Origin of the sequence: Pseudarthrobacter cremeus, assembly GCF_051857465.1 — a bacterium.
In the GTDB taxonomy this organism is placed as follows: domain Bacteria; phylum Actinomycetota; class Actinomycetes; order Actinomycetales; family Micrococcaceae; genus Arthrobacter.
Window position 1 is genome coordinate 1 of sequence record NZ_JBPZHC010000016.1, and the last position, 57,671, is coordinate 57,671.

General features: G+C 62.7%; 43 protein-coding genes and 6 pseudogenes. 32 read left to right on the forward strand and 17 right to left on the reverse strand.

The genetic code is table 11. The features are described from left to right. Positions 1-838: 838 nt before the first annotated feature. Both ACS5PJ_RS20545 and ACS5PJ_RS20550 read right to left on the reverse strand, forming a co-directional pair. Positions 839-2,061 (reverse strand): annotated as a pseudogene (locus ACS5PJ_RS20545) (IS701 family transposase). An 884-nt stretch (positions 2,062-2,945) separates the two neighbouring features. Next, the gene (locus ACS5PJ_RS20550; RefSeq protein WP_439436713.1) at positions 2,946-3,941 is read right to left on the reverse strand and encodes an MDR family oxidoreductase; all 996 of its coding nucleotides are present in this window, start codon (positions 3,939-3,941) and stop codon (positions 2,946-2,948) included. 764 nt (positions 3,942-4,705) lie between these two features. Here ACS5PJ_RS20550 and ACS5PJ_RS20555 point away from each other — a divergent pair. From ACS5PJ_RS20555 to ACS5PJ_RS20580, 6 genes are all read left to right on the forward strand, one after another. Next, entirely contained in the window at positions 4,706-6,106 is a 1,401-nt protein-coding gene (locus tag ACS5PJ_RS20555) for an MFS transporter (protein ID WP_439436714.1), read from the forward strand. A gap of 52 nt (positions 6,107-6,158) precedes the next feature. Next, a complete protein-coding gene (locus tag ACS5PJ_RS20560; RefSeq protein ID WP_439436715.1) occupies positions 6,159-6,941 on the forward strand; it encodes an SDR family NAD(P)-dependent oxidoreductase in 783 nt (260 codons plus the stop codon). Beyond that, the gene (locus tag ACS5PJ_RS20565; RefSeq protein WP_439436716.1) at positions 6,941-8,323 is read left to right on the forward strand and encodes an aldehyde dehydrogenase family protein; all 1,383 of its coding nucleotides are present in this window, start codon (positions 6,941-6,943) and stop codon (positions 8,321-8,323) included. The genes ACS5PJ_RS20560 and ACS5PJ_RS20565 overlap by 1 nt, the downstream gene beginning before the upstream one ends. A 73-nt stretch (positions 8,324-8,396) precedes the next feature. Continuing rightward, positions 8,397-9,491, forward strand: a complete 1,095-nt coding sequence (locus ACS5PJ_RS20570; RefSeq protein WP_439436717.1) for an aromatic ring-hydroxylating oxygenase subunit alpha — start codon at positions 8,397-8,399, stop codon at positions 9,489-9,491. Positions 9,492-9,538: 47 nt separating this feature from the next. Then, complete coding sequence (locus ACS5PJ_RS20575) at positions 9,539-10,543, forward strand: PDR/VanB family oxidoreductase (protein WP_439436718.1); 1,005 nt, start codon at positions 9,539-9,541, stop codon at positions 10,541-10,543. A 101-nt stretch (positions 10,544-10,644) separates the two neighbouring features. Continuing rightward, a complete protein-coding gene (locus tag ACS5PJ_RS20580) occupies positions 10,645-10,785 on the forward strand; it encodes a hypothetical protein (RefSeq protein WP_439436719.1) in 141 nt (46 codons plus the stop codon). Here ACS5PJ_RS20580 and ACS5PJ_RS20585 read toward each other — a convergent pair. Together ACS5PJ_RS20585 and ACS5PJ_RS20590 are read right to left on the reverse strand one after the other, a co-directional pair. Beyond that, entirely contained in the window at positions 10,782-11,090 is a 309-nt protein-coding gene (locus ACS5PJ_RS20585; protein ID WP_439436720.1) for an antibiotic biosynthesis monooxygenase family protein, read from the reverse strand. The genes ACS5PJ_RS20580 and ACS5PJ_RS20585 overlap by 4 nt on opposite strands. Positions 11,091-11,794: 704 nt before the next feature. Next, positions 11,795-11,952: pseudogene (locus ACS5PJ_RS20590) on the reverse strand (integrase core domain-containing protein); the annotation flags it as partial. A gap of 474 nt (positions 11,953-12,426) precedes the next feature. On the opposite strand from ACS5PJ_RS20590, the gene nboR reads away from it, so the two are divergent. The 4 genes and pseudogenes from nboR to ACS5PJ_RS20610 form a co-directional block, all read left to right on the forward strand. Continuing rightward, entirely contained in the window at positions 12,427-13,125 is a 699-nt protein-coding gene (gene nboR / locus ACS5PJ_RS20595) for a nicotine blue oxidoreductase (RefSeq protein ID WP_439436721.1), read from the forward strand. A 307-nt stretch (positions 13,126-13,432) separates the two neighbouring features. Continuing rightward, positions 13,433-13,681 (forward strand): hypothetical protein, encoded by a 249-nt coding sequence (locus ACS5PJ_RS20600; RefSeq protein WP_439436722.1) that lies wholly within the window; start codon positions 13,433-13,435, stop codon positions 13,679-13,681. Beyond that, positions 13,681-13,803: pseudogene (locus tag ACS5PJ_RS20605) on the forward strand (IS110 family transposase); the annotation flags it as partial. The gene ACS5PJ_RS20600 and the pseudogene ACS5PJ_RS20605, both read left to right, overlap by 1 nt. A gap of 364 nt (positions 13,804-14,167) precedes the next feature. Continuing rightward, positions 14,168-14,437: pseudogene (locus ACS5PJ_RS20610) on the forward strand (IS110 family transposase); the annotation flags it as partial. Positions 14,438-14,547: 110 nt separating this feature from the next. Here the strand turns inward: ACS5PJ_RS20610 and ACS5PJ_RS20615 are convergent. The 3 genes from ACS5PJ_RS20615 to ACS5PJ_RS20625 all read right to left on the reverse strand — a co-directional run bounded on the left by ACS5PJ_RS20615 (position 14,548) and on the right by ACS5PJ_RS20625 (position 16,966). Further along, a complete protein-coding gene (locus tag ACS5PJ_RS20615) occupies positions 14,548-14,649 on the reverse strand; it encodes a hypothetical protein (protein WP_350224076.1) in 102 nt (33 codons plus the stop codon). 477 nt (positions 14,650-15,126) lie between these two features. Then, positions 15,127-16,275: an XdhC family protein gene (locus ACS5PJ_RS20620; protein WP_439436723.1), complete on the reverse strand. Its 1,149-nt coding sequence runs from the start codon at positions 16,273-16,275 to the stop codon at positions 15,127-15,129. A gap of 154 nt (positions 16,276-16,429) precedes the next feature. Beyond that, on the reverse strand, positions 16,430-16,966 hold the full coding sequence (locus ACS5PJ_RS20625; protein WP_439436724.1) for a PadR family transcriptional regulator: 537 nt from the start codon (positions 16,964-16,966) through the stop codon (positions 16,430-16,432). A gap of 93 nt (positions 16,967-17,059) precedes the next feature. Here ACS5PJ_RS20625 and ACS5PJ_RS20630 point away from each other — a divergent pair, with 93 nt between their 5' ends. The 7 genes from ACS5PJ_RS20630 (at position 17,060) to ACS5PJ_RS20660 (ending at position 26,646) form a co-directional block, all read left to right on the forward strand. Further along, positions 17,060-18,616 carry a class I adenylate-forming enzyme family protein gene (locus ACS5PJ_RS20630; RefSeq protein WP_439436725.1) on the forward strand — a complete coding sequence of 519 codons (1,557 nt, stop codon included), beginning with the start codon at positions 17,060-17,062 and terminating at the stop codon, positions 18,614-18,616. Continuing rightward, on the forward strand, positions 18,613-21,021 hold the full coding sequence (locus ACS5PJ_RS20635) for a xanthine dehydrogenase family protein molybdopterin-binding subunit (protein ID WP_439436726.1): 2,409 nt from the start codon (positions 18,613-18,615) through the stop codon (positions 21,019-21,021). The genes ACS5PJ_RS20630 and ACS5PJ_RS20635 overlap by 4 nt, the downstream gene beginning before the upstream one ends. Before the next feature lie 2 nt (positions 21,022-21,023). Continuing rightward, positions 21,024-21,803 (forward strand): enoyl-CoA hydratase/isomerase family protein, encoded by a 780-nt coding sequence (locus tag ACS5PJ_RS20640; RefSeq protein ID WP_439436727.1) that lies wholly within the window; start codon positions 21,024-21,026, stop codon positions 21,801-21,803. Positions 21,804-21,814: 11 nt separating this feature from the next. Next, positions 21,815-22,732 (forward strand): FAD binding domain-containing protein, encoded by a 918-nt coding sequence (locus ACS5PJ_RS20645; protein ID WP_439436728.1) that lies wholly within the window; start codon positions 21,815-21,817, stop codon positions 22,730-22,732. Beyond that, a complete protein-coding gene (locus ACS5PJ_RS20650) occupies positions 22,729-23,964 on the forward strand; it encodes a 2Fe-2S iron-sulfur cluster-binding protein (protein WP_439436729.1) in 1,236 nt (411 codons plus the stop codon). Before ACS5PJ_RS20645 ends, ACS5PJ_RS20650 begins: the two co-directional genes overlap by 4 nt. A 4-nt stretch (positions 23,965-23,968) precedes the next feature. Then, positions 23,969-25,366, forward strand: coding sequence for an MFS transporter (locus tag ACS5PJ_RS20655; protein ID WP_439436730.1), 1,398 nt, complete (start codon positions 23,969-23,971; stop codon positions 25,364-25,366). Positions 25,367-25,755: 389 nt separating this feature from the next. Further along, complete coding sequence (locus ACS5PJ_RS20660; protein WP_439436731.1) at positions 25,756-26,646, forward strand: alpha/beta hydrolase family protein; 891 nt, start codon at positions 25,756-25,758, stop codon at positions 26,644-26,646. A gap of 195 nt (positions 26,647-26,841) precedes the next feature. Here the strand turns inward: ACS5PJ_RS20660 and ACS5PJ_RS20665 are convergent, their stop codons facing one another. Beyond that, a complete protein-coding gene (locus ACS5PJ_RS20665; RefSeq protein ID WP_439436732.1) occupies positions 26,842-27,135 on the reverse strand; it encodes a MoaD/ThiS family protein in 294 nt (97 codons plus the stop codon). Then, positions 27,136-28,206, reverse strand: coding sequence for a GTP 3',8-cyclase MoaA (gene moaA / locus ACS5PJ_RS20670; RefSeq protein ID WP_439436733.1), 1,071 nt, complete (start codon positions 28,204-28,206; stop codon positions 27,136-27,138). A 283-nt stretch (positions 28,207-28,489) separates the two neighbouring features. On the opposite strand from moaA, the gene ACS5PJ_RS20675 reads away from it, so the two are divergent. From ACS5PJ_RS20675 to ACS5PJ_RS20700, 6 genes are all read left to right on the forward strand, one after another. Next, positions 28,490-28,963, forward strand: a complete 474-nt coding sequence (locus ACS5PJ_RS20675; protein WP_439436734.1) for a molybdenum cofactor biosynthesis protein MoaE — start codon at positions 28,490-28,492, stop codon at positions 28,961-28,963. 343 nt (positions 28,964-29,306) lie between these two features. Then, positions 29,307-30,770, forward strand: a complete 1,464-nt coding sequence (locus tag ACS5PJ_RS20680) for a sodium:solute symporter family protein (protein ID WP_439436735.1) — start codon at positions 29,307-29,309, stop codon at positions 30,768-30,770. A 160-nt stretch (positions 30,771-30,930) separates the two neighbouring features. Further along, on the forward strand, positions 30,931-32,379 hold the full coding sequence (locus tag ACS5PJ_RS20685; protein WP_439436736.1) for a UbiD family decarboxylase: 1,449 nt from the start codon (positions 30,931-30,933) through the stop codon (positions 32,377-32,379). A 9-nt stretch (positions 32,380-32,388) separates the two neighbouring features. Next, complete coding sequence (locus ACS5PJ_RS20690) at positions 32,389-33,348, forward strand: LysR family transcriptional regulator (RefSeq protein WP_439436737.1); 960 nt, start codon at positions 32,389-32,391, stop codon at positions 33,346-33,348. Beyond that, positions 33,341-33,967 (forward strand): UbiX family flavin prenyltransferase, encoded by a 627-nt coding sequence (locus tag ACS5PJ_RS20695; RefSeq protein WP_439436738.1) that lies wholly within the window; start codon positions 33,341-33,343, stop codon positions 33,965-33,967. Before ACS5PJ_RS20690 ends, ACS5PJ_RS20695 begins: the two co-directional genes overlap by 8 nt. A gap of 439 nt (positions 33,968-34,406) precedes the next feature. Continuing rightward, complete coding sequence (locus ACS5PJ_RS20700) at positions 34,407-34,985, forward strand: adenylate kinase (RefSeq protein WP_439436752.1); 579 nt, start codon at positions 34,407-34,409, stop codon at positions 34,983-34,985. A gap of 249 nt (positions 34,986-35,234) precedes the next feature. Here the strand turns inward: ACS5PJ_RS20700 and ACS5PJ_RS20705 are convergent. The 5 genes and pseudogenes from ACS5PJ_RS20705 to ACS5PJ_RS20725 form a co-directional block, all read right to left on the reverse strand. Beyond that, positions 35,235-37,322, reverse strand: a pseudogene (locus ACS5PJ_RS20705) (ATP-dependent Clp protease ATP-binding subunit); the annotation flags it as partial. A 608-nt stretch (positions 37,323-37,930) separates the two neighbouring features. After that, positions 37,931-39,094 carry a low temperature requirement protein A gene (locus ACS5PJ_RS20710; protein WP_439436739.1) on the reverse strand — a complete coding sequence of 388 codons (1,164 nt, stop codon included), beginning with the start codon at positions 39,092-39,094 and terminating at the stop codon, positions 37,931-37,933. Positions 39,095-39,312: 218 nt separating this feature from the next. Further along, positions 39,313-40,422, reverse strand: coding sequence for a hypothetical protein (locus ACS5PJ_RS20715; protein ID WP_439436740.1), 1,110 nt, complete (start codon positions 40,420-40,422; stop codon positions 39,313-39,315). A 349-nt stretch (positions 40,423-40,771) separates the two neighbouring features. Continuing rightward, positions 40,772-42,514 carry an FAD-dependent oxidoreductase gene (locus ACS5PJ_RS20720; protein ID WP_439436741.1) on the reverse strand — a complete coding sequence of 581 codons (1,743 nt, stop codon included), beginning with the start codon at positions 42,512-42,514 and terminating at the stop codon, positions 40,772-40,774. Between the two features lie 24 nt (positions 42,515-42,538). Beyond that, positions 42,539-42,802, reverse strand: coding sequence for a UBP-type zinc finger domain-containing protein (locus ACS5PJ_RS20725; protein ID WP_439436742.1), 264 nt, complete (start codon positions 42,800-42,802; stop codon positions 42,539-42,541). Positions 42,803-43,106: 304 nt separating this feature from the next. On the opposite strand from ACS5PJ_RS20725, the pseudogene clpB reads away from it, so the two are divergent. Together clpB and trxA are read left to right on the forward strand one after the other, a co-directional pair. Beyond that, a pseudogene (clpB, locus tag ACS5PJ_RS20730) lies at positions 43,107-45,645 on the forward strand (ATP-dependent chaperone ClpB). Continuing rightward, positions 45,642-46,070, forward strand: a complete 429-nt coding sequence (gene trxA, locus ACS5PJ_RS20735) for a thioredoxin (RefSeq protein WP_439436743.1) — start codon at positions 45,642-45,644, stop codon at positions 46,068-46,070. Before clpB ends, trxA begins: the two are co-directional and overlap by 4 nt. 50 nt (positions 46,071-46,120) lie before the next feature. Here the strand turns inward: trxA and ACS5PJ_RS20740 are convergent, their stop codons facing one another. Then, positions 46,121-47,083 (reverse strand): LysR family transcriptional regulator, encoded by a 963-nt coding sequence (locus ACS5PJ_RS20740; protein ID WP_439436744.1) that lies wholly within the window; start codon positions 47,081-47,083, stop codon positions 46,121-46,123. Between the two features lie 216 nt (positions 47,084-47,299). On the opposite strand from ACS5PJ_RS20740, the gene ACS5PJ_RS20745 reads away from it, so the two are divergent. The 4 genes from ACS5PJ_RS20745 to ACS5PJ_RS20760 all read left to right on the forward strand — a co-directional run bounded on the left by ACS5PJ_RS20745 (position 47,300) and on the right by ACS5PJ_RS20760 (position 51,520). Next, the gene (locus tag ACS5PJ_RS20745; protein WP_439436745.1) at positions 47,300-47,707 is read left to right on the forward strand and encodes a hypothetical protein; all 408 of its coding nucleotides are present in this window, start codon (positions 47,300-47,302) and stop codon (positions 47,705-47,707) included. 18 nt (positions 47,708-47,725) lie between these two features. Then, positions 47,726-48,586 (forward strand): alpha/beta fold hydrolase, encoded by an 861-nt coding sequence (locus ACS5PJ_RS20750; RefSeq protein WP_439436746.1) that lies wholly within the window; start codon positions 47,726-47,728, stop codon positions 48,584-48,586. A 188-nt stretch (positions 48,587-48,774) separates the two neighbouring features. Then, entirely contained in the window at positions 48,775-50,256 is a 1,482-nt protein-coding gene (locus tag ACS5PJ_RS20755) for an NAD-dependent succinate-semialdehyde dehydrogenase (protein ID WP_439436747.1), read from the forward strand. Between the two features lie 829 nt (positions 50,257-51,085). Continuing rightward, entirely contained in the window at positions 51,086-51,520 is a 435-nt protein-coding gene (locus ACS5PJ_RS20760) for a hypothetical protein (protein WP_439436748.1), read from the forward strand. An 882-nt stretch (positions 51,521-52,402) separates the two neighbouring features. Here the strand turns inward: ACS5PJ_RS20760 and ACS5PJ_RS20765 are convergent. Beyond that, positions 52,403-53,410 (reverse strand): DUF4192 domain-containing protein, encoded by a 1,008-nt coding sequence (locus ACS5PJ_RS20765; protein ID WP_439436749.1) that lies wholly within the window; start codon positions 53,408-53,410, stop codon positions 52,403-52,405. A gap of 679 nt (positions 53,411-54,089) precedes the next feature. Between ACS5PJ_RS20765 and ACS5PJ_RS20770 the strand changes: the two genes are divergently transcribed. The 3 genes from ACS5PJ_RS20770 (at position 54,090) to istB (ending at position 57,184) form a co-directional block, all read left to right on the forward strand. Beyond that, positions 54,090-54,743 carry a GntR family transcriptional regulator gene (locus ACS5PJ_RS20770; RefSeq protein WP_439436753.1) on the forward strand — a complete coding sequence of 218 codons (654 nt, stop codon included), beginning with the start codon at positions 54,090-54,092 and terminating at the stop codon, positions 54,741-54,743. A gap of 543 nt (positions 54,744-55,286) precedes the next feature. Continuing rightward, on the forward strand, positions 55,287-56,429 hold the full coding sequence (locus ACS5PJ_RS20775; RefSeq protein WP_439436754.1) for a Mu transposase domain-containing protein: 1,143 nt from the start codon (positions 55,287-55,289) through the stop codon (positions 56,427-56,429). Beyond that, the gene (istB, locus tag ACS5PJ_RS20780) at positions 56,426-57,184 is read left to right on the forward strand and encodes an IS21-like element helper ATPase IstB (RefSeq protein WP_439436750.1); all 759 of its coding nucleotides are present in this window, start codon (positions 56,426-56,428) and stop codon (positions 57,182-57,184) included. The genes ACS5PJ_RS20775 and istB overlap by 4 nt, the downstream gene beginning before the upstream one ends. A 24-nt stretch (positions 57,185-57,208) precedes the next feature. Here istB and ACS5PJ_RS20785 read toward each other — a convergent pair whose 3' ends face one another. Then, positions 57,209-57,556, reverse strand: coding sequence for a transposase (locus tag ACS5PJ_RS20785; protein ID WP_439436755.1), 348 nt, complete (start codon positions 57,554-57,556; stop codon positions 57,209-57,211). Positions 57,557-57,671 lie beyond the last annotated feature (115 nt).

Genomic DNA, 57,671 nt, shown 5'->3' on the forward strand with positions numbered 1-57,671 from the left:
ACGCACTTATAGCGGAACTTGAACCGGCGGACAGATCACAGGGAAGACAGCACCCGCAGGCACGTCAGTTTGCAAGTGGGTCACACCGGTTCAAGACCAGTTCCAGTATTACCGTTTGCAAGGGCTGGAGTCCGGTTCGAGTCCCACCTCGGGCACGACGTTTTCCCTCGTCAGAGGCGATTTTGCTTTGACGTGTGTACAAAGCTTGTGGTTGCGTCGCTCTGACGGCTGGTTCGCGGGCTTTGGCCTGGCCGCCGCGGTGGCCTGTTCAGGTGTGTCGGGTGGCGGGTTCAAGGCCCTGGCTGGTGGGCCTTCCGCCTGCTGTGGGCTGGATTAATGCGGTTCCTCGTTTTGGTTCTGTCGGGTTGGCCGGGGATGGCCAACACCTGTTCATGGACCGGAGGGGCGGGCACAACATGACTTCGCCGACTGCGGTGCGAAACTTCCTTGGACGGCCCCGCTTTTCGGGCACGGGAACTGGGGAACCGCTGCTTGTCCTGCCAAAGGAGGTGTGGACAGTGTCAACACTTACTTCTGCTTTAAGGGCCGCTGGGGCCGACTAGTAAGCGTTGTAGCAGATTCCGGATTGCCGGCCGAGCATACCGCCTCGATTCCGCACGGGAGTGGCCCCATCTAGGTGCTGGAAATGACAGACAGCGACGCTGGATCTGGTTGTACAAAAAGGGCAGGGAGGGGCCTGGCCGCTCTGAGTTCTTGGGCGCTGTACTAGTACTACAGTCGCGTTTATGTCAGCTGCTGTCTTGTTTTGTAGTGGTGCCGGCGGGCGTTGTGTTGGTGTTTTCGGCGCCAGTCTGAGCGGTCGAGGACGTGTGCCGACTCAGGGACGATGGACCAGGCGAGGCGGGTGATGAGGTGCCGGATCTCGGGCAGGGAGAGCTCTAAAAGGCCTTCCGGCTCGGTTCCGGCGCCCTTTTTTGGCCTTGACGGCGGTCAGGAAGCGTGGGCGATCATGGACAGGGTGACATGCCGGTGCCAGCCGGTGTACTGGCGGACCTGGTAATGGTCGAGCCCGGCCTCGCCTTTGGCGGTCTGGAACGTCTCCTCGATCGACCAGCGCACCCCGGCGATACGGGCCATCTCGGGCAGGGAAACGCGCTTCGGGGTATAGCAGATGAAGTACGCGATCTCCTCCGGCTTGGCCAGGCTGCGGCGGGCCAGCAACCAATGCACTGCCCTTCCGTCTTCTGCCCCGTTAATGCGCACCCTCGCCCATGCGTAGTCGCGGACTCCCTTGGCCCCATCGCCGGCCGAGCGGGTCCGCCATGCGGTCTTGACCAAGTCCGGGACCGCCGCGTCGGCGCGCTTCTCGACGCCCAGGAACGAACCGTCTTTGACCACGACCCGCTGGGAAACTGGGACCGCGAGGACGTAATAGATTCCTCGCTCTTCCAAGGTGCGGCGCAACCGGTGGTACTGCCCGTAGACCGCGTCACCGGCCGCCCATTTCGCCGGAACCCCGGCATCCAGGGCGCGCTCGATCATGTCAATGGCCAGCGCTGGCTTGGTCTTGAACCCACGATCCACCGGGATGCCGGCTCCCGCGCACCGGTCCGGATCGTCCGTCCATTCCTTGGGCAGTTAGAGTTCCCGGTCCAGGAACGTTCTGCCGTGCTTTGTGGCATAGGTGAGGAACACGCCGATCTGGCAGTTCTCCACCCGTCCCGCGGTCCCCGAATACTGGCGGGCGACGCCGGCCGACCGCCGGCCCTTCTTCAGAAAACCGGTCTCGTCCACGACCAGCACCCCGTCCGGGTCCCCGATCTTCTCCACGACTTAAGAGCGCAGGTCATCCCGCAGCCCGTCCGGGTCCCAATCCGTGGTGGAGAGCAGTCGCTGCATCCGGTCAGGGACCTTGTGCTCAGCCCGCTCAAAGAGCGTCCAGGAGTTTTTCCGCTCCTCTTCCGAGAGCAGCCCCCTGACATACTCCACCGCGTTCGCCCGCGGCTCGGACCGGGCAAACCTGGCCCCGATCAGCTCCCCGACCTCGACCAAGCCATCGGCCCATTCCCGCACATCCGCCACGCAAATATCATCGCTCACCGCAAAGGATTAACACGCCTGCAAAGGAGAACGCGGTAAACGCCGATAACCAATGAAATAAACGCGACTGTAGTACTAGGAGGAAACTCAGGGGGCCGGGCTGGTGAACTTCGACATGGTCGTCACCGTCACCGTCACCGTCACCGTCACCGACGCGGACCGGCCCCCCCGACGCGGCTGCCGCGGTCGAACAGACGTCGGGCACCGCGGGTCCTGCTACGCCGCGCCTACGGCGCCCAGACACCGCCTTCGCGGCCTCGCTGCCGCTCGGTCTGGTGCTGCCCAGGCACATCCTGTTGCCCAGCGAAATCAGGGAGGCACTGCAAATGGCACGCATAAAGTTCCTGCCGATGAAGAAGAGCACGCACACCGCCGAAGCTCCGGCCAAGGACCGGAAGGCCAAAGCCCGTGAGCGGGTTCCCGGCTCACGTGGCTGGCACGGCCGGCGGGGGAGGGTCCGCGTCCCTGTTGCCTGCCGTGCGCGAATACCGGCGCGACGGTGCAGGTCTGCGGCCTGTGGCCGATCAGCTCCGGCACGTCCTCGCCCATAATCGGCGTGCCGCTGGGCCGGCATGAGGAAACGCAGGCAGATATCATTTGCACGAATGGGCAGGAATGAGGCCCCCTCTACCGTTTGGGGACCCGATGAAACGACCGCGGAGAGTGTCTTGCATCCTTGTCTCCCAGTGGACGTAAAGGTTAGAGGTAATCAACAGCGTTGCGAGACAGGTCGCCGATAAACACACGAACAAGCGCATTGGAGAGGGTCGTTGCCGCCTGCTCAGCTGAGTCGCGACACCGGGGCACCAAATCTCGCTGGGATACCGCGCCGGCGGCGGTCCTCCGCGGCCCTGGGAATCTGAACTGAGGTAGTCACGACCCGCTCAGTTCGCCATGCCCGTGATGTCCACAACCACGCGACCGCGGATGGCTCCGGTGAGGATCTTATGGCTCAGCTCGGGGAGCTGCTCCCAGCCTGCATCCACCGCAACCCCACGCAGGTCGTCGGCGGCAAAGAGGTGGTCCAGCTCGCCCCAAGCCTCGCGGCGCAACTCCGGGGAAGCATTAACCGAGTCGACGCCGAGGAGTGAGACGTTGCGCAGGATGAACGGCATCACCGTCGCCGGCAGCCCCAATCCACCAGCGAGCCCGCACGCCGCGACGGCACCCGAGTACTTGACCTGGCTCAGCACATTGGCGAGGGTCGCGCCGCCCACGCTGTCGATGCATCCGATCCAGCGCTGCTTGCCGAGCGCCGAGGTCTCGGCAGAGAGGCTGTCGCGCGGTATGACCTCGGTTGCTCCCAGGTCCTTGAGGTAAGGCTCCTCTGCTTCCTTGCCCGTGGATGCGTGGACCTCGTATCCGAGACGGGACAGGGCGCCGACAGCGAAGCTACCCACACCGCCGGTCGCGCCGGTGACCAGCACGGGGCCCGATCCGGGCTCGATGCCGGCGGCGCGCAGGCGCATGATGCAGAGCATGGCCGTCAGGCCGGCTGTGCCGACGGCCATCGCACCCCACGTGCCGAGTCGCACGGGGGCCTTGACGACGGATCCGGCCTCGATCCGCTGGTAGCCGGAGAATCCGCCCGGCCGGGTCTCGGAGAGGTTCGCCCCGGTGAGCACGACCTCGTCGCCGCCGGCGAAGCCGCCGCCCGCCTCGACGACCGTACCGGCCAGGTCGATGCCGCACGTCAAGGGGAAGGTCCGGACGACGCCGCGTTTGCCGGTCATGGCGAGTCCGTCCTTGTAGTTGAGCGACGAGTGCGTCACGCGCACCGTGAGGTCACCTTCGGGCAGATCTGCCTCAGTCAGGGTGACTAACTCCGCCGCCTGTTTCGGTGCAGCCACCTGGTAGGCGTGGTAGGTCAGGTTGGTCATTATTCTCCTCGGGAGTTGACAGGGGCGTCGTTGTGGCACTCTTCGTACCGGTGTCTGTGGGGCTATGGCAGCAGAAGGAGTCGCCGGCATGCTGGAAGCCGACCGCCCCAGACGGTCGGGGTGGTGATGACAAGCGCGTCAACCTCCTGGAGGGAATCGAGCGCCTGGTCGAAGCCGAGGTGGCTGGTCCCCGCCCACTCTCCTGTTGGCACCGACCCAAATCAGCCGCTCCTCGCGCCAGCAGGTCGAAACTGTCTTCCAGCAGTTCCAAGGGGACCCAGCGCCGACTGTGATTTCCCAACCACATGGAATTGGCCGTTGACGTGATCCAAGTCATATCGTATGCTCGGTAGCATCCGAATCAGACCATACTACAAGGACTGTCTAGAAGGGTCCAATGGCGGATCAGTCAGGAGAAGTCCGCGGGCGTTCTCATCTTCGTGCAGTGGTCGGCAGATGATATTCGGCCCCGGCTCGGCTCGGCGTGCAGAATTCCCTGACCGGCTCGCCGGGTGCCAGAGCTGGGAGGACGAGTGCCCCGCGACTGGGTTGGGGCCTCCAACAGGCGAGCCGTGAGGCGCAGTGCCTTCGAATCGCTACAACTCGCCGCGCAGAGGGAGACCCCTAAACCCAGTGCTGTTGGCGCCCGCTGACCAGGAGGTTTGAAGCCCCTGATCAGGACGCTGCTCTACCGTGTCCGGGCATTAGCCGGAACTCCGTCCCGGGAACTGCCCGGACACCGAACCGAGAGAAAGGGTAATCACATGCCCCACGTTGCCACTAGCCCGAAGGCCCATTCGCCGTTGCCCGCTGCGTTCGCGTCGGTGATGGGCTGGTCTTTTGACCTGTTTGACCTGTTTTTGTTGCTGTATGTCGCAGGGCCGGTTGGCCGGCAGATTTTTCCGGCTCAAAGCGAGACGTTCAGTCTCGCCCTGGTTTTCGCTTCGTTTGCGGTCAGCATCATTATGCGTCCGGGCGGGGCGGCGGTCTTCGGTGAGCTGGCTGACCGTATTGGCCGGAAGAAGATCATGGTGACCGTACTCGCCGGTGTGGGCCTTTCGACTGCCGCGATGGGTCTGGTCCCGACGTACGCGGCGATCGGGGCCGCGGCACCCATCATCTTCCTGATCCTGAGAGTCATCCAGGGACTTTTTGTCGGCGGCGTGACCGCCACGACACACACGCTGGGCACAGAGAGCGTCCCGGAGCGCTGGCGGGGCCTGATGAGCGGGCTCATCGGTGGTGGCGGGGCCGGGATCGGTGCGGCCATGGCCAGTGTCACGTTCATTGTGGTCGGACAGTTCTATCCGGGGGCCGCCTTTGATGAGTGGGGCTGGCGCGTCATGTTCTTCACCGGACTGCTGGGGGCGCTGCTCAGCCTGTTTGTGCTCACCAAGGTCGAGGAGTCCCCGATGTGGCTGGAGGCGCAGGAAGCGGCCAAGGCAGCCAGGGCCTCAGGAGCGGCAGCGCCTGTGCAGAAGATGCGGATCAAGGATCTGCTGACGGGCAAGTACCGCACCATCACCCTTCTCAACATCGCCCTCGCGGCCGGTGCCGGGGCCCAGTACTACCTGACGTCTGGCTTCCTTCCGACCCTGCTCGGACCCGTCGTGGCCGTGCCGACAGTCGAACGCGGCTGGATTCTGCTTGTCGCAAGCCTTGTTGTGGTTATTTCGGCTACAGCCACTGGTGAGCTGAGCCAACGGTTCGGCCGGCGCAAGACCATGCTCATCATCGGGGGCATCAATGTCGTCGCACTGCCGCTGTTCACCCTGGCCATAGCCGGTACGAAGCCCTCTGAGACCGGAACGATCCTGATGCTGAGCTGTTTGCTGGCGTTCTTCGCCAACGCTGCGTACGCGCCCTTGATGGTCTTCCTGAACGAACGCTACCCGACCGCCATCAGGTCACGGGGCACGGCCATCACCTGGAACACCGGCTTCATGCTCGGCGGGCTCCTGCCGACCTTCGTCAATCTGCTCAGCCCGACCGTCGGTGACGTCCCGGGCAAACTGGCAATCTTCCTCGTTGCCTCAACGGCCGTCTTCATCGGTGTGGTCCTGATCAGCCCCGAAACCCGCGGTGCCCTGGCGGAGTCGGAGCCGGCTGACAGCCCCGCCGTCGTTCACGACGAAGCTTCTCAGAATATGCCCCCGCGCTCCTAGCTCACAGAAACTCCTTGCTCACAAAAACTCGTAGCTCACAGAAGGAATTCACATGACTCAGTACGCATCCCCGTACACCGACCGTACCGTTCTTCTCACCGGCGTCTGCGGGGACATCGGTGCCACATATTTGTCGGCCTTCGTCGCTGCCGGAGCCAACGTGGTGGCCACCGACCTGCCCGCCCTTAGTGAAGCCGGAAAAGAGCTGGCTATCAACGCCACCCGGAACGGTCCCGGCCGTGCGGTCTTTGCCGACTGTGACATCACCGATGAGACCGGGGTCCAGCATGCGGTCGATACCGCGATCAAAGAATTCGGCCAGTTGGACAGCATCGTGAACAACGCCGCCATCTACCGGACCTTGGGTGGCAAACGACCCCTCGTTGAGCTGACTCAGGCCGATTGGGATCTGGTTCTACGGGTTAATGTCATCGGCTCGTGGCAGGTGATCAAGGCCGCTGCCCCCTATCTGGCCGTCAGCGGTCAGGGGCGCATCGTCAACATTGCTTCGGTGGTTTCTCGCACCGGCGCGCCCGGGTTCGCCCACTATGTAGCGTCGAAAGCCGCGGTTGAAGGACTCACCCGCTCGGCGGCCAGGGAGCTGGGCGTCGATGGAATCACCGTCAACTCCGTCTCTCCCGGACTGGTCGATGACGCTGCGACACGGGAACTGAACACCGATGCATACCTCAAAACTGCCGCTGCCTCCCGGGCCATCCCCCGCGCAATGGTGCCAGAAGACCTGGTTGGCGCGGTGATGTGGCTGGCCGGGCCGCAATCCGGGTTTGTCACAGGTCAGAACCTTGTAGTCGACGGCGGAGGGGTTTTTGTCTGATGATGGCCACGGAGTTCCAGCCAATCAATCCGACCACGCTTGCCCCACTGCCCGTCCTCCGCTCTGCGGACCTGGCCGACGTCGACGAAGCCGTTGCGGCAGTCACACAGGGCATGACTGGGACCTGGCCCCGGGACAACAAATTGCGGGCGGCCGTAATGCAGCGTTGGGCGGACCTGCTGGAGCGCGAGTCCGATGAGCTGTGTGCGGACCTGGTTAACGAGACCGGCAAGACCGTCGCTGAGGCGAGGATCGAGATCGCCGGTGCGGCCGACTCGCTCCGGTTCAACGCCGGACTCGCCCGGCTGCCGCTTGGTCGGGCGGGAAGCCTCTCTGATGGCTCGGAGGCGCATCTGGTTCGAGAGCCCGTAGGTCCCACAGTCTTCATCACTCCCTGGAACTGGCCTGTCCTGCTGCTCCTGCGCGACCTTGCACCAGCGTTTGCAGCCGGGGTCACCGCGATCGTCAAGCCGTCCTCACAAACGGCACATGTGACGTCCCGGGTGCTTGAACTCGGCCATCGGGCCGGTGTTCCGCGCGATGTCCTCGTCCTCGTCATCGGCGAAGCCGATGTCGGTTCTGCGCTCGTACGTCACCCGGGCACACGGGCGGTCGCGATAACCGGGTCAACGGCCGCTGGCCAGGCAGTTATGCGCGACGCCGCCGAGACCATGACCCGGCCGCTGCTCGAGCTCGGCGGCAAGGCCACCATGGTGATCCTTCCCGACGCCGATTTAACGACCGCGCTGGAACGGGCGGCACGAGCGTCCATTACTACGAGCGGCCAGATGTGCATGGCCTGTACGCGGGTTCTGGTCCACCAGGACCAGACTTCACAGGCCGAGGAGATTCTGCGGAGCATCCTCGGCACGCTTCGTCCTGGAGACCCGCGGAAAGCGGGAGCCCATCTCGGTCCGCTCATATCTGCCGCTGCCGTCGAAAAGGTGTCCAGGTTCGTGGACCTTGCGCGCGGGGCCGGACGCGTGGTGGTGGGCGGCGACATCGTGCATCCTGAAGGACTTGACGGCCACTTCCTCTCGCCGGCGCTCGTGACTGATCTTGAGTTGGCCTCGCCGGTCATTCAGGAAGACATCTTCGGCCCGGTCCTGTCCCTGGAGACCTTTGCCGATGAATCCGACGCGGTGGCGCTTGCCAACGGCACGCCCTTCGGCCTCGCAGCCGCGGTCTGGACCTCAGACCTTTCCCGAGGCCTCAGCCTGGCTCGCGGGATCAAGGCTGGCACCGTGTGGGTGAATGGCTACAACCATTCGTACGCGGAAATGCCCTCAGGGGGAGTTCGCATGTCGGGACTTGGGCGAACCCGCGGCGTCGAAGGCATTGAGCAGTTCACCGAGCTTAAGCACATTCATTTCTCACTGTGAGCCGACAATTTTGGAGGCGTTCGCAAGCCGGTATTAGCCGGCGAGGGAAAGCCAACAATCAGAAGGAAAGACGATGACTGCTACCGGATCAAAGGCTTCAACAACGAATAAGACGCTGGGCCACCCTCTGAATGCCTGGTACGTCGCGGCCTGGGACCATGAGGTGACCCGCCAGCCGTTGTCGCGCAAGATCGCCAACCGTCCGCTGGCGCTGTACCGCACGGAAGACGGCAGGGCAGTCGCTCTTGCCGACGCCTGCTGGCACCGGTTGGCACCGCTGTCCATGGGGAAGCTGGTTGGCAGGGAAGGGATTCAGTGTCCCTATCACGGCATCGTCTACAATTCTGCGGGACGCTGCGTATCCATGCCGGCCCAAGAAACCATCAATCCCAGCGCCACGGTGCCGTCGTTTCCGGTCGTGGAGCGTCACCGGTATGTGTGGGTTTGGCTTGGCGATCCGGCACTGGCCGACCCGGACCAGGTGCCGGACATGCACCAGATGGATCATCCGGACTGGGCCGGCGATGGCCTGACAATTTCGCTGAACTGCAACTACCAGCTGGTCCTGGATAACCTGATGGACCTCACACATGAGGAGTTCATCCACACGTCCAGCATCGGCATGGACAACATGAGCGCTGTGGGCTTCGATGTATCCCACGAGGAGAATACGGTCACACTGAGCCGCTGGATGCGGAACATCGATCCCCCGCCCTTCTATCTGAAGAACATGCGGGACAAGTTTCCAGGGTTTGAGGGCAAGGTCGATCGCTGGCAGATCATCCGATTCGAATCACCTTCGACGCTGTGCATCGACGTCGGAGTAGCCAAAGCCGGCACCGGAGCGCCGGAGGGAGACCGCAGCCAGGGCGTAAACCTCTACGTCATGAATACCATCTCCCCGGAGACGGACCGGACGTGCCACTACTTCTGGGGATTCATGCGCAACTACCGTCTTGAAAGCCAGTTGATCACCACCCAGATTCGCCAGAGCATCGACCATGTCTTCGGTGAGGATCAGGTTGTTTTGGAGGCCCAGCAGGTCGCGATCGACGCCAATCCGGACTATGAGTTCTACAACCTCAACATTGATGCCGGCGGCATGTGGGTCCGGCGACTGATCGAACGCCAGTTGGAGGCAGAAGGACGCCTCGTGGCGACCGTCTAGCACGGCGTGCATCTGTCATTACAGGAAGCTCAGGCAGGTAAGAAAACATGGCATCAACGAACAATGAGGTGTGGCAGGTGGGGACCGTCGTAGAGACCCAGCGTATCGCCACCGATATTCAACGGATCGTACTAGAGCCGTCCCGGCCAAAGAAGGCCGATCCTGGTTCGCATTTAGACGTGATGGTCACCATCGGCGGGGAAGAGCGCAAGCGGTCCTATTCAGTCGTGGAATCCGAGCCGAACGGCCAACGATTAGCTATTAGCGTCCTCATGGCTCCGCAGTCGCGCGGTGGCTCCGTCTTTATGCACGATCTGGAAGTTGGTGACTCCCTCGAGATCACACAGCCGCTGCAGAACTTCCCGCTGCGGGTCGGTGCCAGGCACTACTTGTTACTTGCAGGCGGCATCGGAGTCACGGCCATCGTGAACATGGCGCGGGTGCTGAAAAACCTGAAAGCGAATTACACGTTCGTATATGCCGGCCGCAACCGCAAGGCTATGGCGTATCTATCAGAGCTGCAGGATTTTCATGGTGAGAACCTGGTGGTCCATGTGGACGACGAGGGGACATCGCTCAGCGTCGAGGAGCTGGTCGACACCGCGCACACGGATACGGAACTGTATATGTGCGGGCCGATCCGGCTGATGGACGTCGTCCAGCGAGCGTGGATCGCGCGCGAGCTGAACTTTACGAACCTGCGCTACGAAACTTTCGGCAACAGCGGCTGGTATGACCCGGAGGAGTTCATCGTCCGGATCCCCAGGCTGGGTGTCGAGACCAAGGTCGGCAAGAACCAGTCAATGCTAGAAGCCTTGGAAGAGGCGGGCGTTGAAATGATGTCCGACTGCCGCAAGGGGGAGTGCGGGCTCTGCGAGGTCAAAATAATTGAGCTCGATGGAGCCATTGACCACCGCGATGTCTTTTACAGTGAACGCCAGCAGCAGGCCACGAAGAAAATATGCTGTTGCGTTTCCCGCGCGATTCCTCCGAAATCAGGTGCGAGCGCTTCAATTGACGGCCTGGCAGTCGTTACCATCAGCGTGTCCTAGGACCGGTATCAACAAATCGGGCCGGGCAGTCAGGCCGGGCATCGCCTGTATATAGCGACTGATGATGGCGGATCCAGTGAGAGCTGTAGTTGATTACACAGATGACAGAGCTCTGGAGCGCAGTCGCGCTGTTCGGCACGGCGGATAAGCCGGCGCTGCTGGCGGGCATGGCACTGGTGAACACAGCGTTGGTGGCTCTCGCGGGCGTGCTGGAACTTTGGAGGCGCCGGGCCGTTTGTTAGTGGGTGTTGGTCTGCGCGTCCTCGATGACGTCATACAAGGCAGTCCGGTGGTCTACCTTCTGCAGCTCGTCGAGCCTTGCGCGCGTGGAGAGAAAGGCGGGATCCCCATGCCAAGCCGCCCAGTCCCGCTGGCTTCTCCAGGTCCCGATGATGACCCGAGTGTCGCGTGCGTCAGCAGGGGAGAGTAACTGACCGGAGATCCACCCCTCCTTGTCGTGGGCTGATCTGAAGCGTTCTCGGATCAGTTGGTCCCACTCTTCCGCTGAGTCCGAATGGAGCTGCATGGTGCTGACGACGGTAATCATGGAACCTCCTCGAAGGATCGGCTATCCGAGTGCAGTGTGGACAGGTTCTCAGGTTAGATGCTGGCCGTCAACGGGATGGTGCTGCTGCCCCCCCAGGTCGGATGGCACGGCCATCACAAAAGCCGCCCAGCGCAGCGCGATAAACTCGGCCGCGGAGCTGAGCGGTCTCCTCGTGGTCCCGGAGTTGGTCGAGTCGATCGGGCTGGAGAGCCCAGGCTCAGCTCGCCGAGAACCCCGAGTCCGTAGAGGCTGACACCCAGCGTCTGCAGTGGAAAGCCAGGAATGGCTACCGGGCAGGGTTGGGTTACGTGCTCAGCAGGCCCTCCGTGCATCCTTTGGGCTGGCCCGCGTGGATCATAGAGGCGGCAACAGCAGATACCCCTGCGGATGAAAGTAACCACCCTAGTTCCCACGACTTGACCAGAACCCGTTGAGGGCGCAGGACAAACCAAGGCTGTTTGCGACAGGAAGACTCCAAGGAGTTCGTGCACCCTTCGTGGCCTCACTCCACTGAGGCATTTCAGTACTCCATCCGGCTTGAAGACCCCTCGATTGACCGTTTTGACCGCTACCTTGACGTAATCCGCTGTCGGGGCTGGAACTTATGAGCTAGACACGTTTTGGGGTTGCCTGAAAATCGTGGACAGTTGATCAGGCGGCGTGTGCCAACTGAGATTTATTTGTGGTGAGGAATCGTTCATGTTCACGGGGGTGGTGTAGCCCAGGGCTGAGTGCAGCCGGGCACGGTTATAGAACTCCTCGATCCAGCGCCTGTTGCCTGGATCGCTGCCTGCCTGGTTGCCCGGCGGCGCCGGTCATAGAACTCGGTCTTCAGGGTGGATCAGAACGATTCCTGCATCGCCTTGATGGGGTCGCGCTAAATGGCTTAGGAGGACGTTCCCACGTCGGTTCTGCCTCGGCCTCTTAGCCGCTAGTCCTGACATTTGAAGACCCTCTTCCGGTGGAACAGGGCCGTCCCTGCTGGCTCGTTTCGAATTACATTTCGCCAGGGCTGGGCCGCTATTAGGGCGTTCCCCAGGTAACGGCCCCGCCAAGGCAGGTACGCTTTAGGCAGCGTCCTCAGCCAACACTTCGTCTCGCAGCGGAGGCCTGCACGACAGGCCTTGAGGGGGAGCCCGGTTGATGGGTAAAAATGGAGGAAGACAGCACCCGTGATCATGCTCTTACAGCCGCGGTTCGATGCCTGCGTCGCTGCAGGAGGTTTTGGACTGACGGCACGACATTTACGAGGTTAGCGACCACTAACTGGAGTATCCACCTCTACCAGCCAGCGGTCTTTGCTATCGAAACGGAAGGCGGTTCTAAGGTGGAGCATATGGCACCCCTTCCAGCTCCGGGCGGCATTAAGGGCGACGCACCTGCCGATACCACCGCTGTCCTTCTCGCCGCGGGTGCCGGCACGAGGCTGGGGCGCGGCCCGAAGGCGTTGCTGCCGTTCCGGGGCCGCACCCTCGTTGAAGTACTGGCAGACGTCCTGCTCGACGGCGGCTGCCGCGAAGTCGTGGTAATACTCGGGGCCGGGGCGGAGTGGGTACGGAAAGTCCCTGGACTGCAGCCGCACAGTTTGGTGGAGAACCCCGACTGGCAGACCGGCATGGGCAGCTCGTTCAAATTGGGACTTACCACCGCGCGGCCTCAGGACCATGTGCTCGTGGCACTTGTGGACCAGCCGGGGCTCACACCGGAAACCGTGGGCTTGCTGCTGAAGGCACACACGCCCGGCCGCGTCACGGCCGCCGCGTACCGGAACGACTCCTATTCTGAAGGCTTGGGTTCTGGAGGCACGGGTGCTGAGGGTGGCCCAGGGAACGTGCGGCGCGGTCATCCCCTGCTGCTGGATGCAACGCTGCGTGCCAAAGCCGCGGCGTCCGCAACAGGCGACGCCGGTGCCCGGTTTTTCCTGCAGGCGCACCCGGAGCTGATCGACCTGGTGGATTGCACCCCGGCTTCGGGTTCAGGCCAGTCCGGCGGGGAAGACCTCGACACCCCGGACCAGCTGCACCTGCTTGGCTAGTACACCTGCTTGACTAGCGGTCCAGCGCCGCTGTCGCGCCGTGGTGGGAGAAGCTTGTGTGTGCCTCGCGGTTTTGTCTGTGGCGGTGGGCGCATGCCGGGGCAGATCATGGAGGTGTCTGTCACGGTTGACGCCGGTTCTTCCTTGGTGCTGTGTTTGAGCCTGCTGACTAGCGTGGCGCGGAGGGCTTCCACGGGAACCGTGGATTGTTGCCTTGGTGCACGAGTGTTAGATTCCTGAATTTTTCCCTGTCCTCCCCGCGGCAGACGCCCAGATTATTGGTTCAGGGTGGTCAGGAGGAGCAGTCATGGATATCGTGCACGAGCGGGCGGCTGGTTTGGATATTTCCAAACGCGACGCGAAGCTCTGTCTGAGGGTTCCCGGGCTCCGGGCCGGCACCTATAGCTCCACGGTGACGACCTGGGGTGCCACTACCGGGCAGATCCTCGAGTTGCGGGAATTTCTGGAACGCGAGCACGTCACCACGGTGGTAATGGAAGCGACCAGTGATTACTGGAAGCCCTTCTTCTATCTCCTGGAAGAGCGCTGCCGGTGATGCTGGTCAACGCCAAGTCAGCGCGCAACATCCCGGGCCGAAACACCGATGTATCCGACGCGGCCTGGCTCGCCCAGCTCGGCGCTCACGGCCTGCTCCGGGCATCGTTTGTCCCGCCGGAACCGATCCGGGAACTGCGGGACCTGACCCGGGCCCGGGCCATTGCCACCCGTGACCGGACCCCGCGAAATCCAGAGCCTGGAGAAGTTCCTCGAGAGCTCGGGGATCAAACTCTCCTCCGTGGTCTCAAACCTGCTCGGTGTCTCCTCCCGGGCGATGCTCGAAGCCCTCATCAACGGCGAACGCAACCCGGAAGTCCTCGCCGGCCTCGCCAAAGGCACCCTGCGCTCCAAAATCCCGGAACTCATCGACGCGCTGACCGGCCGGTTCAAAGAACACCACGCATTCATGGCCCGCCTGCACCTGGACCAGATAGATGCCCAAACCCGCATCATCGACGCGCTCACCGGGCGGATGGAAGAGGCGATGACACCCTTTCGTGCCGCCAGGAAATTCCTGGCCACCATCCCCGGAGTCTCACTCAAAGTCGCCGATGTGATCCTCGCCGAAACCGGGGCGGACATGTCCCGCTTCGAAACCCCCGGCCGGCTCGCGTCCTGGACCGGTGTCTGTCCCGGATCCAACGAATCCGCCGGCCGGATCAAATCCGCGCACATCATGCCCGGCACCAAATACCTCAAGGCCGCCCTCGGCACCGCAGCCCTGGCCGCTTCCCGAAGCAAGGACACCTACCTGGCCGCCAAATACCGGCGCATTGCCGCCCGCCGCGGACCGATGAAAGCCATCGTCGCCCTCGAACATTCCATCCTCAACGCAGCATGGCACCTGCTCGCCGACGGCGAATGCTACGCCGACCCCGGCGCCGACCACTTCACCCGTCTGGACCCGATCAAAGCCAAAAACAACGCCATCAAAAAGCTCAACAACCTCGGCTTCAACGTCACCATCACCCCCGCTACCGCAGCCTGACAGCCATCACCTTCGTATTAGAGCAGCTGCTTTGCCGAGCTCCGAGGTCTCGGAAGACAGGCTGTCGCTCGGGATGACCTCGGTCGCTCCCAGGTTACTTCCTTGCCCGTGGATGGGCGATCCGGATCCGACCCGGCGATAATGGCCTTCGGAGGGACCGGGCGCCCCTTCGAACGCCAGCCTCCTCCTGCCTCATATCGCCTAGTCCAGCACCACCAGGCTTTACAGGCCGAGGAGTTTCTGCGGAGCACCGTTGGCACGCTTCATCGTGAAGACCCGCGGACAGCGGGAGCCCATCTCGATCCGCTTATATCTGCCGCTGCTGTCGAAAAGGTGCCCGGGTCTGTGGACCTTGCTACAGGGCCGGACACTGGTGGTTGGCGGCGATAACAGCGGTTCATCCGCCGGCGCCTCCAGCAAGGGCGGTGCTGCCGGCAACCAGTTTCGCGGCTTCCCTAAAAAGGAACCTTCTCGGAGCGCTCCTGGGCGTTTGGCTGATACCGGCTCTGCCGACCATGGATCGGCGTGGACATAGAGGTGAGTCGGCGGCCGCTGCCTCCCCAGGCAGACGCAACAATTTCAGCGGCGATGGACACCGCTGTTTCTTCCGGGGTTCGGGCACCCAGATCCAGTCCAATGGGTGAGGAAAGCCTTGCCAGGGCGTGCTCTTCGACACCGGCCTCCCGCAAACGGACCATGCGGTCCTCGTGCGTCCGCCGGCTACCCATGGCTCCAATGTAGGCGGCCTCGGTCTGCAATGCGGCCTCTAGCAACGGAACGTCGAATTTCGGGTCGTGGGTCAGAACGCAGATGACGGTCCGGGCGTCAACGACGGCGTTTGCCAGGAATTTGTGCGGCCACTGCACAACAACCTCATCAGCTTCCGGGAAGCGCCGCGGTGTCGCGAACACCGGGCGCGCGTCACACAAGGTGACTCGGTAACCGAGGAACTTGCCCATGCGTACTACCGCTGCTGCGAAATCTATGGCACCAAACACAAACATCCGGGGCGGAGGTGTGAAGGAGGCAACGAACACGGCCACGTCGTCAACTCTCTGTTCGCCGTCTTGTCCGAGGTGTAGGGTCCCCGTCCGGCCAGCTTCCAAAAAACCACGCGCTTGGATAGAGACGCCCAGATCCAGGCCTGTCGATCCAAGGGACCCTGAAACGAAATCACTTCCGATCAGCAGATGGCGGCCGATGTTTGAGCTGCCTCCGGTGACTGTGGCCACGCTGAGAGCCTTACAATCCTCAACTGCCTGGGCTACGCGAAGAAATTCAGGAAAAGTCCCCCTGGTGACCGGCTCGATAAAGACTTCTATGGTTCCGCCGCACGTAAGCCCTGCAGCAAAAGCGTCACCGTCTGCGACGCCGTAAACCACCGAAACCGGCTCGCCCGTCGCCAGGACCTGCTTCCCAAGTTCGTATACAGCACCTTCTACGCACCCGCCGGAAATGCTTCCGACGGCTTCCCCCGACGTTGACACTGCCATGGCAGCGCCAGGTGGCCGCGGTGAGGACTCCCAGGTCCGGATCACCGTCGCCAGGGCGAAAGCAGTTCCATCCTCGAACCAGGACTGCAGCTGGCCAACAATGTCCCTCATGAGCAGTGAATTCCAGGATCATGTCTGTTTTCCATCTTCAAACCGCCTATCGGTATTGGTAATTCAAGCTCATGGATGCGGGCGTTCGGCGCTCAATAGTCCGAGCCGCGCTTGGGCCGTCCTTTTCCCATCACTGTTCCAAACCCCGGCGATGCTAACTTTCGTGCTCACGTTCGAACTCTTCCCAGAACTTCAGCGCTGCGTGCTCGAGCGCGAGCCCAAGGCGCAACGGGACCATCCGGTGTGCTACGTCCTCCCGGCCACTGAACCGTTCCTGCATGGCGGTGTATGTCCTGATTCGGTCATGGTGCTGGACAATTTGTTCCTTCGCGAGTAGCAGAAGATCTTCAGGGTGCGCCAGTTCACCGAAGAACAGTTTCATCTGCGCGATGTCCCTGACCTGCATCTGCTCACCGGTGGGCTCTGCGAGCCAGACACGCAGTTCACGCGTTCCCTCATCAGTGATTGAGTACGTCTGGCGCCGGCGCCCGTCAGCCTCGGTTGAGACAGTCAGCAGCCCGGCCTTGACGAGGCTCTTTGGCTCGGAGTAAAGCTGTGCGTGTGGGAAAGGCCAAAAGTACCCAACCGAATGCCCGATGGCGCGCTTCAGGTCATACGAGGTGCTGGGTCCTCGCACGGCGACCATCCCGAGAATTACGTATGAGGTTGGGGTCAGCTTAGCCATTGACATGCTATCAAGCATACCGTAGTGTCCTTACCGTATTGAATGTACGGTCCGGAATGGACTGTTTTGGATCAACGTCGATCGGTCAGGAGAAGCTGCGTGGATATTGCCACCACTTTAAGATGGGCTGCCGAGCGTTATCCGCAGCGGTTGGCTGTAGGGGGCGCGCACCCTCTGACGTACGCAGAGTGGGACGAGCGCACGGATCAGTTGGCCATGGCCCTGCTTGCCCTCGGACCCGTCCCCGGCGACCGCGTCGTCCTCATGCTTCAGGGCGGCGAGCCGCTGGCTTCGCTCCATCTGGCCGCCCAGAAAGCCAATCTGACCTCCGTTCCTCTGTCAACACGGTTCGGCGTCCACGAACTGGCTCATTGTGTGGGCGATTGCTCGCCAGCCCTGGTTGTGGTCGATGACACCACCGCAGACCTGGTGTCCGAGGCTTGTACTTCCCTCCATGCCTCGGTGGCCATCGTGCATGTCAATGACCTTCGCAAACCGAGGCAGTATGCCCGTTCGCTGCCGAGCGCTCCAGCCGAATCTGATTTGAGTGTGATGCTCTACACTTCCGGTACCACGGGAAAGCCCAAGGGCGTGCCGCGCACACATAAGGCAGAACATTCGGCGGCGGTGGCCCACCTGATCCAAACGGGCCAACCAACCGGGGCGGTGTCCCTGGGCGTCATGCCAATGTTCCACACCATGGGGCTGCGGTCCCTGCTCGCAAGTGTCATTGGCGCCGGAACCTGGGTCCCGCAGGCCAAGTTCAGCGCTGATGAGTCGATGGAGCTGATTATTGACAACGACATCGATACGCTTTATCTGGTTCCCACAATCTATTGGTCGCTGTACCAGACCGGTCGGTTCCCAGAGGCACGCAGCGTGCGGCGTCTCGCCTATGCCGGGGCGGCCATGACCTCCACACTTGCTCAGCAGCTTGTGGAGGCTGTGCAGCCCGAACGGTTCGTTAACCACTTCGGCAGCACCGAGATCTACACTTTTACGATCGGCCCTGACAGTGCGCGAAAGCCCGGATGCGCAGGCCGTGCCGGAGTCTTCTCCAACGTCCGCCTCGTGGATCCCGTACCGGGGGCGCATCCCGACCAGGTTGTTGCCAAAGGTGAGCAGGGGCAAATCGCGGTCAGCATGGACAGCCCTGAAGCATTTGCCGGCTACTGGAACCGCCCCGACGCCGACGCCAAATCCATTCGGGACGGCTGGTACTTCCCGGGGGATCTCGCCACAGAGGATGACGACGGTGACCTGTGGGTTTCGGGGCGCGTCGACGACATGATCAACTCCGGCGGCGAAAACCTCTATCCCGAGGAGATCGAGCGCAGCCTTGCCGGCTGCCCCTACATGGAGAATGTGGTGGTCGCCGGCACCCCCCACGACAAATGGGGGTCAGCCGTCACGGCCTTCTTCGTCCCCGCGGACCGGACCGACCCCCGCCTCACCCTCGCCCAGGTCGAGACATGGGTACGCGAGAAATCCGGCCTGCCCTCGCTTCAACGACCGAAACGACTCGTCGCGATTGACGCTATCCCGACCTCTGCGGTCGGCAAGATCCTGCGCCGCAGGCTCGTAGACGGCGACTACAAAGTCCTCGCCGATACAGAGAGCAACCCGTCCCCACCACCTGCCAGGAGCTCCCAATGACCGATGATCTCGCACGCATCGAGGATCCCCAGCTCCTCACCGGCCAGGGCCGCTTCCTTGATGACCTCGACCCCCTACCCGGAACGTTGGTGGCCGCTGTAGTTCGCAGCCCGCACCCGCACGCCCGGATCCGCAGTGTCAACTTCGAGCGCGCTCGGCGCCACCCCGGCGTCGCTGCCGTGATCGGCCCGGAGGAGGTTCTCCAAACCCTGAAACCGTTCCCGCTCTCCGTGCAGACCCCGATGCCCTACTACCCAACAGGGACCGATAAGACCCGCTACGTAGGCGAACCGGTCGCCGTGGTGGTCGCCACCGACAGGTACACCGCCGAAGACGCCGCCGAGCTCGTCGAGATTGACTACGAACCGCTGGAAGCTGTCGTGCGCACGTACGAGGCCATGGAGGCGAACGCGCCGCGCCTGCACGATTCCGCCGACAGCAACGTGGCCACGGACCGCACGTTCACCTTCGGGGAGGTGGACGAAAGTTTCGCCCAGGCCCGGCACACCGTCTCCAAGCGTTACTCCTTCCCCCGCTACTCCTCCACGCCCATGGAGTGCTCCAGCGTGATCGCAGAGTGGCGGGAAACCGCAGACGGGCCGGAGGTGACAACATGGGCCAACTTCCACGGACCCTTCTCAATGGTCCAGGTCGTCGCGGGTGCACTCGACATCCCGACGTCCCGGTTGCGGCTGATCGTCCCTGCCGACATCGGCGGCAGCTTCGGCATCAAGGCAGCAATCTACCCCTACGTTGCACTGATGGCTCTTGCCAGCAAGCACGCCGGCAGGCCGGTGAGATGGACTGAAGACCGCCTTGAACACATGCTCTCGAGTTCCGCCGGATCGGACCGCGAAATGACGTTTGAGGCCGCATTCGACGACCAAGGCGTTATTTCGGCCCTGCGCGTAGACCTGATCGACAACGTCGGAGCCTACATGCGCCCTCCCGAACCCAGTACCCTGTACCGGTGCTTCAGCAACATCACCGGCTCCTACCGGATCGAGCAAGTCCAGATCCGCGCCCGGGCAGTGGTCACGAACAAATGTCCCACGGGCCTCAACCGGGGATTCGGCGGACAACAGCTGTACTTCGGACTCGAGCGGCTGATAGATGACATCGCCCTCGAACTGGGCCTGGACCCCGTGGAGGTCCGCCGTGTCAACCTCATCGGGAAAGATGAGTTCCCGTACTCGACTCCAAGCGGGGGCATATATGACTCCGGCGATTACCAGACTGCCCTGCAGATGGTCCTCGATGCCGCCGACTATGAGGGGCTGCGGGAGGAACAGCGAGCAGCGCGTGAGCGGGGCGAGCTGTTCGGAATTGGCGTGGCCACAATTACCGATCCTTCGGCGACCAACATCGGATATGTCGGACTCGCCACCCCGATCCACAACCGGGGCCACGGCAAATCCGGCTCGACTGAACACGTCCGGGTCAGTGTCGATCCACAAGGCATCGTCACCGTTCTACTCGGAACTGTTCCGCAAGGCCAGGGACACGCCACCGTCGCCCGGAAGATAGTAGCGGACCGGCTGGGTCTTCCCTTGAAGCAGGTGCGCCCCAGGGTGGAGATGGACACGGCGACCACACCGTGGACGATCAGCACCGGAAGCTACTCGTCACGGTTTGCTCCGTTGCTGACAAGCGCGTTGATTGAGGCCACGGACCGTCTGGGCGAGTCCATCCGGATCGCCGGAGGCGTGCTGCTCCAGGCCGACCCTGCGGACCTCGAATTCGCCGACGGACAAATCCATGTCATTGCCGACCCCGGCCGCAGTGTTCCCTTCCGACAAGCAGCGGGTCTCATTCACTGGGATCCCGGTTCCCTGCCAGAGGGTGCCTCCGCACGGATGTACGAGGAAGCTGCATTCACTCCGCCGCAGTCCAAGGCGCCTTCACGCACCGATCAGATCAACTCGAGCCTGTGCTACGGATTCGTCGCCGAGCTCGTAGCCTGCCGGATAGACCCTGAGACCCTGCAAATAAAAATCGAGACACTGTCCACGGTGCACGACGCAGGAACAATCCTCAACGCCACCCTCCTCGACGGCCAGATCCACGGAGCCCTCGTCCAGGCACTCGGCGGCGCGCTCTACGAGGAAATGACCTATTCGGACTCCGGCCAGCCGACAGCGACGACGTTCATGGATTACCTTTGCCCCACCAGCGCCGAATCGTCGTTTCCATTGATCAGCAACCACCTCGAAACACCGTCTCCGCTGACCACGTTGGGCGCCAAGGGATCCGGCGAGGGCAGCTCCATGAGTTTCCCTGTGGCAATTGCCAACGCAGTCGCCGACGCCCTTTCCCCGCTCGGGATCTCCATCGACTCGCTGCCTCTGCACCCGAACATTATCCACAAGCTCATCCAGGCGAATGCCACCAAGGAAGGAAACTAACAATGCCACTCACCGGAGGCGAAATCCGACTCGAACGCAGCCACGAAGGCCGCGTCGCAAACCTCACGCTCAACCACGGGCGCTTCAACATCATCACGTGGGAGACCCGGCAAGTGATGGCCGACCGGTTCGCTGAGATAGATGCCGATCGGGACATCAAACTCGTGGTCATACGTGCGGAAGGCGAACATTTCACCTCCGGAGGCGACATCGCGGGCTTCATGGAGGTCGACCCCATTGACCTTACTGATCTTGGGCAAAACGTCACCGCCCCTTCCCGAAGCCCCAAGCCGGTCATCGCAGCCATCGACGGCTACTGCTTCGGAGTCGGCCTCGAGCTGGTCCTGTCCGTCGACATCCGGATCGCCACTACCGCTGCCAGGTTCGCCCTGCCGGAGATGAAGCTAGGCATGATTCCCGGGAGCGGCGGCACGCAGCGGCTTTCAAGGCTGATTGGCCTGTCCCGCGCTAAGTTCCACATTCTCACCGGTGAGCGCATTACGGGCCAGCAAGCCCTCGACTGGGGCCTTGTCAACATCCTGGCTCCCGACGCAGAAGCACTCGAAAAGGAAACCCAGGCGCTTGTCGACAAGATGCTCGGATACTCTCCTATCGCCATGCGCACGGCGAAGGAGGTCCTGGACAAGGGGATTGACGGCCCTCTTTACACCGGCATCGAGCTTGAACGCAAGGCGTATTCGATGCTTCGGGCCAGTCACGATTTCGCCGAAGGGGTTGCTGCTTTCGGAGAGAAACGCACCCCCGAATTCCAAGGACGCTGAGGTATCCAGTCGTGAAAGCAGCCCCCTTCGCATATGTGCGCCCAGGCAGCGTTACCGACGTGCTCAGTGAACTCAGCCGGGACGGCGCCAAGGTCATCGCAGGCGGACAGTCGCTCGTCCCCGTCCTGGCTATGCGACTGGCGCAGCCGACAACATTGGTGGACATTAACGCTGTCGATGAGCTTCATACGCTGAGAACGGAGCCTAGCGGCGTGCGGCTTGGGGCCGCGGTGCGGCAACGCACAGCACAGCGAGACCCCGCCATCGCAGAAGTGCCCTTGCTTGGACTGGCACTGCCGTGGATCGGGCACCGGGAGATTCGCAGCCGCGGAACCGTCTGCGGCAGTCTCGCACATGCGGACCCTGCGGCGGAGCTGCCGGCCGTGGCAATTTGCCTGGAAGCAACCCTAACGATTGCAAGCCCTAAAGGCGAGCGGACCGTCGATGCGGTCGACTTCTTCACCGCGGCGATGACGACGACAGTGCAGCCGGAAGAATTAATCACTTCGGTCTACTTCCCCCGAGCCACCCAACACCAGGGCTTCGGTTTCGCCGAAATTGCCCGAAGGCATGGTGACTTTGCGCTATCCGGCGTCGCTATTCGGATAGACGCGAAGGACCCGACGAGACCCTCTGCCCGGATCACGTGTTTCGGCATATCGGACATCCCGCAGGTCCGGGACGTTTCCGAGCAACTCACGGCTGCTGTGGGCAAGGACGGCCCTGATGCGCCGGAAGCACGCCTGCGCACGGCCTTGGCTGCTGCGGCGAAAGAACTGGCCGCTGATGTTGTCGACACCGGTGGCGATGAACATGGCAGCCAGGCATACCGGCGCCAGCTGATCACCGCTCTGGCCAGCCGCGAACTCGCTCGAGCCTATGCCAAGGCAGTCCGCGCATCCAGCCACACTGATGAGGAGAAAGAATGAGTACCCCGCGCACTGTTGCCCATACCGGACATGAAGACCTGGTGGCCGTCGACTTCACCGTCAACGGGACTCCCGTTTCGCTGCGGGTTCCTGCGCGGATGACCCTTTCGGACGCCCTGCGCGACAATCTCGGCCTCACGGGCACACATGTCGGATGTGAACACGGTGTATGCGGGATGTGCACCATTCTGATCGATGGTGATGCCAGCCGTGCATGCCTGCTCTTCGCCTGCCAGCTGGACGGCGCGCAGATCACCACAGTCGAGGGCCTCGGCAAACCCGACGACCTGCACCCCCTACAGGAGTCCTTCGGCCGACACCACGGCCTGCAGTGCGGATTCTGTACCCCGGGTTTTCTGATGAGTTCATACGACCTGCTCGACCACCAGCCCGACATTCGGCGGGAGGACCTTCCGGAGGAGCTTTCCGGAGTGATCTGCAGGTGCACCGGCTACCGCAACATCATCGATGCCGTCGACGACGTTGCAACAAACCACCGCACCGGCCTCCCGGGACCGAAGAACTGCGGACAACGAACCCTGACCGGCCGTTCTCCCGTCGGATCGACGGCTACAGCGGATGAACCCACCGCAGCGTCCGACTCTGTTCAGGACAGTGCACCCGAAAAAATCAGCATGCCCAGCGGTGAACCGACAATCGCCATTGACGTCACGACCGTTCTCGAATCCCCGCCGCAGGACGTCGCCCGGGTTTTCGAAGACATACAGCTGCTGGCCCGGTGCCTGCCGGGGGCGGAGCTCACGGAGGAGCTTGGCGGCAATTGGTACCGGGGCCGGGCCCGCGTTGCCTTGGGGCCCATCAAGCTTTCGTTCAACGGCTTTGCCCATCTTCTCGAACATAAATCAGACCGGATGCATGTACTCGGCCAAGCCAAAGACACCGGCGGCGGCCGCGCCCAAGCGGAGATCCATCTCTTGGCTGTCCCTGACGGGACAGGGACGCGCCTGCAGGCCGAAGCCCGGGTGTACCTCGTCGGCCGCATCGCCGGGTTCGGCCGGTCCCTGGCAGGAGATGTCAGCCGCCGAATGTTCGAAGACTTTGCCAAGGCCGTGGACCAGGCCGCGCGCGGCGAGGAACCTGAAGTCGGCTCCAAACCGCCCAGCGCGTTCGGAATCCTCGTCGGCGCCATGCGTGACCGGATCCGCAGCGTTCGGGAACTCCGTCGCAAGGCTCCCGGTCGTCAAGCCAACAACCCCCACGAAGAAGCATGATCTGATGCCGCCCAGCACCCGTGGTTCCGGAACTCATTCGCCGCTGCCCGCCGCCTTCGCATCGGTCATGGGGTGGTCCTTTGACCTGTTTGACCTGTTCCTGTTGCTGTATGTCGCAGGGCCGATCGGCCGGCAGATATTTCCGGCCGAGAGCGAAACACTCAGCCTTGCCCTGGTCTTTGCCTCGTTTGCGGTCAGCATCCTGCTGCGCCCCGGCGGGGCGGCACTCTTCGGGGAACTGGCCGACCGTATCGGCCGTAAGAAGATCATGGTCACCGTACTCGCCGGCGTCGGACTCTCAACAGCGGCAATGGGACTCGTCCCGACATACGCCGCCATCGGTGTCGGGGCACCCATCATCTTCCTCATCCTGAGGGTCGTGCAGGGCCTTTTCGTCGGCGGAGTGACAGCCACGACGCACACGCTCGGCACAGAGAGCGTGCCTGAACGCTGGCGCGGCCTGATGAGCGGCCTGATCGGCGGAGGCGGCGCCGGCATCGGCGCGACCATGGCCAGTGTCACGTTCATTGTCGTCGGCCAGCTCTACCCGGGCGACGCGTTCGATGAATGGGGCTGGCGCGTCATGTTCTTCACCGGGCTGCTGGGCGCGCTCCTGAGCCTGTTCGTGCTCAGCAAGGTCGAGGAGTCCCCGATGTGGCTCGAGGCCCAGGAAGCCGCCAAGACTTCACCGGCAGCTGCTCCCGCACAGAAAATGCGGTTCAAAGACCTGCTGACCGGCAAATACCGGACCATCACCCTGCTCAACATCGCTCTGGCGGCAGGCGCCGGCGCGCAGTACTACCTCACCTCGGGATTCCTGCCCACCATGCTCGGACCGGTCGTCAAGGTACCCACAGTTGAACGCGGCTGGATTCTGCTCGGCGCGAGCCTCGTGGTCATTGTTGCAGCCACCGGCGCTGGCGAGCTGAGCCAACGGATCGGCCGCCGCAAGACCATGCTGATCTTCGGCGGCATCAACATCGTCGCGCTCCCGCTACTCACGATCGCAATCGCCGGGTCGGACCCTTCCTCCACAGGGACCATTCTGGCGCTGAGCTGCCTGCTGGCGTGCTTCGCCAACGCGGCTTACGCACCATTGATGGTCTTCCTGAACGAACGCTATCCGACCGCAATCAGATCGCGGGGAACGGCCATCACCTGGAACACCGGCTTCATGCTCGGCGGCCTGCTGCCGACGTTCGTCAATCTGCTGAGCCCGACCCTGGCCGACATTCCAATCAAGCTGGCGATCTTCCTCGCGGCATCGACGCTCATCTTCATCGCAGTGGTCCTCACAAGCCCGGAAACCCGTGGCCGTTTGGAAAGATCCCACGCGCACGATGACGGCCCGCCGCCACCGAAAAACGGCAAGGGCACGATCAACAGGACCCCACATACCTAATGTTGTGAGCGCAACGCGACCGGCCCGTTTTCGAGAACGGACTCAGCAGGCGCTGCCCACATCCCACACCGACTCGAATTCATCAGCGCTGCCCCAACACCGCTCCAAACATCGGTCTCATCAACAGCACGCCCAACAGCATTCGAGCTGATTCCCTGCCGCGTCCGCCGCCCGGACATTTGCTGGGCAATCCTGTGAGCCGTTGAACCAACTGCGCTACAGTGCTCGCAAAAGTCCACGCAGACCATAGCGAACATCGCTGGACCTGATCAGGCTATCGGCCTCCCTAAAACGGCCGAGCGGAACCATCGGAAAGCCAGACCGGTGAGGAACGACCAACTTTGCCATGCGTGGCCCGGGCTGAGACCAAGTAGAAAGGACGTTCTGCGATGGAACCTGTCTCTCTGACAATTTCCTGTGACGACGGCTATGTACTGCGAGGACATCTATGGGAGCCCAGTTCCTCGGAAGAAGGAAGACTTGGGGCAGTCGTTGTTATTGCCGGCGCTACCGGAGTCAAAGCAACCTACTATCACCGCTATGCAGCTTTTCTTGCGGAGAACGGGTTCACGTCGATCACCTTCGACTACCGGGGTATCGGTCAATCCAGGGAATCCACTTTAAAGAATCTGCCGGCCAGCTGGTACGACTGGGCTCTGAAGGACCTTGATGCGGTTCTGGAATGGGCTCAGATCAACTGCGCTGAAAAGCATCTGCATGTCGTCGGCCACAGTTTTGGTGGGTTTAGCGTCGGATTAGCGCGCAATGGTCGACGGATTAACCGGCTGCTGACAGTGGGCGCTCAACATGCCTACTGGCGGGACTACCGCCCCGGTCATCGGCTAGGACTCTGGTGGCGATGGCACATCCTGATGCCTGCTTTGGCGATCTGGAACGGCTACTTTCCTGGCAAGCGACTCGGCTGGCTCGAGGATTTACCGAAGGGCGTAGCCATGGACTGGGCACGGAGCCCGAGGGACTTCACCACCGGGGGAGCAGGTCATGCCCGCGAGCTGATACGGGCGCATCAGGCTTCATTCACTGCCCCGACGCTTGCCGTGGCCGCCACAGATGATCCGTTCGCAACAGAGACTGCTGTCCTCCGGGGCCTGAGCTACTACCCCAACAGCTCCGCCATCCTGGTGCAGCTGAACCCGCAGGACTTCGGGAGAGCAGAGATTGGGCACTTCTCGCTTTTCCACAGCAGCTTTCGCGACACGTTCTGGATGGGTACCATCCGGTGGCTTCGAGACGGCGTGAACCCGTGGGCCCTGAAATAACACGCGCTGTTACTGCGCTGCCCTCACGTCCAGAAGCGCCGGTGCTCGCGTGCGCTTTTGGCTCCGAGTGGTCCTCGGTCTCGAAGTTGCCGCTGGACTCTTGTCGGGTTTCGGTCCCCACCAGAGCCCAGGATGCCGACCCGGCCCACCACGTCCGCCGCCGAACCGGGGGACAGCGCTCGGAGGCGCGGAGCCTTATCCTCCGGCGAATGGCGGCAGAATGTCCACGGTTGCAGTCCCGGCCAGTAAGGTATTCCTGTCGCGGACGCTGACCTCGTCCACCAAAAAGCTGCTCCGGTCCAGCACCTGAGCCAGCGACGGCGTCGTGGGGTCATCGGAAGGGGGATGGAGTTCCAAAATCCGATCCAGCAGCGCGCCGAGGGACACACCGCCTGCAGCCCTCCTGTTGGAGTCGACGTCGCCGCACGATATCGTTTCCTCCGCCACCTGCGCGGCATGCATCGCGGCCGCAAAGTATCTGACCAGCATTCAGCCGCCTATCGCGCTCATAGAGCGGTCTGACTGGACGAAGTCAACGCCGCCGAGCCCGGTGTGGTCCATGCCGTGTGCCTTCGGCTTGAGCCACATCGCCTCTGACCAGCGCTGGGCGATGTCCGTGTCTGTGGCTCCCGTGCGGAACAGACCCAGAAGGTCGGTTTCCTCACGCGAGAACAGGCAGCTCATGATCTTGCCTTCCGCGGTGACCCGAGTGCGTTTGCAATCGGAGCAAAACGGCTCGGTAACTGAGGCGATTATGCCCACGGTGCCCAGTACGACATCGGGGGCGTCCTTGGCACGAACCTGCCAGCGCTCGGCAGGGGCGCCGTCGCGTTGCCTCGGGTCCGGCGTGAGCAGAAAGGATTCCTCCAGCCGGACCCGGATTTCGGCGGCTGTAATCATGTTCTCCCGGGTCCAGCCATGGTCCGCATCCAACGGCATCTGTTCGATGAATCGCAATTCGAAGCCGCTGGCCAGGGCCCAGGAGAGCAGGTGCACGGCCTCATGGTCGTTGATGCCTCGCATCAGCACTGCATTGACCTTCACCAGTCCGATTTGCACCCTGGCGGCCTCCGTGACGCCGGCCAGCACCTGATCCAAGAAGGGGCGGCGGGTCAGCGCCCTGAAGGTTTCAGCGTGCAGCGAATCCAATGAGACGTTGATCCGGCTGAGGCCAGCATCCTTAAGCGCCCGAGCCTTCTTCGCCAGACCGATCCCGTTGGTCGTCATGGAGATCGGCAGCTCGGGGTGATCGTGCCGCAACCGGACAAGGATCTCGACCAGGTCCCGCCGCACAAGGGGCTCACCCCCGGTAAGCCGCAACTCGCGAATGCCCAGAAAGTGCACACCGATGCCCACCAGACGCACGATCTCATCGGCCGTCATGATCTGGTTCTTACTCAGCCATGCCAGGCCCTCCTCCGGCATGCAGTAGGTGCAGCGCAGATTGCACTTGTCCGTGAGGGACAGTCGCATATCAGTCGCTCGCCGGCCGTACCGGTCCGCGAGACCTCCTGCCGGGGACCGGGAGCCGGCAGGCAGCGGACGCTTTGAAACACTCATGTCTTGAGGTTACGCCCCCCTTCGCAATCATCCTTTGCATATGGTCCGAATCAGACCTATATTACTTATTAAGTCTTTTAGGTCTTGCACCAGCCCGGCAGAACTCGAACATCGAATCGGAACAGATGAGGGGAAGTCCCGTGTCACGGCCAGCAATTGCTGTCGTACTCAACGAGGACGACAGCGAGGACTATGCCACCTTGAGCAGCCACCTCTCCCAAGTCCACAGGGTGGTTGCCGTTAGCTTCCAATATTTGCAGCCAACTGGAAGGGGTAAACAAACATGGCAGGCGATGAAGAGAAGAGTCCCAGGAACAGCAAAGTTGTTACCGCCGTGGTCAGCAACACCGCTATCAGCCTGGACACGGCCCTCGCCGCGGTGGCAGCGAAGGAGTGCGGCGCCGTCGTGAGCTTCAGTGGCGTGGTCCGCAACCACGACGGCCGCCCCGGCGTGCTGCGTCTGAAGTACAGCGCACACCCGAGCGCGAATCGTGTGATTGAGGATATTGCTGCCGAGGTCGCAGGAAAGTACGACGGTGTCAGGCTCTGGGCCGCTCACCGTGTAGGCGAGCTGAAGGTCGGAGACGCGGCCCTTGTCGCAGCGGTGTCCGCGGCCCACCGCGGCGACGCCTTCGATGCCTGCCGGGATCTCGTGGAAGGTGTGAAATTCCGGCTTCCGATTTGGAAAGAGCAGTTCTTTGAGGACGGAGACGTGGAATGGGTTGGCATCGGAGTTAACGGACATGCTGATAGTTAAACTGCCATTCGGCGCCTCCTTCCTTGGTAGGCGTCGCACGGTTCAAAGTGGCGGGACCATTCCGCGGATGATTGCGCGGCGGGTCTCTGCCCTTCTTAAAGCCAGAGGGCGCACCCCGGATCAGCCCGCCGCAGCGGCACGCTGCTCAATGAGGTTCCCGACCGCTGCCACGTGCCTGGTCCCGACAATCGCGTCAGGCGCTGCCCCGGGCACCGATCACCTCAGGACCTATCAGGGGGAGTGATACGGCGGATAGCTAAACGGTATTAGACGTGCAATGGTCCAAGACATACGGTCGTTGTGGCGTGGCTCACGTTATGGGCCCCGGAACTAGGAGACATGGATGAAATCCGTTTGGTTAGTCATGCTCGTCGTCGTTGCCTATATGGCGGTGCTCGCAGCGATCAGTTACTTCGTCCGCCGCTCTTCCCGAACCTCGGAAAGCTTCGCCAGCGGTGGCAAGGCATTTCCCGCCGTACTGATCGGCGTCCTCCTAGCCTCGGAATTCATCGGGACCTCCGCCAGTATCGGCACCGCCCAGGAGGCGTACAAAGTCGGAATCTCCGCGGCATGGAACATAGTCGCCCTGGGCCTCGGCTTCATCCTGTTCTCCTGGCTGCTCGCCAAGCGCTTCAAGACGCTCGGCGAGATCACGATCTCAGGAGCGCTGGCCCGCACCTATGGTGAACGGGTGCGCACAGCCACCTCAGTGATCATGGTCTGCGCCCTGCTGATCGTAGCGGTTTCGGTCTATGCAAGCGGCGGTGCCATTCTGGCCAACCTCCTCCAGATCGACAAATCGCTGGCGATCGTCCTGGTCGGGGTCCTCGCCACGCTCTACGTCAGCATCGGCGGGATGCGGTCGGTCATCTACACTAACGTGGTCCACACGATCGTGAAGCTCGGAAGCGTCGTCCTCCTCGCGGTAATCGGCATGTCGCGCGTAGGTGGCATCAGCGGACTCAGGGCCAAACTTCCGGAAAATATGTTTTCCGTCGACGGAGTCGGTTGGCCTCAAATCTTCGCATGGCTCATCGCAGGGATCGGAGCGATCTTCGCCACCCAGTATGTCGTCCAGGCCATCACTACCGTCGAGGACCCGAACAAGGCACGCCGCGCCGCCTTTTACTCGTCGCTGGTCCTCATCCCGTTCGGACTCCTTGCCGCCGTCGTGGGCATGTGCAGTGCTGTGCTCTATCCGAAGATCAACTCCATCCAAGCCCTGCCGGCCCTCACTGCCGATATCGACCCGCTGCTCGCCGGCTTCGTCATTGCGGGTCTGGCAGGGGCGATGTTCGGCACGATCGCTGCACTGACGATCGGCTCGTCAACCCTGCTGCTAAAAGACTTCTACCAACGCTTCTTCAACCCGGGACAGGACGCGCGGAAAAACCTCGTGTTCATCCGGATAGCCACCGTCGTCACCGGCGTCATCCCGATCTCCCTCGCCCTCACCGCATCCAACGTCCTGACCATTACGTTCCTCGCGAAGTCATTACGCGCATCGCTTGCTGTGCTCGTTGTTCTGATGTTCTTCAAGCCCGGCTACGGCACCCGGGCCGGTGCATTCGCCTCGATCATCGCATCACTGGTGACCACCATTGGCTGGTTCCTGGCCGGCAACCCCTACGGCATCGACAATGCATACGTCGCGGTTGCAACACCGATAGTGATTATGACGATTTGCCAGATCTTCAAACCCCGAGGAACCGACACCCTCGAGCTGCCACCAAAGAATCAGCAAGACCCGCGTACCGGTGATGACGTCGAGCCGGGCGCAACCTTGCAGGCCAACGGACGCACGTAACCCGAGAGCCATGGCCCCGCCAGTTCATCCCTGGCATCGGCACCGCGAAGGGATCGGCACCGCGAGCATCGTCTGGGAGGACGTGCGGGCATCGAGATCAGTACCAACCGAAAACAAGACATGGCCTGGAGCGCAACCGGCCAACTGAAGGAGCAAGAAGATGAGTCCGTCACCAGAGCAGGCTTTGCAGGACGCAGCGAAGAAGCCTATGAGCACCACCGACGTACCCGTCGGCGCAAGCCTGCGCGGCTGGCTCGACCATCTGCAGGCCTCCGGTCGCCTGTCTCTGACCGAGCCGGGCATTGATCTGCGTTTCGGCGTCGCCGGGGTCGCAAACCGTCTGGACGGTACGAGTGCCTCGATCTTCCCCAGACCCAGCGCACATGTCGTGCCCGTTGTCTCCGGACTGCTGTCCCAGCGGTCTTGGATGGCCGAGGCGGCAGGCGTTGGACAGGAAGAGCTGATCTCCAGCTTCGAGAATGCCTGTCTCAGCCCGGTGCCATGGATCGAAGTGGCGGACGCGCCCTGCCAGCAAGTCGTCCACCACGATGTCGATCTGGAGAAGCAGCTTCCGATCCCTACCCACAACGAGCATGATTACGGGGCCTACATCACAGCCGGGCTGCTCATCGCGCGACGGCCCGACACTGGTGTGCAGAACGTTTCAATCCACCGCCTTCAAGTCAGCAGCCCCGACCGGCTGGGTGCCTTGCTCCTGCCACGACACACACTCGCCTTCTTTCACCAGCAGGAACGAGAGGGCGCGGACCTGGACATCGCCATCGTCGTCGGGGTAGACCCCCTTACCCTTATGGCCTCACAGGCGATTGTGCCGATTGACCACGACGAGCTCGAAATCTCCGGTGCACTGCGCGGATCTCCCCTCCCGGTGACCAAATGCGTCACCAACGAGGTGCGTGTCCCCGCCGATGCCGAGTTCGTCCTCGAGGGCCGACTGCTTGCCAATATCCGCGAGCCCGAGGGACCGTTCGGCGAGTTCCCGCAGTACTACGGCGAGCGGGCGGAGCGCCATGTCATCGAGGTGGACGCGCTTACCCACCGGACGTCACCCATCTACCACACGATCGTCGGAGGAAGCCTCGAGCATCTCCTGCTCGGAGGGATCCCGCGAGAAGCGTCCTTCCTGTCCCACCTCCGGCGCAGCTTCCCGTGCGTCAAGGACGTCCATCTCTCCCGGGGCGGCACGTGCCGATACCACCTCTCCGTACAGGTCGACCGGCCCAAGGCGGGCGAGGCGAAGAACGTCATCCTCGGAGCACTCGGAATGCACTATGACATCAAACATGTAACTGTTGTCGACACCGATGTCGACGTTCACAACCCTGCCGAGGTGGAATGGGCTGTCGCCACAAGGTTCCAGGCCGACCGTGATCTGATCGTCGTCCACGGGGCACAGGGCTCCAAGCTGGACCCTTCAACTGACGACGGGTTCGGTTCGAAGATGGGCCTTGATGCTACCGTCCCGGTGGACGCACCCCCGATGAAGTTCACGCGCATCCGCGTGCCGGGCCAGGAAGAACTCGATCTCGACCAGATAGTGAGGTCTGCCCCGCTCAACTGGGAGGAACGTGTAGGCAATGTCTTATAGGGGGCGGCGGTGGAACTGAGACAGCTCACGTATTTCGCGTGCCTGTACCGCGAGGGGAGCGTTACCCGCGCGGCACAGCGCCTCAATATTGTCCAGCCGGCATTGTCCATGCAGATCGCGAAACTTGAGAGCGAGCTCGGCCAGACGCTGTTCGAACGGACGCCCAAGGGCATGACGCCCACAGCGGCAGGAGAGCACGCCTTCGAACTCTTCTCCCCACTGCTGGACCAACTCGTCCGGGCGCGCCAGGAACTTCTGGGAAATCGTCCGGAGATGACGGGCTCGATCCGTGTCGGAGTGATTGCATCGGCGGCCAACGCAGCCTTGTCGGACACCTTGGCACACTTCGTGGAACACTATCCGGACGTCCAGATCTACGTGACCACCGGGTTCAGCAGTGAGCTGGTCGAGAAGCTCCGCACGGGCGAGCTCGACTGTGTGGTCATCAACCAGACCTTCGGTCAGGACGATTTCGCCGCCCGCGAAATCCTTGACGAGGAGTTGGTGGTCACCACCGGAGCAAGAACGGCAATGTTGATCCCGACCCCCGTGCCGCTCCACGCCCTGGCTTCACTCAACCTCGTTCTGCCCTCACGACGCCACGGCCTGCGCCAGGCCATCGAAGATGTACTTCGCGCACACTCAATCGAGGTGCGTCCGCAGCTCGAGATCGATGACACCAGCGTCATCGAGGAACTCATTCAACGGACCAACTGGGTCTCAATCCTTCCCGCCGGCATGGTCAACCGCGGACTCGTGCAGGGGACTCTCCGCGTGTACGGACTGGCGGCGCCTGGGGTCTCAAGACGCATGTTGTGTCTGAGCGACCCCAGACGTCCAAGCACCCTGGCCGAAACGACATTTATCGATGTACTTGCCGGGAAGCTTCGCGCACTGCAGTTATCCACTACCGCAGTCACCAACGTCCCAATGCAAATACCACTGGAGGATCAAAATGAAGATGCCTGACCTGACCCCCCGCCTGATAGTTGGGATGTCCGGAGCCTCGGGGGCCGCATACGGCGTCCGGCTCCTCGAGCTGCTCCGTGATACCCCAATCGAAACGCATCTCATCGTCAGCAAGGCCGGACGCCTAACGCTGGCCCAGGAGACCGACCTCCGAATGACTGACCTTGAGGCGCTTGCCGACGTCGTCCACCCAAACCAGGACATCGGGGCGACCATCGCAAGCGGATCGTTCCGCACGATGGGCATGATAGTCGCACCGTGCTCGATCAAGACAATGTCCGAGATCGCCTCGGGAATGACCTCATCGCTACTGGCGCGTTCAGCCGACGTCGTGTTGAAGGAACGCCGAAGGCTGGTCCTGATGGTGCGGGAGACCCCGCTACACCGCAACCACCTGAGGACGATGGCCGATCTGAGCGAGCTGGGAGCGGTCATCGCTCCGCCCGTGCCTGCGCTCTACACGCGGCCGCAGTCGATCGACGACATAATCAACCACACCGTGGGCCGCGTCCTAGACCTCTTTGAGATTGAGTCCGGTTTGGTGAAGCGGTGGGACGGAGTCACGAACGAGCGCACCAGACAACGACAGTCAAACCCTGTGGGACCTGGGCTGGCGTAATCTTCTTATCGGTGTTCCCGCCCGGCATATCACTCTGGGGGAGAAGCCGTCTGTCTGGATCGGTTGGTCGGTTGGTCGGTTGAGGGAGTCTGCGAGCTGTCGCGAGCTTCGTGTGAGTCCGTCCCTCTTTCCTATTCGGCTCAGACCACAAGACATAACCTAGGACAGCAAGCAGGCCGAGGACAAAGCAGGCAATGAATGCTGTTTGGGCCCATGTTTCCAGACTCTTGTGTTCCAGGGCGATAGCGATCACCGGTACTAGGATCCCCAGAAGGGACAGAATACCGAGAACCCATATCGCTGCAACCACCCCATGGGATTGCCCACGCGAAGCAATCCGTCCGTCAACGGATCGCGTTCAGCAGGGGATACTCCCTGATCTGACGGTCCCGAACGCCGACCAAGAACAGAATCAACGACAGGACAATTCATGACAAGAATGCTAATTATCGGACCTCCGGGTTCCGGCAAGGGTACGCAAGCGGAACGCATCTCGGAGCGCCTCGGCGTCGTTGCGATCTCCACCGGCGACATCTTCCGGGCCAACGTAAAAGGCGAGACACCACTGGGCGTCGAAGCCAAGAAGTACATGGACGCCGGGGACTTTGTTCCGGACAGCGTGACCAACAAGATGGTCCGCGACCGTCTCAGCGAGCGCGATGTCGAGTGCGGCTTTCTGCTGGACGGCTACCCCCGCACCACGGCGCAGGTTGACTACTTGGACGAGATCCTGGCCGATGGTGACCAGAAGCTCGACATCGTCCTGCAGCTGACCGCTGACGACGAGGAGCTTGTTGCGCGCCTGCTGGGCCGTGCCAAAGAAACCGGCCGCAGCGACGACAATGAGGCCGTCATCCGTCACCGCCTGGATCTTTACCACGAGCAGACCGAGGCCGTTGTGGCCAAGTATGCCGAACGAGGGATCCTCACCAAGGCGGACGGCATCGGCGCCATTGACGAGGTCACCGACCGCGCCATGGATGCCATTGGCGAGCGCGACCTGTTTGGCGCGATCTAATTTGATGGACACTGCTGATTGCGAGCGATCAAGGGCAGTACCTGCGCAGGTCAGGGCGCGGGCGGCGACCCCCAGGAAAGCGCGATGAAAGCTGCTCGCCCTCGGTCATCCGGCTGCGAAAGATCGCGATGGAGTCCTCGATGCCCCGGCCCAGCACCCGGTCCCGCAGCGCCTTCTCTGAACCGAAGCCGTTGCCCTCGTCGGCCTTGGATACAAAGCCCATCGCGCCGCCCTTGCTGGCCAGGAACTCCGAGCCGAGGTTGGAGGTCATGATGATCACGGTGCTGCGGAAGTCCACCATGCGGCCCTGTCCGTCGGTCAGCCGCCCGTCGTCGAGTACCTGGAGCAGCAGGTTGAACACATCCGGGTGGGCCTTCTCCACTTCGTCGAGCAACACCACGGAGTACGGGTTACGACGGACGGGTTCGGTCAACTGCCCGGCTTCGCCGTAGCCGACATAGCCCGGAGGGGCCCCGACCAGCCGGCTTACGGTGTGCCGTTCGCCAAACTCGCTCATGTCGAAGCGCACCATTGCATTCTCATCCCCGAACAACGACCCGGCCAGCGCCTTGGCGAGTTCGGTCTTGCCCACACCCGTCGGGCCGAGGAACAGGAAGCTGCCGACAGGCCTGTCCGCGTCCCCCATGCCTGTGCGGCTACGCCGGACCGCCTTCGCGATCAGCGTCACTGCGTCGTCCTGCCCGACGATCCGCTGATGCAGTTCCTCCTCGAGCCTGGCCAGGCGTTCCCTGTCGTCTTCCGTGAGCCGGCTGGCTGGGATTCCGGTGGACCGGGAAATGACCCCTGCGATCTCCGCTTCACCGACGACAGCCCGGGCGCCGTCGAACGCCTCAGGTGCATTGGAAATCGCAGCGGAGAGCTTCCGGTTCACCGTTTCGATCTCGTCCCGAAGCCGTGAGGCCTCTTCATAGCGTTCTGCGGCCGCCGCATCGTTCTTCGACTTTTCCAGGGCAACGAGTTGCTCGCGTAGAACAGCCACATCGGTCCGGGAGCCGAGCTTGAGGCTCAGCCGCGCACCTGCCTGGTCGATGAGGTCGATGGCCTTGTCGGGCAGGAAACGGTCCGTCAGGTAGCGTGCGGAGAGTTCGACGGCGGCGCGGATCGCCTCGTCGGTGTAGCGGATGCCGTGGTGTTCCTCGTACCGTCCGCGCAGGCCCTCGAGGCTCGGCTCGCCGACCTGTACGGGCTGGAAGCGGCTTTCCAGTGCCGCGTCCTTCTCCACCTTGCGGTATTCGTTCAGGGTGGTGGCGCCGACGAGATGCAGTTCACCCCGGGCCAGGCGTGGCTTCAGGATGTTTCCTGCGTCCATGCCGCCTTCCCCCCGCCGCCGGCTCCGACGACCGTGTGAAGTTCGTCGATGAACAGGATGATTTCCCCGGCGTGCGAACCGACCTCGTCCATGGCCTTGGTCAAGCGCTCCTCGAAGTCGCCGCGGTACCGCGTTCCGGCCAACATGGCCGGCAGATCCAGGGCAATGACGCGCTTGCCGCGGAGCTGTTCGGGCACGGCGCCTGCGATGATCGCCTGGGCCAGCCCTTCGATGATCGCGGTCTTGCCCACGCCGGCTTCCCCAACCAGGACAGGGTTGTTCTTTGTGCGCCGGGCCAGTATCTCGATGGTCTGTTCGATCTCGGCGCTCCGGCCGATCACCGGGTCCAGGCTGCCTTCGCGGGCACGTGCCGTGAGGTCGCTGCCGTAGGTGTCGAGGGTCGGGGTGTCGGACCCGGCAGCAGCTGCCTGCGACTGACCGGGCTCCGCGCCCGTCGGCGTGGCCCCACGCCGACCGGACTGCTCGCGCGGACCGGACTGCAGGGACTCCGGCGTCACCCCGGCCGCGGCGAGCACCTGCCCGGCCGGGGCCTCCTGATTAACGACGAGCGCGAAGAACACGTGTTCGGGATCGATGTAGGTTGAGCCGAATGCCCGGGCGACCTGGTAGGCGTCGAGTAGGGCTCGCTGGGCCGACGGCGTCAGGGCCGGCGTCGTTTGAGCCCTGGCGGTTGCCTGCTCCGGGAGACGCTCCTCGGCCGCCGCGGCGATGGCAGCAGGTTCCGCCCCTGCGTGGCGGACGTAGTCGGCGGCCGGTTCCCTCTCGACCATGACACGCAGGCTGTGCAGCGCGTCCACATGGATGTGACCGTGCTGCGCGGCGAACTGCGCGCCACGCGCGAGCACGTCATGCGTGCGCCGGCTCAGTAGCCGGGTGATGTCCATCGGGTGCCCGGGGCCGCCCGCGCGCTGGCCCTGCAGGTAACGGGCAAGGAATTCGTCGAACGAGCCGTGGCCGGACTCGGCCGGTCCAGAAAATGCAGCCATGAAACCTCCGTAAGAGAGTTGAGTGTACTCGACTCAACGTTAGGAAAACGGATTTATTCCCGGGTGCAGCAGTGGGCAGGGCGCGGACGGAATCGGGGCCCAGGTGGCTGGACGCTGCTCAGTCTCATGGAACAACCCCGAGCGAGATCCCTTCTGGTCATCGTTCCGTGGGAAGGGCAGCCCTCCTGACCGGCACTTCCGGAGGGTTGTGCGGACTAGAACATGCCTGCTGGGCCATCTCCAGGTGGGTCCTGATCCTGCAGGGGCTAGCTCCGCCCCGCACCATCTGGCGTGGACTGGAACAACTGACCGGAACACGGGTGGTCGCGCTGGGCCGCTGCAACACCAGCACCCATCCGCCCGCGCTGTGGCTTGTGGGAGCCACCACAGCGCTGACCTTCCCCGCCCATGGAATTCCCGGAGCCGGTTTTCGTCGTTTGTCAGAGCCAGTCGAAGAGCGTTCTGCTGGCCCCGTCCAAGGCCACCGCAAGGTGACCGGACTTCCGGTCGTTAGACCTGATGAACGCGTCTATCTTCGCAGTCCAGTGCAACAGGGCCCGGGCTGGAAAAGCCGGCCCAGGATTCCTTCCCTGGCATCCAATACGCCGTCAGCGGGCTCCCTGTTGCGTTCGGCGGCGGCGGGTCACGGTGTCGGAAACTGCTACTCCTATGAGGGGAAGAACGGCCCCCATCGCGGCAACGAACGCGGGGAGGAGAAAGCTCAAAATTGCCAGCACCACCAAGGCTCCGATACCGGCGAGATCAGATGGGGGGCGTAGGCCCAGTCCCTGTCGAATAAAAAAGCCCCGGGCGGCAAGGAAGAGAACCGGCCCACCAAAAAGAAACAGAACGGTGGCCAGATCGGGGCGGGCGGCCGGATCGCTGATCACGAGCTGATCACCAACCGCCACCAGGATCAAGCCTGCCAGTAACATGACCAAGGTGTTGCCCGCCAAAATGCCGGGCCGGAACTGATCATCGACAGAAGCAAGCTTTTCCAGAATGTCCTGTTCGAGACCATGGAAGTAGCACCACCAGATCGCGACGCTTCCGGCCAAACTTATGGTCCCGGTCAGAAATATCAAGGGGTCCTCCAGATTGCCTGCAATCGCCAGACCCGTCGAAAGGATCGTCTCGCCGAGCGCGATCAGGTAGAACAACCCGAACCGCTCAAAGATCCTCTCTCCCGGGAGCGGGACCCGGTTTCCTTCGGTTTTCCTGCCCGGTAACCGGTGCGCCAGCATATGGCCGCCCAGATCGATCGCGGCAGCGACACCCCAGAACAACAAACGCGGCCCCGGACCGAGGAAGACGCCGGCAACCCAAAACGGCGCGCTCATACACCCCCAGATCAGAGTGCGCACAAAATGGTTGTGGGTGGTGCGGTCAAGTCCGACAGTGAGCATCCACGCACCCCGGCCCAGTTGGACCAGGAGATAGCTCGCAGCAAAGAGCCACCCGAAGGCGCCAAACGCAGAGCCTATTGAGGCGTTCATGAACAGTGTGACAAGCATGACGATCAACAGCATCCACTGCACCTCAAGCCGCGAAGTGTCCAGCAACGTCGCCGACCAGGTCGTGTATACCCACACCTTATAGACCGCAAGAAGAAGCACAAATGTCTCACCGGCCCCCACCCAGGAGGGATACTCCAGCAAATGATGGGACAGCTGCGATAGTGCGAAGACAAAGACCAGATCGAAGAATAGCTCAAGGCGCGTAACCCGGTCTCCGGAGGTCGCGGAACGCATCAGCGACCTGGCACGGGACATCAGTATCCTCCATTGGGCTAGGAGCGGACGGTTGCCCCCTCCTGTTGTCGAAAGACTGACGATGCTCAGCAAGAAAGTCAAGGGGAACGCGCCGGAGAGGTGGGGCGGTGCACCGTCCGGCGGCGTCAAAGAACCTATACACGCCGCCGCGGCTTCTTGACAGGTTCAATTGCGCCGGCTCGGCCCCAACGAGGCGATTCGCCAGGAGCACGTCCGGATTATTCGCCTTCGTCGATCGACTGGCGACGATGACGTTCCCGTTGGCCGTACGCCGCCCGAAGAATGTCGTCCTTTGACTCGAATCCCGAGCCCAACGCACCACCGATGAGCGCCGCCGAGGTCGTCATCCAGGCGACTTCGGCAAAGTCCCAAACAGTCAGGGGATGTTGCAGTGTCACCGCCAATAGGGCGTCGTCGATAGCGAACGCCGCGGCCAGTAACACGGCCACGAACAGCAGGACGTAGCTGATCACAACTCCGATTATCAATGACCACACTGTAGAGATGTTGTACAGGGATGCCTTGTATCGTTCGAGGGGTTCGTTGCGTCTGGGACTTTCCCACAGATCGTGCTGGGTGATGATCCAGAACACCATCGAACCAATCGAAAGGGCAGTTAACAACGTCAGCCTCGGCGCCCCCAGCAGGTCGGCGAGTTGCCAGATAGTGTCCGTGACAAGCGCGAAGGCGCCTGTGGCGATCGCGGCGGCCATTGCGCTTTTCAATCCGAAGACCAGCCGCCAAGGGCGGTTCGCCCGCAGCATGCCCGCCAGCAGCCTTCCCCGGCCAAGGCGGGTTGCTGAGACGTAGCGGAACCCAATCGGTCCTTCGTCAAGAACAGCGGCCTCAATAAGCCTGGAATGGTGCAGCGAGGGCGGGCCGAATTCCACGGCGTCATCTTCCGGATCGAAATGGCGGTGCATCGCCTGGCCGAGATCGGCGACGGCGGAGCGGACCCGGCGGTCGATGTTGACGGCGCCTAGCGCGGGCAAGGAAACGAGGGAGATCGGATCTGCGAGGGCAACTTCCGCGACGACGGTTCGGCCCTCGAAACGAATCGGAAGATCGGTCAGGCAGACCATGACATCCCATGCACGGAGGGTCCGGTGCTTCACCAAGGAGTCCAGCATCGGCGCCAGCCCATTGCCGGCCGTAAAATCTTGGTACTCGATCGCCACGGACCAGTCGTGGCGCTCATCGGCAAGGTTGAGCAGATGGCCCACTTCGCGTCCGTTGCGCTCGGCAAACTCGGCGGTGACCTCTGGTTCGGCGAGCACTCCCAGGGTACGGGCACTGTTGGGGTTCACGTCGCCCGAATGTTCCGACACGCCCGGCCTCCTGTGGTTCAGTGCATATGACCAGCGAGCTGAATGTCACCGGCGTCGTGGACAGAGGCTCCCGATGCCTGAATCCGTGGGTCTGCGCGCTGACCGCGGCTCCGGCCCGATTGAGGCCTGGTTATGGGTCAAAAGGGGCACCGTGCGGACGCAGGCGCCAGGCTCGCGTATCCAAAGCAAGGGCAGGTTCCTCTTGGCCGCCTGCCGGTGTGTGCGCAGTAGGGACGAATGAGCCCTCTGCGCGGTCGAAGGCCCGGTACAACGGCGGCCGCATCTCTGGACGGAGGCTCGCAAGGCATACAGCAGTGCCAGACGATGGAGGCACGGTCCTGCTGGACTTTCATTGTCGTTCACTCATACGTGCACCGGCCGGTCCATCCCGGAGGAGACGCAGGTGCTCGTGGATCATTGCCACTGCTGTCGAGCCTTCACCGGCGGCAGCCGTTACGCGTTTGACCGATCCATGCCGAACGTCGCCGACTGCGAACATCCCGGGGACGCTGGTTTCCAAGGGCAGCCGTCTGCGGCCCAGATGGCTGAACTCAGGAGGGAGGTCCCCAAGATCCGCCCCGGTGAGAACAAAGCCGTCGTCATCCAGTGCGAGGAAACCCTGCAGCCATTCCGTGTGCGGCTTGGCCCCAATGAAAATGAAGAGGTACCGGGAGTCGAAGATGCGCTGTTCGCCCTTGGCTCCCAGATCGACGATGATCCGTTCGAGGACGCCTGAACCCTCCACGCCAACGATGTTGGCCCGCAGCAGCACTTCTACGCCCGGGTGCTCTTCGATCCGTTCCGCGAGGTAACTCGACATGCCCGCGCGTAGGTCCGCCCCGCGCACCACCAACCGAACTGATGCTCCTGTCTCAGCCAGGAAAAGAGCGGCCTGACCCGCGGAGTTTCCACCTCCAACGACGGTCACCGGTTGCAGTCCGCAGAGCCTGGCCTCATGGACGGTGGCTGCGTAGAAGACACTTTTCCCCTCGAATTCCTCCAGCCCGGTGACTGGAAGCCTGCGGTATTGAACCCCGGTTGCAAGAAGCGCGGCGCGGGAGGAGGCAGGGCCGCTCTCGGTGAACTCAGCGCGGAACTCGCCGTCCCTCAACTCGATGGTGCGTGCCCGGCATGCGACGTTGATCTGGACTCTGAACTTGCGGGCCTGAATGATCGCTCTTTCGGTGAGTTCCCCGCCGGAGATTCCGGCGGGAAAGCCGAGAAAGTTTTCGATCCGCGGCGACGTGCCGGCCTGCCCGCCCATCGCGAAGCCTTCCTTAAGGACGACCGACAACCCGTCGGACGCCGCGTAGACGGCGGCTGCCAGGCCGGCCGGCCCGGCCCCGATCACCATGAGATCGTAGGAGGCCGAATGCGTTTTCACCACCCGTAGGCCCATGGCAATGGCCAGATCTGCTTTTGACGGGTTTCTGAGGACCCGCGAGGCGCTAAGTACCACTGCTGGCAGGTCGTTCACGAGGATCCCGGCGCGGTCCAGAATGGCCTGCGCCTCGTTGTCATTCTCCAGGTCGACCAGCCGGTGGGGCAGGCGGTTGGCGGCTGCGAATTCCAAGAGACGAATGGTGTCACGGCTGAAACAGGATCCAACGATGCGGATGCCGGCACCAGAGCTGATAAGCAGGATTCGGCGCCGAAGATATGCCCGCAGGATGGTCTCGCCCACCGCGGCGTCCGTCAGGACAACACGGCGCAGATCGTCCCCGCGGATCTGGAGCACTTCACCTGCCTCGGCGCACACAGTGCTGACGAAGGCCGGTTGCCCCTCGACCAGGCCCAATTCCCCGAGGAATCGTCCCGGACTGTGAACCTCTAAGATTCGCGTGCCGGAACCCAGCTCAGCAGGCTGTCTGCGACCGGCGTCATGCAGGCCCTCCACGACCAGTACCGTGCCCTGCAGTATGACGAAGAAGTCAGCGTTGGAGGTTCCTTCCTGTATGAGGACTTCTCCGGCGGAGGTAGCGCGGCTGCTGCCGGCACGGCTCAACGAATCGATCTGGGCTTGGCTGAGCCGTGGATAGGCGCCAGAGACATCGGGCGTTTCGATCAGCGTCGAGTCTGCGATAGGTTCCATCAGCTGGTTGCGCCCGCCGATACCCTAGACGAATGCCTCATGGGGATAGCACCAGCGCCAGTCCTCGCCGGGCTCCAAAGAACGAACGATTGGATGCAGTTCGGTGGCATGAGCCCGCGCGTGCCGCATAGGTGAAGAATCACAACACCCGACACGGCCGCAGGATAGACACAGACGCAAATGCACCCACTGAGTGCCCAATGACAGACACTCCTCACAGCCCTGCGGTGTGCGTACCCGAATCGGACGAATCAGCGCGAGATGTGGATCAAGAATTCCAGGAATCATGTTGGCTCCTATGTCGGTCCGGCCATGGAGCCAACATCGACGCGATGGGCAATAAGCGTCGCGTTGGCCCTGACCGGCGGCATGGACACCATTATCTGATGGGTCGGGTGGGTGTACCGGTTAAGGCACGTACTAGACCCGGTTCGTCGGCCTGTCAAGCGGCGTCCGGTACATCTGCATACCGGCCTGGTGTTTGCCCTGCCGATTTCGCGCTGGATCTTGCCGGTTCCCGGATCCCGGTTGCGTACCGAGCGCGACGTTCTCTCCCCAGCGCAACGGGCATTCCGAGACGGACGGCGAACACCTGCTGGCGGCCCCGCTGGAACAGGAGGGGACTGGTTCCGCGGCTGATCGTGGCCATGCAGGTTGACGTGAACGAGCTGAAGACGGCGGTCGAGGCAGAGCTCAGGCGCAAGCCGAAGGTCACGGGACCGGGGGCAGCACCAGGCCAGGTGTACGTAAGCCGCAGGCTGGGCACACTTCTCGATGCCGCGGAACGTGAAGCCAAACGGCTCAAGGACGAGTACGTCTCGGTGGAACACCTTCTGGTGGCGCTGGCGGAGGAAAGCCGGTCCACGGCGGCCGGCAGGGTGCTGGCCGAGCACGGCATCACGCGCGAGGCATTCCTCTCGGTCCTCACCCAGGTGAGGGGAAACCAGCGCGTCACGTCCTCGACACCGGAACAGACGTACGAGGCGCTGGAGAAATACGGCCGCGATCTGGTGGCGGACGCCCGCACCGGAAAACTGGACCCGGTCATCGGCCGCGACGCCGAGATCCGGCGGGTCTTGCAGATTCTTTCCCGCAAGACCAAGAACAACCCGGTACTGATCGGGGAGCCAGGGGTCGGCAAGACAGCCATTGTGGAGGGACTGGCCCAACGGATCGTCCGCCAGGACGTGCCGGAAGGGCTGAAGAACAAGACAATCTTCTCGCTCGACCTGAGCGCCCTCGTGGCAGGTGCCAAGTACCGCGGCGAGTTCGAGGAGCGGCTGAAGGCGGTGCTCGCCGAAGTCTTGGCGGCGGAGGAAGGATCCTGCTATTCGTCGACGAGCTGCACACCGTCGTCGGGGCAGGAGCGAGCGAGGGGTCGATGGACGCGGGGAACATGCTCAAGCCGATGCTCGCCCGCGGGGAGCTCCACATGATCGGGGCGACCACGCTCGACGAATACCGCAAACACATTGAATCGGACGCGGCACTGGAACGCCGCTTCCAGCCGGTCCTGGTTGAGGAACCCGACGTAGAGGACGCCATTTCCATTCTTCGCGGCCTGCGGGAGCGGCTTGAGGTCTTCCACGGCGTACGGATCCAGGATCGCGCTCTGGTGGCCGCGGCCACCCTGTCCCACCGGTACATCACCGACCGGTTCCTTCCCGACAAGGCGATTGACCTCGTCGTGGATGAGGCTTGCGCCCGGCTGCGGACGGAAATTGATTCCATGCCGGCGGAACTGGATGAGCTCACCCGGAAGGTCACGCGGCTCGAAATAGAAGAGGCGGCACTCTCGAAGGAGTCCGATCCGGCCAGCAAGACCCGGCTCGAGGAGCTGAGACGTGAATTGGCGGACCTGCGCGCCGAGGCCGACGCAAAGCGGGCCCAATGGGAAGCCGAGCGCCAGGCGATCCACAAGCAGCAGGAAATCCGCAGCGAACTGGAGCGGGTGCGGCAGGAGGCTGAGGAAGCCGAGCGGAACTACGATCTCAACCGGGCAGCGGAGCTACGCTACGGCAGAACTTGCCGACCTCGAACGGCGCCTGGCCGCCGAGGAGGAACGGCTGACCGCGAAACAGGGGGAGAAGCGCCTGCTCCGCGAGGTGGTGACGGAAGACGAGATCGCCGACATCGTCGCGGCCTGGACAGGCATACCGGTGGCACGGCTGAAGCAGGGCGAACGTGAGAAAGTCCTGCATTTGGACGAGATCCTGCGCGCCCGTGTGATCGGCCAGGAAGAAGCGATCAGTGCGGTCACGGATGCCATCATCCGCGCCCGCCCCGGCATCCGTGACCCGCGTCGGCCCATCGGATCGTTCATCTTCCTGGGACCGACCGGCGTCGGCAAGACCGAACCCGCCAAGGCTCTTGCCGCTGCCCTTTTCGACAGTGAAAACGCGATGATCCGGCTGGACATGAGCGAGTACCAAGAGCGCCACACTGTGAGCCGGTTATTGGGTGCTCCTCCGGGCTATATCGGCTACTACGAGGGTGGCCAGCTCACCGAGGCCGTACGCCGTAAGCCGTACTCGGTGGTTCTTTTCGATGAGGTGGAAAAGGCCCACCCGGATATCTTCAACACCCTTTTGCAGGCCCTGGACGACGGCAGGGTTACGGACTCCCAGGGCCGGACCGTTGATTTCCGCAATACCGTGATCATTATGACCTCTAACATCGGTTCCCAATATCTCCTTGAGGGTTCCACCGAAGGTGGAACGATCACCGAGCAGGCACGGAGCCTGGTGATGGGCGAGCTCCGGGGCCACTTCCGCCCCGAGTTCCTGAACCGTGTGGACGATATCGTGCTGTTTACGCCTCTCGGCCTGCCGCAGCTTGAACGCATTGTGGACCTGCAGTTCGAACAGCTGCGGCAGCGTCTGGCCGAGCAGCAGGTCGAACTGCACCTGACCGAGGAGGCGCGCCTGCTGATTGCTGAACGTGGCTTCGATCCGATCTACGGAGCCCGACCCCTGCGCCGCTTTATCTCCCGTGTAGTGGAAACGGAAGTGGGCCGGGCGCTCCTGCGCGGCAATATCGCCGAGGGGGGAGTCGTGACGGTGACAGCAGCCGACGGTGAGCTCTTGGTGGACTACACCACTAGGGAAATGGAAGAGGCCGGAACCGCATGAATAAGGCCATCATCAAGTGTCCCCACTGCGGCAAATCCAACCGCGTTCCGGCTGTCGCCGAGGGCCGGCCACGCTGCGGGAATTGCCACCGGGAGCTTCCCTGGGTGGTTGAAGCGGGCGACGACGACTTCGGCGAGATCGCCGAACGGTCCGGTGTTCCGGTACTGGTGGATTTTTGGGCGGTGTGGTGCGGACCCTGCCGGATGGTGAGCCCGGTGCTGGACCAGTTGGCACACGAGCGGGCGGGGCAGATCAAACTTGTGAAGGTCGATGTGGACCACTCGCCGCAGCTCTCGGCCAGATTCTCGATTCAGGCAGTGCCAACCTTGATGGTTATCGTCGACGGCAAGGTCGTCGCGAGGCAGGCCGGCGCAGCTCCCGCGCCGGTTCTGAGGTCCTGGTTGGAGGAGGCCCTCACGAAGTAGGCAGGAAACAGCGGACGCCCTCGGGCGGTTTTCCGCGATCCTCGGTGGCGCTAATTGGACTGGAACGAAGAGGATAGCGAGGCGGGCAGACCGGAGTCGACGAGGTTTGGTACGCCCCCGAAGGAGGCCAAGGTCCGGGCGGTCTCTACGAACTCGCGTGCCAGCCCGTCATTGACGTCAGTGCGCCATGCAATCGACAGCGGAGAGGGCGGGACGTCTCTGACCGGGATGAAAGACAGCCCCGGACGGTCATAGAAACGCTGGGTGGAGGCTTGAGTGAACGCAATGCCCCGCTCACCCATGATGGCTTCGAAACACTCGTCGACGGTGGCTACCTGAGTGCCCAGACGGACCGGCTGACCGCCTCGGGCCTGGGTTGCTAGCCAGAAATCCCGCCACTTATCCGGAGCCTTGCGGGCGACGAAAGACTCATCAACGACCTGTTCCACCGATACCTCGGACAGACCGGCAAAGCGGGAACTGCTGGCAACCACGAGGACCCGCGGCTCAATGAACAGTGTCTCCATGGCGAGCCAGTCAGCCGCAGGCAGGGGTGGCCGCACAAATGCCACGTCAGCGCTTCCGTCGGCAAGCCCGGCAGTAGGGTCTGCGAAATCGAAGGACCTCATCTGGACGTGGATTTCCGGGTGGTTGTTCTTGAACGCGCCGAGGATCCGCGGAGTCAGTTCAGCAGCGGCGTTTGTCTGAAAGCCGACTATCAGGGTGCCCTTCACGCCGCTGGCGACCTCACGGGTCAGCGAAACGGCGCGCTCGGCGGCAGATAAGAGGCGCTTGGCTTCGCCCAGCAGGACATCCCCTGCGCCGGTCAGAGAGACGCTGCGGCTGGTCCGGATCAGCAGGGGAGTGCCGAGCGAGTGTTCAAGCTTTCGAATTTGGACGCTTAGGGATGGTTGCGCGATATGAAGTCGGGCAGCGGCTCGCCCGAAATGCAGCTCTTCCGCAACGGCGACGAAGTACTGCAGGACGCGCAGGTCAAGCTGTGGCTGCTGCATCGTTCAACTCTAAGCTCCGCCGCAACCGGGGTCCAATAGTTTCAGGCTATCGGTGGATAGGGGACAGGTATTGGACCGTTCGGGGCAACGGGGGCTGCAATGGAAGCAGCGAAGGGTTGCCATCGGAGACAGCCGCAAAGGCACTCCAGAAACCCCGCTTCGAGGCTCGGACAGAGTAGCCCGGCCCTCCGCGAGACCAATGAGAGGAACAACGAAATGACGGTCGCAACACGTGCACCTTCTGTAGACGCCTGGGTTCAGAGCTTCACCGAGGCCAACAACCAGGACCCGGAAATCCGGGCCCACGGAAAGTATTTCACCTGCTCCTACCTGCTGGACATGGAGGCGCACACCTTTGTTGTCCGGGTGGTGTCGGGCACCATCGTTCAGATTTCCGTGGACCCGGGACCCATCGAGGTTCCCTACCAGTTCGCCATCCGGGCCAGCGCCCACACCTGGAGTGAATTCGGCAAGCCCGTCCCGGCTCCCATGTACCACGGCATCTGGGCCGCCACTTTTCAGCGCGACATGAAGCTGGAGGGCGATGTCCTGGTTCTTATGCAGAACCTGCGCTGCCTCACACGCCAGATCGAACTGCTCCGCTCCACCGGCGCACCCGTCTAGACCATAGGAGTTCCTGACATGAGCAAAATTTCCCCCGTCACCGGCCACTACGTCACAGTCGACGTGGACGGCCTCGAATACAAGGTTTTCTACCTCGAAAACGGCCAAGGCCAGCCCCTGGTCTGCCAGCACACCGCCGGAGCCCACAACCACCAGTGGCGCGGCCTGCTGGAGGACCCGGAGATCACCGCCAACTACCGCGTCATCGCCTACGACCTCCCCCGCCACGGCAAATCAGACCCCCCTGAAAACACCCAGTGGTGGACCGAGGAGTACCAGCTCAGCGCGGACCACTTCGCCAACTTCATCGTCGCCCTCGTCGACGCACTGGAACTGGTCGACCCTATTTTCATGGGATCCTCCTTCGGCGGGAACATAGCGCTGCAGCTCGCCCACCGTTTCCCGGAGAGGTTCGACGCCGTCATCCCGGTAGAGGGGGCGGACCACTCACCGGGGTTCTACCTCGACTGGTGGCAGCATCCCCATGCCAATGCCGCTCAGGTGTGCGGCAGCGGCACCTGGGACCTCATGGCCCCGCAATCGCCAGAGGCCGACCGTTGGAAGACCTGGTTCTACTACACGCAGGGTTCCGAGGCGTTCAAGGGTGATCTGTACTTCTACTCGGTGGACCACGATCTGCGCGGCAAACTGGGCGAAATCCAGACGACCAAATGCGCGGTGGTCCTGATGACCGGCGAGTACGACTACCTCACCACCCCTGAAGACGGAGCCCGCACCGCCAGCCAGATCCCGGGTGCCGAGTTCATCGAGATGAAGGCCATCGGGCACTTCCCGATGAGCGAGAACTACCCGGTCTTCAAGGGATACCTCGTCCAGGCTCTGGACCTGATCCGTACCAAGACCAGCGTCCGAGCCTAGCCGGCTCTCACCTCAGGGGTCGGTGCCAATCCCGGCGGGTCGGCACCGACCCTGCCACCTCAATGGCGAAAGACACACAGAAGATTTGATCCCTCATGCCGTGCCTCTGGCAGCCGAACCGCACCAAACTGCTGAAGGTCGGGCTGCACACCGCTACGACTTCCTTCAAACCCCTTGGAGATATAACGATGTCAACAAATCCCCAGCGTGAAGCCGCCCTGCTGGCCTCCGTGCCGACGGGCCTGCTGATCAATGGCGAGTGGCGTCCGGCCGCGTCGGGGAAGACCTTCGACGTCGAGGACCCGGCCACCGGCAAGGTGTTGTTGAGTCTGGCCGACGCCGGACCCGAGGACGGGGCCGCCGCCCTGGACGCCGCGGCCGCTGCGCAGGAGTCCTGGGCTAAGGTCCCCGCACGGGAGCGCGGGGAGATCCTGCGCCGGGCCTTCGAGATGGTCACGGCCCGCGCTGAGGACTTCGCGCTGCTGATCACCCTGGAAATGGGCAAGCCGCTGGCCGAGGCCCGCGGAGAGGTCACCTACGGCGCTGAGTTCCTGCGCTGGTTCTCCGAGGAAGCCGTAAGGGCCTTCGGCCGCTACTCGGTCTCCCCGGACGGGAAGTCCCGGCTGCTGGTGGCCAAGAAGCCGGTGGGCCCGTGCCTGTTGATCACGCCGTGGAACTTCCCGCTCGCGATGGCGACGCGGAAGGTCGCCCCGGCCGTCGCCGCGGGCTGCACTATGGTGCTGAAGTCCGCGAACCTGACGCCGCTGACCTCGCAGCTGTTCGCGGCCGTGATAGTGGAGGCCGGTCTGCCGGCCGGGGTGCTGAACGTTATTCCGACCTCCACCGCCGGTGCCACCACGGGTCCGCTGATCAAGGACTCCCGGCTGCGCAAGGTGTCCTTCACCGGCTCCACTGAGGTCGGCCGCCGGCTGCTTGCCGATGCCTCCGAAAACGTGCTGCGGACCTCGATGGAGCTCGGCGGCAACGCCCCGTTCGTGGTGTTCGAGGACGCCGATGTCGATGCCGCCGTCACCGGGGCGATGCTGGCGAAACTGCGGAACATGGGCGAGGCCTGCACCGCGGCGAACCGGTTCATCGTGCACGAGTCCGTCGCCCAGGAGTTCGCGAAGAAGTTCGCCGCGAAGATGGCGGACATGACCACGGCCCGGGGCACCGAGGCCGAGTCCAAGGTGGGCCCGCTGATCGATGCCAAGAGCCGTGACAAGGTCCACGAGCTCGTCACCGATGCCGTGAACGAAGGTGCTGTCTTAGTCATGGGCGGGGCGCCGGTGGACGGTCCGGGATACTTCTACGAACCCACCCTTCTCCTCGACGTGCGCGAAGGCGCCCGGATCCTGTCCCAGGAAATCTTCGGACCCGTCGCCCCGATCATCACCTTCGACACCGAGGACGTGGCCGTCCGGCTCGCGAACAACACCGAATACGGGCTCGTGGCCTACGTCTTCACCAGGGACCTCAACCGCGGGATCCGGATGGGCGAACGCCTCGAAACCGGCATGCTCGGCTTGAACGCCGGCGTGGTCTCCAACGCCGCCGCCCCGTTCGGCGGCGTCAAGCAGTCCGGTCTGGGCCGCGAAGGCGGCCTCGAGGGTATCGAGGAATACCTCTACACCCAGTACATCGGCATCGCCGACCCCTACGCCGGCTAACCGCGCTGATCGACTCTTTCTGCTGAAGCGACGCGGCAAATTTAATCTCGGTTCAGCTGGAAGGTCCCAATCCCATGGAGCGCGTCCGCTAGGGCTCCAATGCCGCGCATTTCGTCGTATTCGGCGACGACGACGGCAGAAACCCCTGAAGCGATCTGCGCCTGAGGGTCAGGCGTCCTCGATGGGTGCCTCGTCGGCGTCTATTGACAGGTGGGCCCAGACTCGTCGCGCGCTGGGCTGCCAACACCCCAAGCCGTGTATTGAACCTATAGATTGCGGAACTGCCCCACACGCACGGCCCCGCCGACCCGCGAAAACATTGGATCGTTGTCGAACGGCAGTTCTCGCATCCACCGCAATTCACGTACTTAAACCGCCGATAACGGATCTTACAAAGGCAGCGTGACGTAATCGCGCTTATCACCGCTAGATATTCGACCGCCAAGCGGTTGACAACGATGGCAGGGAAGCACCCAACCAAGAGAGTAGAGAACCATGACCATTCAAACAGCGCCCGATCGTCTCGTCATAGCCGTTCAAACACGAGAAGAATTGGACGCCGCCTTGGACGGAGCGCTGAATCTCTTGAAGCCCGTGGCCACGGCCGAACGAGTCGGCATCTTGGTAACGCGGCTCGCCCCAGGCCGCTATGAGGCTCGGCTAGATGCTGAACTGCCACCGGGCACGACGACGGAAAGCTGGGGCCCATCCTTCAATTAGGTGAGAGGACCGTCAACCTGATGCTCCACGCATGCCCCACGGCCCCCAATTTGGTTTTCACCCTGAGCAACGGACGAGACTTCGGGAGCGCTATGACGAGGAGGTCCGTGTGAACTCTGCTCCGGGAGAGAAGGAACCCGGTCAACCGACAGCCAACATCGATCCCCAAAGGCGGTTCGTGCATCGGATGTCTTCGGCGGTCTCGCCCCGCATGCGTTCATGGGAGGATCCCCAAGTGGAGCGCGTGGCCTGGAGCAAACCGCCACGCCGGGCGAGAAGTCAACCACCAGCCGGGCGCATTAACCAAAGGGTTCAAGGCGGCACGGAGGCAGACGCGCGGGCCGTCGATGACCTGCGTCAGGCGGTCAGCACCGGGTTTGGCAGTGGGGAGTACACCCTGCTATTCCTCTGGATCAAGTTCTGGTCAAAGGGAGGCGATGCCCGTATAGCGGAGCGCGGCGCTTTCATTCAGGGTTTGCAGGCACTCTCAGACAATGACTCTATCGTGTTGGGCATCGTCGTCGACGAACTCCACAGCCCCTGACTCGATCGCCACAGCGGCAGCCCAAACGATAACTCCAAGTCGCTAATATTGGGGCTCTCGAAGCGGTCCAAATACCACCGATAATGGACCTTTCGTCACCTGAGGTGGAGCGGCGTCTGATGCTGCGTTAGGTGTCGGAGTGGTCTTTGCTGACTTTTCTTGGCCCCTCGTAGCTGCCATCGCCCTTTGACCGTCTGGTTGCTGGGCGTTCGGTCATGCAAGTCCCCGGGCTGCAGCCCATGAGAGGTCTGAATGAAGGGATAGCCGCATGAGGGAATTCGAGTCCATTCGTGTGCTGCGAACTATTGCGGCGAACGAGTTGGCTGCAAGCCGTATCGGACGCATCCTGACGCAGAACACGGAACTGCCGCGCCCCCGGTCGGGGAGCGCGGCAGTCGCATGGAGATGCAAAAAATCTGGCAGATAGGCGGTGTTGACAGTGTCAACAGATTTGGCCTCAAACTGCGTCGTACTGGGGCGGGATCGGGCCGGATTCCGCATGTTTCCGCGGGAGCCCAGTGAATAGAAGGGCTGGAATGCAGTTCGAGTCCCACCTCGGGCACGTTGTTTCCGCAGGTCAGGGGCTTTTTGGTGCTTTTTCGTGTGCACATTGTGCACACTCTCGCCTCTGATCTGATGTTCCGGGGTGAGTGGGGTCCCGGAAACGGCCTATTCGGTTGTGTGGGGGAGCGGCGCTCTACGGCGGGCCGCGTACCGCCCTGCGGGGCCTCTTCTGGGTGTTCATCCTCGTTCGTCCTTCCGTTGGGTTTTCGCGTTCACCACTTCATGGTGGCTAGAGACGCGTACAACGTGATTTGCGGATTATTCTTTTGGATCGCCCTGGGGTTGCGGCCGGTCCGGATTTTCCGCTCTGATATCTGTTCATGCAGGAACGCAGGGGCAATGGCATGACATGGCAACCGATCCGGAACAGATCATTTGGTCGCTGAGCCTGGCCAGGTGGTAGCTGGGGTCGGCCTCGAGGGCGAGTTGCATGAACCGGTGGGCCTTGCTGCCTCTGCCCTGCCACCAATTTATGAAGGCGATGGCGGTGAGGATTGGGGCCGAGTGTGAGGTGCTGCTGCGTGTGTAGGCGTGTAGCAGCAGCTGCTCTGCCCACTCGACCCGCGACCAGTGGGGCTTGCTGTCTATCTGGGCCAGGAGTACACGGTCCATGGGTTCGTCGATTCCGGGGATGTCCGCCATGAGTTGATCCCGAATGGTGGGGAACTGGAGGTTCGCGATCAGGCTGATGATTTGCTCGTCGGTCGGGAAGGATTTTGCGTCCAGCATTTCCGTCCACAGCGTCCGGGCCCGGTCCATCGCGTTGCTAATGGTCTGGCGCTGAATGAATTTCACGCGCGTTTCGACGGCCGCCGCGGTCTGCGTATCTTTGGCCGAAGGCGGCAAAGTGATGCGGTTGGTTGGGGCGATGGTGCTGCCGCGGTAGATGAACTCGGCATTGACCTGGCTGTACTCAGTTGAGGTAAGGGGCAGGGAGGGTCCGTCTGTCGGGTCGCCGTCGTATTGTGAGACTGCGTCGTCTCCTACGAGGAGTCCGTCGCGGATGGTCATTCCTCGCTCGGCGAGGGCGCCTGTCAAGGCTGCGATGTTTGCGGCGTGCGGCCTGGCGCGGCCGGCCTCTGCGGGCATCGAAGTGTAGACAGCGAAGAGCACGCTGGCGGCCTTAGTGTCATGGGCTAAGTGGCCGGCGATGGTTTGTGCGTAGCTGATTTCGGCTCCGGGCTTCGGCAGGTCAACGCGCAGGGTGGCGCCGACGTGGTTGTCTGCGAGGGTGATGCAGACGAGGCTTTCGCGGGGCCAAAACCCCAGGGTGTGTCCGACGAAACTGAGAACGTCGGCCGGTGATTTGATCGTGAGCGCTTCCATGTTCCTTCTCCTTCAGCTACTGGCGGGCATCGGTTGTGCTTGGCAGACTTCGGCGTCGTTCTCATAGAGGAGTCACCGCTGGGTATGAGGGGCCGGAGTGCAACTTGGGGAACCGGGCACGGTCCAAGATTTCGCGAGGATATAAGCGACGGAGGAGCGCCGAACGAAATCTTGGATCGCGATCGGCGCATCGCGCCCTGGTTGCGCGGAGGGCCCGCCCAGCGATGATGGGGAATCAGAACGACAAAAAGCGAAAAAGCTTCCGGTCATTCATGGAGTAGTTTGGGCGACGCGGCATGACGCCGATGACTGCTGTAGAGCCTTCCGCGACCCGCTTCAGGGGAGCGCTCGCGGAGGCTTCCCACCTCCTTAGCAACCTCGCTTGAGAGAAGTGCCGGTCAGCACGGCCATTTTGCTCTAGAGCGGACGGCGCCGGAAACCTCACGCCGACCCTTCGACGTATCCGTTCGGTCCGAGCCTCAAGGGGTGTGCTTTTACCACGGGTTCCATCTACCGTCTGACACAATGGATCCAGCGGCAGTCGTGTTGCCTCAGGCGCCAGTCTGAGTCGGGCGTGACGCTGAGGCGGAACAGTACTACGCTTTCAGATTACTCACTTTCGTGAGCCCGTGTGGATACATTCGGTGTTATACCGCAAGTCAGGATTGAAGCCGTGGAAATGAAATCGCGAGGAACAGCAAGGGCCGCAGGTGCCCGGATTGCAGACCAGCTCAGGACCATGATTATCAGCGGCGAGCTGGCCCCGGGAGAACGGATCGGTCAGGAGATGCTCGCTGAAAAATTCGGCGCGAGCCGCATTCCGGTGAGGGAAAGCTTGAAACTCCTTGAGGCCGAGGGGTTGGTCAGCATTGTTCCGAACAGTGGAGCTTGGGTCTCGAAGCTTGACGCATTTGAGTTCGACCAGATCTACAAACTCCGTGAACAGGTTGAATCCCTTGCCATTAGGGAAAGTATTGACGGCCTCTCCGAGGACCAAGTTCGGCGCCTTGATGAATTGGTGGAGGAGATTGCCCAAGCTCCGGACATTGAGACATTTTTGAGGGTCGACCGGGAATTCCACCTCTTGACTTACGCGGGAGGTAGCTTTTCGCTCCTCCATGAACTCATTGAGCGATTCTGGAATTCAACCCAGCACTACCGACGGGTGTTTGCTCAGGGATTCAGCGCCGAGCGGCAGTGGGCCACCGATGCCGAACATCGGCTGATTGTGGACAGCATCAAACGGCGTGATCACGACGTCGCCGCTAGCCTCGTCAGGGGCCACATCCGGAGGACACGTCTCGATCTGGCGGCTAGAAGGGATATTTTCTGATAGTCCCCATTTGGATTTCGAATGCGGGTCGTGACCCGGCAATATCGGACGTTGTGTTGGTGTCTTGGTCGCCAGCCTGAGTGGGCGGCGCTGCCCGTGCCGGGTCGGCCGCCGCGGGCGCCCTTGCTTCTCGGGGTTGGCGGCTTGGTCTCTGGGTTCGGGAATGGCGGTCTTGATTTCCGCGCCCGCAGGAGTGGACGGTTGGCCCTGGAGGAGTAGGCTTTTTCGGCTCTCCGCGGTTCGTGGTGATTTGCACTGCGCGGTGAATGTTCAGGCCGCCGTTTTGGCGGCGCTTCTGAGCATAATGCGCGTGGTGTAGTTCCGGCTATTGACCAAGCCGCGTCCTGTCCGTTTCAGGTGTTTGATGGCGGTGTGTTAACGCCAACCGGAAATAGGGCCAGGAACGCCAACTGAAAATAGGGCCACCGACCATTATGGAAGGTGATCAATTTGGATGATTGGGCGGAGATAGGCCACCTGTTTTCGACGGGCAAGCACTCGAAGCGGGAGATCGGCAGGATCGTGGGGGTTTCCCGCGGAACGGTGGAGCGTGCGTTGGAGTCGGACCGGGCGCCGAAGTATCAGCGGTCATCCGGAGTGTCGAGTTTTGATGCGTTTGCCCCCAGGGTGCGGGCGTTGTTGGTGAAGACGCCGACGATGCCTGCCGCGACGTTGGCGGAGCGGGTGGGTTGGTCTGGTTCCGCGTCTTTGTTCCGGGCGAAGGTCGCTGCGATCCGGCTTGAATACGCGCCGCCGGACCGGGCCGACCGTTTGGTCCATGAGCCGGGGTTCCAGGTCCAGTGCGACCTGTGGTTCCCGCATGATCCGCTGACCGTCGGTGAGGGCCAGTCCGATACGCCCCCGGTGTTGGTGATGACTTCGGCGTTCTCGGGTTTCATCCAGGCGCGGATGCTGCCGTCGCGCACGACACCGGATCTGATCGGTGGGATGTGGGCGCTGCTGCAGGATGCGCAGGCCGTTCCGTCCCGGCTGTTGTGGGACAACGAGTCCGGCATCGGCAGGCGTCGGCCCACGGAGCCGGTTGCCGCGTTCGCCGGGTCCCTCGGGCTGGAGGTCAAGCTGCTTCCGCCGCGGGATCCGGAGTCCAAGGGCATGGTCGAGCGGATGAACAGGTTCTTCCGGCAACGCTTCATGCCGGGCCGGGACTTCCGCTCGCCCGCGGATTTCAACGGCCAGCTGGAGGACTGGCTGCCCAAGACCAATCATCGTTACTCGCGGTCCCGCCACGGCCGCCCGGACGAGCTGATCGTCCTGGACCGGGAGAGGATGCGGGAATTGCCGCCGGTGTCCCCGGAGGCGGTGTTCCGCAACGCGGTGCGGCTGCCGCGGGATTACTACGTGCGGGTGTTCTCCAACGACTATTCCGTGGACCCCTCGTTTATTGGGCGGATCGTGGATGTCGCCTCCGATCGGGACACCGTCACGGTCACGCACGATGGGGTGCTCATCGCCACCCACGTCCGGGTCTGGGCGCGGCATCTCGTCGTGACCGATCCGGCCCATGTCGCCCGGGCCGCAGAGATGCGCCGGGACTTCCGGACCCAGAGGGTGCGCCGCCCCGAACCCGAGGAAGCGGTGCAGGTGCGGGACTTGGCCGCCTACGACGAGATCTTCGGCATTGACCTCGGCCAGGACCCGGCCGTGCTGCGGGAGGCGGCGTCATGAGCGGGACACCGTCACAGATCGAGTACTACGCCCGGGCCCTGCGCGCACCCCGGATCAGCGACGGGTTCCGCCGCCTCGGCGACCAGGCCCGGGACGCCGGCTGGTCGCACGAGGAGTACCTGGCAGCTGTTCTCTCCCGTGAAGTCTCCGAGCGCGAAGCTTCCGGAGCGGCGACCCGGATCAAGGCCGCGAGGTTCCCGGCCCACAAGGACCTGGAGGAGTTCAACTTCGACCACCAGCCCTCTGCGGACCGGAACCTCATCGCGCACCTGGGCACCGGGGTGTTCCTCTCCGAGGCCAAAAACGTGGTCCTCCTCGGGCCACCCGGCACCGGCAAGACCCACCTCGCGGTCGGCATCGGCATCAAGGCAGCCAAGGCCGGGCACCGGGTCCTCTTCGATTCCGCGACGGGCCGGGTCGCCCGGCTCCAGGAGGCTCACTCCCGCGGGAAACTCTCCCAGGAACTGGTCAAACTCCGCCGCTACGGGCTCCTCATAATTGATGAAGTGGGCTATATCCCGTTTGACCAGGACGCCGCGAACCTGTTCTTTCAGCTGGTCTCCAGCCGCTATGAACACGCGTCCATGATCCTGACGTCCAACCTGCCGTTCGCCCGCTGGGGCGACGTCTTCGGGGACCTGACCATCGCCTCGGCCATGATCGACCGGATCGTCCACCACGCCGACGTCATCAGCCTCAAAGGCAACAGCTACCGGCTCAGAAAACACCAGCCCGCGGCCACTACGGCACAATAGAACGAACAGACAGTGGCCCTGTTTTCAAATGGCACTAATGGTCCTGTTTTGGGTTGGCGTTAACACGGTGTTGTTCGCTTCGACTTTCGCGGTGGTGGCGCCGGTGACGATGAGGACTTCGATTTCGTTCCACCAGCGGCAGACCGTGCGCCAGAGCGGGTTTGTCTCGGGCTGCGCGGCGATGCCGACGAGTTCCTGGAGCCAGCGCTTCACCGTATCGGCGGCTTCGAGCGAGCCGGTGCGCAGCAGCGTGCGGAGCTGTTCCTTGACGTTCCACGCCGCCTGCAGCGCGCCGGTCGGATCGTCAATGTCGAAGACGTTCTTGATCCGGTCCCGGCCCCGGGCGGATAGCGTTTCGCCGGCTCGGAGCAGTAGCCGGCGGTTGGCCTAGACCGGGTCCGTGGTGCGTCCGCGCCGGCCCTTGGTTTCCTGGGTCAGTCGCTGGCGGACTTCGGTGAGCATGTTGTTTCCGAGCAGAACCAGCTGG

Coding starts and splice junctions, on each gene's coding strand:
- ACS5PJ_RS20635 (WP_439436726.1), top strand. CDS start 18,613: ATGACCGATGATCTCGCACGCATCGAGGATCCCCAGCTCCTCACCGGC.
- nboR (WP_439436721.1), top strand. CDS start 12,427: ATGGCACCCCTTCCAGCTCCGGGCGGCATTAAGGGCGACGCACCTGCC.
- ACS5PJ_RS20740 (WP_439436744.1), bottom strand. CDS start 47,083: ATGCAGCAGCCACAGCTTGACCTGCGCGTCCTGCAGTACTTCGTCGCC.
- ACS5PJ_RS20770 (WP_439436753.1), top strand. CDS start 54,090: ATGAAATCGCGAGGAACAGCAAGGGCCGCAGGTGCCCGGATTGCAGAC.
- ACS5PJ_RS20765 (WP_439436749.1), bottom strand. CDS start 53,410: ATGGAAGCGCTCACGATCAAATCACCGGCCGACGTTCTCAGTTTCGTC.
- ACS5PJ_RS20755 (WP_439436747.1), top strand. CDS start 48,775: ATGTCAACAAATCCCCAGCGTGAAGCCGCCCTGCTGGCCTCCGTGCCG.
- ACS5PJ_RS20710 (WP_439436739.1), bottom strand. CDS start 39,094: ATGTCCCGTGCCAGGTCGCTGATGCGTTCCGCGACCTCCGGAGACCGG.
- ACS5PJ_RS20565 (WP_439436716.1), top strand. CDS start 6,941: ATGATGGCCACGGAGTTCCAGCCAATCAATCCGACCACGCTTGCCCCA.
- ACS5PJ_RS20720 (WP_439436741.1), bottom strand. CDS start 42,514: ATGGAACCTATCGCAGACTCGACGCTGATCGAAACGCCCGATGTCTCT.
- ACS5PJ_RS20750 (WP_439436746.1), top strand. CDS start 47,726: ATGAGCAAAATTTCCCCCGTCACCGGCCACTACGTCACAGTCGACGTG.
- ACS5PJ_RS20650 (WP_439436729.1), top strand. CDS start 22,729: ATGAGTACCCCGCGCACTGTTGCCCATACCGGACATGAAGACCTGGTG.
- ACS5PJ_RS20640 (WP_439436727.1), top strand. CDS start 21,024: ATGCCACTCACCGGAGGCGAAATCCGACTCGAACGCAGCCACGAAGGC.
- moaA (WP_439436733.1), bottom strand. CDS start 28,206: ATGAGTGTTTCAAAGCGTCCGCTGCCTGCCGGCTCCCGGTCCCCGGCA.
- ACS5PJ_RS20695 (WP_439436738.1), top strand. CDS start 33,341: ATGCCTGACCTGACCCCCCGCCTGATAGTTGGGATGTCCGGAGCCTCG.
- ACS5PJ_RS20550 (WP_439436713.1), bottom strand. CDS start 3,941: ATGACCAACCTGACCTACCACGCCTACCAGGTGGCTGCACCGAAACAG.
- ACS5PJ_RS20660 (WP_439436731.1), top strand. CDS start 25,756: ATGGAACCTGTCTCTCTGACAATTTCCTGTGACGACGGCTATGTACTG.
- ACS5PJ_RS20745 (WP_439436745.1), top strand. CDS start 47,300: ATGACGGTCGCAACACGTGCACCTTCTGTAGACGCCTGGGTTCAGAGC.
- ACS5PJ_RS20655 (WP_439436730.1), top strand. CDS start 23,969: ATGCCGCCCAGCACCCGTGGTTCCGGAACTCATTCGCCGCTGCCCGCC.
- ACS5PJ_RS20585 (WP_439436720.1), bottom strand. CDS start 11,090: ATGATTACCGTCGTCAGCACCATGCAGCTCCATTCGGACTCAGCGGAA.
- ACS5PJ_RS20615 (WP_350224076.1), bottom strand. CDS start 14,649: ATGGTGACGTTGAAGCCGAGGTTGTTGAGCTTTTTGATGGCGTTGTTT.
- ACS5PJ_RS20570 (WP_439436717.1), top strand. CDS start 8,397: ATGACTGCTACCGGATCAAAGGCTTCAACAACGAATAAGACGCTGGGC.
- ACS5PJ_RS20675 (WP_439436734.1), top strand. CDS start 28,490: ATGGCAGGCGATGAAGAGAAGAGTCCCAGGAACAGCAAAGTTGTTACC.
- ACS5PJ_RS20665 (WP_439436732.1), bottom strand. CDS start 27,135: ATGCTGGTCAGATACTTTGCGGCCGCGATGCATGCCGCGCAGGTGGCG.
- ACS5PJ_RS20700 (WP_439436752.1), top strand. CDS start 34,407: ATGCTAATTATCGGACCTCCGGGTTCCGGCAAGGGTACGCAAGCGGAA.
- ACS5PJ_RS20625 (WP_439436724.1), bottom strand. CDS start 16,966: ATGTCAATGGCTAAGCTGACCCCAACCTCATACGTAATTCTCGGGATG.
- istB (WP_439436750.1), top strand. CDS start 56,426: ATGAGCGGGACACCGTCACAGATCGAGTACTACGCCCGGGCCCTGCGC.
- ACS5PJ_RS20680 (WP_439436735.1), top strand. CDS start 29,307: ATGAAATCCGTTTGGTTAGTCATGCTCGTCGTCGTTGCCTATATGGCG.
- ACS5PJ_RS20555 (WP_439436714.1), top strand. CDS start 4,706: ATGCCCCACGTTGCCACTAGCCCGAAGGCCCATTCGCCGTTGCCCGCT.
- ACS5PJ_RS20560 (WP_439436715.1), top strand. CDS start 6,159: ATGACTCAGTACGCATCCCCGTACACCGACCGTACCGTTCTTCTCACC.
- ACS5PJ_RS20580 (WP_439436719.1), top strand. CDS start 10,645: ATGACAGAGCTCTGGAGCGCAGTCGCGCTGTTCGGCACGGCGGATAAG.
- trxA (WP_439436743.1), top strand. CDS start 45,642: ATGAATAAGGCCATCATCAAGTGTCCCCACTGCGGCAAATCCAACCGC.
- ACS5PJ_RS20685 (WP_439436736.1), top strand. CDS start 30,931: ATGAGTCCGTCACCAGAGCAGGCTTTGCAGGACGCAGCGAAGAAGCCT.
- ACS5PJ_RS20600 (WP_439436722.1), top strand. CDS start 13,433: ATGGATATCGTGCACGAGCGGGCGGCTGGTTTGGATATTTCCAAACGC.
- ACS5PJ_RS20725 (WP_439436742.1), bottom strand. CDS start 42,802: ATGATTCCTGGAATTCTTGATCCACATCTCGCGCTGATTCGTCCGATT.
- ACS5PJ_RS20575 (WP_439436718.1), top strand. CDS start 9,539: ATGGCATCAACGAACAATGAGGTGTGGCAGGTGGGGACCGTCGTAGAG.
- ACS5PJ_RS20620 (WP_439436723.1), bottom strand. CDS start 16,275: ATGAGGGACATTGTTGGCCAGCTGCAGTCCTGGTTCGAGGATGGAACT.